At 62.4% G+C, this 53,179-nt stretch carries 64 protein-coding genes and 1 tRNA gene (1 of these 65 running past the window's edge); 38 read left to right on the top strand and 27 right to left on the bottom strand.

The genetic code is table 11. The features are described 5' to 3' along the window. Positions 1-21 precede the first annotated feature (21 nt). Genes AC1D08_RS26455 through AC1D08_RS26465 form a run of 3 tightly spaced genes read right to left on the bottom strand, consistent with a single transcriptional unit; the run spans position 22 to position 754 of the window. A complete protein-coding gene (locus tag AC1D08_RS26455; RefSeq protein ID WP_477226323.1) occupies positions 22-228 on the bottom strand; it encodes a hypothetical protein in 207 nt (68 codons plus the stop codon). Then, the gene (locus AC1D08_RS26460; RefSeq protein WP_477226324.1) at positions 225-551 is read right to left on the bottom strand and encodes a hypothetical protein; all 327 of its coding nucleotides are present in this window, start codon (positions 549-551) and stop codon (positions 225-227) included. The genes AC1D08_RS26455 and AC1D08_RS26460 overlap by 4 nt, the downstream gene beginning before the upstream one ends. Then, on the bottom strand, positions 548-754 hold the full coding sequence (locus AC1D08_RS26465) for a hypothetical protein (protein ID WP_477424420.1): 207 nt from the start codon (positions 752-754) through the stop codon (positions 548-550). The genes AC1D08_RS26460 and AC1D08_RS26465 overlap by 4 nt, the downstream gene beginning before the upstream one ends. A 117-nt stretch (positions 755-871) precedes the next feature. Between AC1D08_RS26465 and AC1D08_RS26470 the strand changes: the two genes are divergently transcribed. From AC1D08_RS26470 to AC1D08_RS26515, 10 genes are all read left to right on the top strand, one after another. Continuing rightward, on the top strand, positions 872-1,099 hold the full coding sequence (locus tag AC1D08_RS26470) for a helix-turn-helix domain-containing protein (protein WP_457155618.1): 228 nt from the start codon (positions 872-874) through the stop codon (positions 1,097-1,099). Between the two features lie 9 nt (positions 1,100-1,108). Next, positions 1,109-1,459 carry a hypothetical protein gene (locus AC1D08_RS26475; RefSeq protein ID WP_457155617.1) on the top strand — a complete coding sequence of 117 codons (351 nt, stop codon included), beginning with the start codon at positions 1,109-1,111 and terminating at the stop codon, positions 1,457-1,459. A 181-nt stretch (positions 1,460-1,640) separates the two neighbouring features. After that, entirely contained in the window at positions 1,641-1,904 is a 264-nt protein-coding gene (locus tag AC1D08_RS26480) for a hypothetical protein (protein WP_457155651.1), read from the top strand. A 417-nt stretch (positions 1,905-2,321) separates the two neighbouring features. Next, complete coding sequence (locus tag AC1D08_RS26485) at positions 2,322-2,537, top strand: hypothetical protein (protein ID WP_457155688.1); 216 nt, start codon at positions 2,322-2,324, stop codon at positions 2,535-2,537. Positions 2,538-2,653: 116 nt separating this feature from the next. Further along, positions 2,654-3,013, top strand: a complete 360-nt coding sequence (locus AC1D08_RS26490; protein WP_457155689.1) for a DUF7674 family protein — start codon at positions 2,654-2,656, stop codon at positions 3,011-3,013. Between the two features lie 252 nt (positions 3,014-3,265). After that, positions 3,266-3,330, top strand: a tRNA-Ser gene (locus tag AC1D08_RS26495). A 271-nt stretch (positions 3,331-3,601) separates the two neighbouring features. Further along, positions 3,602-3,826 (top strand): hypothetical protein, encoded by a 225-nt coding sequence (locus AC1D08_RS26500; RefSeq protein WP_095086203.1) that lies wholly within the window; start codon positions 3,602-3,604, stop codon positions 3,824-3,826. 178 nt (positions 3,827-4,004) lie between these two features. Next, positions 4,005-4,787, top strand: a complete 783-nt coding sequence (locus AC1D08_RS26505) for a GGDEF domain-containing protein (RefSeq protein ID WP_477226326.1) — start codon at positions 4,005-4,007, stop codon at positions 4,785-4,787. Between the two features lie 195 nt (positions 4,788-4,982). Further along, on the top strand, positions 4,983-5,996 hold the full coding sequence (locus AC1D08_RS26510) for a glycosyltransferase family 4 protein (protein WP_457152942.1): 1,014 nt from the start codon (positions 4,983-4,985) through the stop codon (positions 5,994-5,996). Between the two features lie 120 nt (positions 5,997-6,116). Continuing rightward, positions 6,117-7,343 (top strand): anion transporter, encoded by a 1,227-nt coding sequence (locus tag AC1D08_RS26515; protein ID WP_477226327.1) that lies wholly within the window; start codon positions 6,117-6,119, stop codon positions 7,341-7,343. A 95-nt stretch (positions 7,344-7,438) separates the two neighbouring features. Here the strand turns inward: AC1D08_RS26515 and AC1D08_RS26520 are convergent, their stop codons facing one another. Continuing rightward, positions 7,439-8,026 (bottom strand): TetR/AcrR family transcriptional regulator, encoded by a 588-nt coding sequence (locus tag AC1D08_RS26520; protein ID WP_457152940.1) that lies wholly within the window; start codon positions 8,024-8,026, stop codon positions 7,439-7,441. A gap of 87 nt (positions 8,027-8,113) precedes the next feature. Here AC1D08_RS26520 and AC1D08_RS26525 point away from each other — a divergent pair, with 87 nt between their 5' ends. Beyond that, positions 8,114-9,010, top strand: coding sequence for a crotonase/enoyl-CoA hydratase family protein (locus tag AC1D08_RS26525; RefSeq protein WP_457152939.1), 897 nt, complete (start codon positions 8,114-8,116; stop codon positions 9,008-9,010). Here the strand turns inward: AC1D08_RS26525 and AC1D08_RS26530 are convergent. The 5 genes from AC1D08_RS26530 to AC1D08_RS26550 all read right to left on the bottom strand — a co-directional run bounded on the left by AC1D08_RS26530 (position 8,956) and on the right by AC1D08_RS26550 (position 13,105). Continuing rightward, positions 8,956-9,264 carry a cupredoxin domain-containing protein gene (locus tag AC1D08_RS26530; protein ID WP_457152938.1) on the bottom strand — a complete coding sequence of 103 codons (309 nt, stop codon included), beginning with the start codon at positions 9,262-9,264 and terminating at the stop codon, positions 8,956-8,958. The genes AC1D08_RS26525 and AC1D08_RS26530 overlap by 55 nt on opposite strands. An 11-nt stretch (positions 9,265-9,275) precedes the next feature. Then, the gene (locus AC1D08_RS26535) at positions 9,276-9,800 is read right to left on the bottom strand and encodes a DUF4142 domain-containing protein (RefSeq protein WP_457152937.1); all 525 of its coding nucleotides are present in this window, start codon (positions 9,798-9,800) and stop codon (positions 9,276-9,278) included. Between the two features lie 105 nt (positions 9,801-9,905). Then, on the bottom strand, positions 9,906-10,580 hold the full coding sequence (locus AC1D08_RS26540) for an RNA polymerase sigma factor (protein WP_095086176.1): 675 nt from the start codon (positions 10,578-10,580) through the stop codon (positions 9,906-9,908). 101 nt (positions 10,581-10,681) lie between these two features. Beyond that, a complete protein-coding gene (locus AC1D08_RS26545) occupies positions 10,682-11,767 on the bottom strand; it encodes an HPP family protein (protein WP_457152936.1) in 1,086 nt (361 codons plus the stop codon). A gap of 168 nt (positions 11,768-11,935) precedes the next feature. Then, entirely contained in the window at positions 11,936-13,105 is a 1,170-nt protein-coding gene (locus AC1D08_RS26550) for a cystathionine beta-lyase (RefSeq protein ID WP_457152935.1), read from the bottom strand. A gap of 328 nt (positions 13,106-13,433) precedes the next feature. Between AC1D08_RS26550 and AC1D08_RS26555 the strand changes: the two genes are divergently transcribed. The 7 genes from AC1D08_RS26555 (at position 13,434) to AC1D08_RS26585 (ending at position 20,448) form a co-directional block, all read left to right on the top strand. Further along, positions 13,434-14,069: a DUF1326 domain-containing protein gene (locus AC1D08_RS26555; protein ID WP_095086166.1), complete on the top strand. Its 636-nt coding sequence runs from the start codon at positions 13,434-13,436 to the stop codon at positions 14,067-14,069. Between the two features lie 9 nt (positions 14,070-14,078). Beyond that, positions 14,079-14,969, top strand: coding sequence for a DUF2182 domain-containing protein (locus AC1D08_RS26560; protein ID WP_457153827.1), 891 nt, complete (start codon positions 14,079-14,081; stop codon positions 14,967-14,969). A gap of 426 nt (positions 14,970-15,395) precedes the next feature. Further along, the gene (locus tag AC1D08_RS26565; protein WP_095086162.1) at positions 15,396-16,424 is read left to right on the top strand and encodes an amino acid ABC transporter substrate-binding protein; all 1,029 of its coding nucleotides are present in this window, start codon (positions 15,396-15,398) and stop codon (positions 16,422-16,424) included. 62 nt (positions 16,425-16,486) lie between these two features. Further along, positions 16,487-17,674 (top strand): amino acid ABC transporter permease, encoded by a 1,188-nt coding sequence (locus tag AC1D08_RS26570; RefSeq protein ID WP_477305936.1) that lies wholly within the window; start codon positions 16,487-16,489, stop codon positions 17,672-17,674. Between the two features lie 4 nt (positions 17,675-17,678). After that, positions 17,679-18,836, top strand: coding sequence for an amino acid ABC transporter permease (locus tag AC1D08_RS26575; RefSeq protein WP_095086157.1), 1,158 nt, complete (start codon positions 17,679-17,681; stop codon positions 18,834-18,836). Between the two features lie 78 nt (positions 18,837-18,914). Further along, entirely contained in the window at positions 18,915-19,664 is a 750-nt protein-coding gene (locus tag AC1D08_RS26580; protein ID WP_184872215.1) for an amino acid ABC transporter ATP-binding protein, read from the top strand. Between the two features lie 115 nt (positions 19,665-19,779). Further along, positions 19,780-20,448: a TIGR02117 family protein gene (locus AC1D08_RS26585; RefSeq protein ID WP_457153922.1), complete on the top strand. Its 669-nt coding sequence runs from the start codon at positions 19,780-19,782 to the stop codon at positions 20,446-20,448. A gap of 40 nt (positions 20,449-20,488) precedes the next feature. Here the strand turns inward: AC1D08_RS26585 and AC1D08_RS26590 are convergent, their stop codons facing one another. Continuing rightward, positions 20,489-21,727 (bottom strand): FAD-dependent monooxygenase, encoded by a 1,239-nt coding sequence (locus tag AC1D08_RS26590; RefSeq protein ID WP_477424424.1) that lies wholly within the window; start codon positions 21,725-21,727, stop codon positions 20,489-20,491. 19 nt (positions 21,728-21,746) lie between these two features. Next, positions 21,747-21,992, bottom strand: coding sequence for a zinc-finger domain-containing protein (locus AC1D08_RS26595; protein WP_095086137.1), 246 nt, complete (start codon positions 21,990-21,992; stop codon positions 21,747-21,749). A 239-nt stretch (positions 21,993-22,231) separates the two neighbouring features. Between AC1D08_RS26595 and AC1D08_RS26600 the strand changes: the two genes are divergently transcribed. Both AC1D08_RS26600 and ppx read left to right on the top strand, forming a co-directional pair. Beyond that, entirely contained in the window at positions 22,232-24,433 is a 2,202-nt protein-coding gene (locus AC1D08_RS26600) for an RNA degradosome polyphosphate kinase (protein ID WP_457153920.1), read from the top strand. Continuing rightward, entirely contained in the window at positions 24,433-25,968 is a 1,536-nt protein-coding gene (gene ppx, locus AC1D08_RS26605) for an exopolyphosphatase (RefSeq protein ID WP_477424426.1), read from the top strand. Before AC1D08_RS26600 ends, ppx begins: the two co-directional genes overlap by 1 nt. 48 nt (positions 25,969-26,016) lie before the next feature. On the opposite strand, the gene AC1D08_RS26610 is transcribed toward ppx, so the two are convergent. The 5 genes from AC1D08_RS26610 to betI form a co-directional block, all read right to left on the bottom strand. Beyond that, on the bottom strand, positions 26,017-26,421 hold the full coding sequence (locus AC1D08_RS26610) for a DoxX family protein (RefSeq protein ID WP_477305944.1): 405 nt from the start codon (positions 26,419-26,421) through the stop codon (positions 26,017-26,019). 180 nt (positions 26,422-26,601) lie between these two features. Next, positions 26,602-27,021, bottom strand: coding sequence for a DoxX family protein (locus AC1D08_RS26615; protein ID WP_095086128.1), 420 nt, complete (start codon positions 27,019-27,021; stop codon positions 26,602-26,604). Positions 27,022-27,201: 180 nt separating this feature from the next. Next, on the bottom strand, positions 27,202-28,599 hold the full coding sequence (gene fumC, locus AC1D08_RS26620; RefSeq protein ID WP_457154355.1) for a class II fumarate hydratase: 1,398 nt from the start codon (positions 28,597-28,599) through the stop codon (positions 27,202-27,204). A gap of 127 nt (positions 28,600-28,726) precedes the next feature. Beyond that, entirely contained in the window at positions 28,727-29,485 is a 759-nt protein-coding gene (locus tag AC1D08_RS26625) for an SDR family NAD(P)-dependent oxidoreductase (RefSeq protein ID WP_457154354.1), read from the bottom strand. A gap of 143 nt (positions 29,486-29,628) precedes the next feature. After that, positions 29,629-30,267: a choline-binding transcriptional repressor BetI gene (gene betI, locus AC1D08_RS26630; RefSeq protein WP_457154353.1), complete on the bottom strand. Its 639-nt coding sequence runs from the start codon at positions 30,265-30,267 to the stop codon at positions 29,629-29,631. An 83-nt stretch (positions 30,268-30,350) separates the two neighbouring features. Here betI and choX point away from each other — a divergent pair, with 83 nt between their 5' ends. Both choX and AC1D08_RS26640 read left to right on the top strand, forming a co-directional pair. Further along, entirely contained in the window at positions 30,351-31,289 is a 939-nt protein-coding gene (gene choX / locus AC1D08_RS26635; RefSeq protein WP_477424428.1) for a choline ABC transporter substrate-binding protein, read from the top strand. Further along, positions 31,286-32,125, top strand: a complete 840-nt coding sequence (locus tag AC1D08_RS26640) for an alpha/beta fold hydrolase (protein ID WP_477424430.1) — start codon at positions 31,286-31,288, stop codon at positions 32,123-32,125. Before choX ends, AC1D08_RS26640 begins: the two co-directional genes overlap by 4 nt. A 76-nt stretch (positions 32,126-32,201) precedes the next feature. On the opposite strand, the gene AC1D08_RS26645 is transcribed toward AC1D08_RS26640, so the two are convergent. Further along, complete coding sequence (locus tag AC1D08_RS26645) at positions 32,202-32,981, bottom strand: NIPSNAP family protein (protein WP_457150653.1); 780 nt, start codon at positions 32,979-32,981, stop codon at positions 32,202-32,204. A 149-nt stretch (positions 32,982-33,130) separates the two neighbouring features. Between AC1D08_RS26645 and AC1D08_RS26650 the strand changes: the two genes are divergently transcribed. Both AC1D08_RS26650 and AC1D08_RS26655 read left to right on the top strand, forming a co-directional pair. Then, positions 33,131-33,685, top strand: coding sequence for a TetR/AcrR family transcriptional regulator (locus tag AC1D08_RS26650; protein ID WP_477424432.1), 555 nt, complete (start codon positions 33,131-33,133; stop codon positions 33,683-33,685). A gap of 103 nt (positions 33,686-33,788) precedes the next feature. Then, positions 33,789-34,922: a metallophosphoesterase gene (locus AC1D08_RS26655; protein WP_457150655.1), complete on the top strand. Its 1,134-nt coding sequence runs from the start codon at positions 33,789-33,791 to the stop codon at positions 34,920-34,922. A 54-nt stretch (positions 34,923-34,976) separates the two neighbouring features. Here AC1D08_RS26655 and AC1D08_RS26660 read toward each other — a convergent pair whose 3' ends face one another. After that, positions 34,977-35,165, bottom strand: coding sequence for a CsbD family protein (locus AC1D08_RS26660; protein WP_457150656.1), 189 nt, complete (start codon positions 35,163-35,165; stop codon positions 34,977-34,979). A gap of 164 nt (positions 35,166-35,329) precedes the next feature. Here AC1D08_RS26660 and AC1D08_RS26665 point away from each other — a divergent pair, with 164 nt between their 5' ends. From AC1D08_RS26665 to AC1D08_RS26705, 9 genes are all read left to right on the top strand, one after another. After that, positions 35,330-35,989 (top strand): glutathione S-transferase family protein, encoded by a 660-nt coding sequence (locus tag AC1D08_RS26665; RefSeq protein ID WP_457150657.1) that lies wholly within the window; start codon positions 35,330-35,332, stop codon positions 35,987-35,989. A gap of 212 nt (positions 35,990-36,201) precedes the next feature. Further along, positions 36,202-36,522 (top strand): ArsR/SmtB family transcription factor, encoded by a 321-nt coding sequence (locus tag AC1D08_RS26670; protein WP_095086102.1) that lies wholly within the window; start codon positions 36,202-36,204, stop codon positions 36,520-36,522. Then, on the top strand, positions 36,519-37,301 hold the full coding sequence (locus tag AC1D08_RS26675) for an SRPBCC domain-containing protein (RefSeq protein WP_457150658.1): 783 nt from the start codon (positions 36,519-36,521) through the stop codon (positions 37,299-37,301). The genes AC1D08_RS26670 and AC1D08_RS26675 overlap by 4 nt, the downstream gene beginning before the upstream one ends. A 394-nt stretch (positions 37,302-37,695) precedes the next feature. Further along, the gene (locus tag AC1D08_RS26680; RefSeq protein ID WP_010915421.1) at positions 37,696-37,905 is read left to right on the top strand and encodes a cold-shock protein; all 210 of its coding nucleotides are present in this window, start codon (positions 37,696-37,698) and stop codon (positions 37,903-37,905) included. Positions 37,906-38,288: 383 nt separating this feature from the next. Next, positions 38,289-38,516 (top strand): hypothetical protein, encoded by a 228-nt coding sequence (locus tag AC1D08_RS26685; protein ID WP_095086096.1) that lies wholly within the window; start codon positions 38,289-38,291, stop codon positions 38,514-38,516. Next, on the top strand, positions 38,516-38,923 hold the full coding sequence (locus AC1D08_RS26690) for a hypothetical protein (protein ID WP_457150659.1): 408 nt from the start codon (positions 38,516-38,518) through the stop codon (positions 38,921-38,923). Before AC1D08_RS26685 ends, AC1D08_RS26690 begins: the two co-directional genes overlap by 1 nt. 1 nt (position 38,924) lies before the next feature. Beyond that, on the top strand, positions 38,925-39,080 hold the full coding sequence (locus AC1D08_RS26695) for a hypothetical protein (RefSeq protein WP_457150660.1): 156 nt from the start codon (positions 38,925-38,927) through the stop codon (positions 39,078-39,080). A gap of 4 nt (positions 39,081-39,084) precedes the next feature. Then, a complete protein-coding gene (locus AC1D08_RS26700) occupies positions 39,085-39,468 on the top strand; it encodes a YkgJ family cysteine cluster protein (RefSeq protein WP_457150661.1) in 384 nt (127 codons plus the stop codon). A 138-nt stretch (positions 39,469-39,606) separates the two neighbouring features. Beyond that, positions 39,607-40,218 (top strand): LysE family translocator, encoded by a 612-nt coding sequence (locus AC1D08_RS26705; RefSeq protein ID WP_457150662.1) that lies wholly within the window; start codon positions 39,607-39,609, stop codon positions 40,216-40,218. A gap of 20 nt (positions 40,219-40,238) precedes the next feature. Here AC1D08_RS26705 and AC1D08_RS26710 read toward each other — a convergent pair whose 3' ends face one another. Genes AC1D08_RS26710 through AC1D08_RS26720 form a run of 3 tightly spaced genes read right to left on the bottom strand, consistent with a single transcriptional unit; the run spans position 40,239 to position 42,135 of the window. Beyond that, positions 40,239-40,625, bottom strand: a complete 387-nt coding sequence (locus AC1D08_RS26710; RefSeq protein ID WP_457150663.1) for a nuclear transport factor 2 family protein — start codon at positions 40,623-40,625, stop codon at positions 40,239-40,241. 15 nt (positions 40,626-40,640) lie between these two features. Beyond that, the gene (locus tag AC1D08_RS26715) at positions 40,641-41,090 is read right to left on the bottom strand and encodes an OsmC family protein (RefSeq protein WP_457150664.1); all 450 of its coding nucleotides are present in this window, start codon (positions 41,088-41,090) and stop codon (positions 40,641-40,643) included. A gap of 34 nt (positions 41,091-41,124) precedes the next feature. Next, complete coding sequence (locus AC1D08_RS26720; RefSeq protein ID WP_477424436.1) at positions 41,125-42,135, bottom strand: zinc-dependent alcohol dehydrogenase family protein; 1,011 nt, start codon at positions 42,133-42,135, stop codon at positions 41,125-41,127. 101 nt (positions 42,136-42,236) lie between these two features. Between AC1D08_RS26720 and AC1D08_RS26725 the strand changes: the two genes are divergently transcribed. Then, complete coding sequence (locus tag AC1D08_RS26725; RefSeq protein ID WP_457150666.1) at positions 42,237-42,845, top strand: TetR/AcrR family transcriptional regulator; 609 nt, start codon at positions 42,237-42,239, stop codon at positions 42,843-42,845. A 170-nt stretch (positions 42,846-43,015) separates the two neighbouring features. On the opposite strand, the gene groL is transcribed toward AC1D08_RS26725, so the two are convergent. From groL to AC1D08_RS26740, 3 genes are all read right to left on the bottom strand, one after another. After that, a complete protein-coding gene (gene groL, locus AC1D08_RS26730) occupies positions 43,016-44,671 on the bottom strand; it encodes a chaperonin GroEL (RefSeq protein WP_095086076.1) in 1,656 nt (551 codons plus the stop codon). Between the two features lie 62 nt (positions 44,672-44,733). Then, positions 44,734-45,030 (bottom strand): co-chaperone GroES, encoded by a 297-nt coding sequence (groES, locus tag AC1D08_RS26735; RefSeq protein WP_006203049.1) that lies wholly within the window; start codon positions 45,028-45,030, stop codon positions 44,734-44,736. Positions 45,031-45,203: 173 nt separating this feature from the next. Beyond that, entirely contained in the window at positions 45,204-45,830 is a 627-nt protein-coding gene (locus AC1D08_RS26740) for a TetR/AcrR family transcriptional regulator (protein ID WP_095086073.1), read from the bottom strand. A gap of 124 nt (positions 45,831-45,954) precedes the next feature. Between AC1D08_RS26740 and AC1D08_RS26745 the strand changes: the two genes are divergently transcribed. The 3 genes from AC1D08_RS26745 to AC1D08_RS26755 are packed head-to-tail and all read left to right on the top strand — an operon-like array spanning position 45,955 to position 49,574. Beyond that, positions 45,955-47,142 carry an MFS transporter gene (locus AC1D08_RS26745; protein ID WP_457150667.1) on the top strand — a complete coding sequence of 396 codons (1,188 nt, stop codon included), beginning with the start codon at positions 45,955-45,957 and terminating at the stop codon, positions 47,140-47,142. A gap of 9 nt (positions 47,143-47,151) precedes the next feature. After that, positions 47,152-48,432 carry a D-arabinono-1,4-lactone oxidase gene (locus AC1D08_RS26750; RefSeq protein ID WP_457150668.1) on the top strand — a complete coding sequence of 427 codons (1,281 nt, stop codon included), beginning with the start codon at positions 47,152-47,154 and terminating at the stop codon, positions 48,430-48,432. Then, positions 48,429-49,574 carry an alanine racemase gene (locus AC1D08_RS26755; RefSeq protein WP_477424439.1) on the top strand — a complete coding sequence of 382 codons (1,146 nt, stop codon included), beginning with the start codon at positions 48,429-48,431 and terminating at the stop codon, positions 49,572-49,574. The genes AC1D08_RS26750 and AC1D08_RS26755 overlap by 4 nt, the downstream gene beginning before the upstream one ends. A 6-nt stretch (positions 49,575-49,580) precedes the next feature. On the opposite strand, the gene AC1D08_RS26760 is transcribed toward AC1D08_RS26755, so the two are convergent. Next, the gene (locus AC1D08_RS26760) at positions 49,581-50,414 is read right to left on the bottom strand and encodes a GyrI-like domain-containing protein (protein ID WP_457150670.1); all 834 of its coding nucleotides are present in this window, start codon (positions 50,412-50,414) and stop codon (positions 49,581-49,583) included. Between the two features lie 154 nt (positions 50,415-50,568). Between AC1D08_RS26760 and AC1D08_RS26765 the strand changes: the two genes are divergently transcribed. Beyond that, entirely contained in the window at positions 50,569-52,104 is a 1,536-nt protein-coding gene (locus tag AC1D08_RS26765; protein WP_457150671.1) for a winged helix-turn-helix domain-containing tetratricopeptide repeat protein, read from the top strand. On the opposite strand, the gene AC1D08_RS26770 is transcribed toward AC1D08_RS26765, so the two are convergent. Then, positions 52,080-52,409 carry a hypothetical protein gene (locus AC1D08_RS26770; RefSeq protein ID WP_457150672.1) on the bottom strand — a complete coding sequence of 110 codons (330 nt, stop codon included), beginning with the start codon at positions 52,407-52,409 and terminating at the stop codon, positions 52,080-52,082. The two genes, AC1D08_RS26765 and AC1D08_RS26770, sit on opposite strands and share 25 nt — an antisense overlap. A 77-nt stretch (positions 52,410-52,486) precedes the next feature. Beyond that, positions 52,487-53,179, bottom strand: partial view of an FAD-dependent monooxygenase gene (locus AC1D08_RS26775; protein ID WP_457150673.1) — the 3' portion only. It continues 543 nt past the right edge of the window; 693 of the gene's 1,236 nt are visible here — the last part of the coding sequence; its start codon lies off the right edge, out of view; it ends in the stop codon at positions 52,487-52,489.

Here is a 53,179-nt window from a genome sequence, read left to right on the forward strand (position 1 = left end):
GCCAATGGGTCGGTCGGAACCTTATTGAATACAAGAGCCCGGAGGATAGTGCTCGGGGTCGTAGTGCCACGACGAGACGAGCATGAAATCGTCGCCGGTGTGGACAGGGATCATGCCGAAGTTGTTGCGGTAAGCGTGGTGGAACGGCACGACGATCATGTCGTTGCTCGGCTCTGTCGCTGCTGATAGCGGGTCGAAGGCGCGTCGTTGATAGAACGGCGCCGTCATATCCCGCTCTCCACCAGCGTTTCCTGCGACGCCAGATCGTCGGGCCACATGATGCGTTCGCCATAGATATCCACGCAAGGCTCGTCGTCGCCACCTTCCTCGTCGTCGCAGTTGTCCTGCTCCAGATCATCGAGGCAGCCTAGCGATGGCTCGTCGTCTGCCGTATCCTCCAGGTCGCAATCAACCTCCATAAGATCCAGTGCCGTAATGAGCGACATGGCGCGGTCCAGAAGGTCGTTGAGGCGCTTCTCGACTGACTGGCGCCATTGTTGCGGGTTCATCCCCTTCGGCATCCCCAAGGGCTTCAGCATGGCCGCGCTCATGATGGTGACCTTTGGCCGATAAACACGAAGGGGAGTTCATGGTTGATGAAGACGTAGTATTCGCTGTCACCATGGATCGCCTTCATTGCGGCAACGATAGAAGCGATATCCCGGTCGATCTGTCGTGACGCCTCTGCCATTTGGTCGGCGATCTCGCCGATAATGACGCGACCTGAAAATCTTCCAAGGAAGGCAGCGGGCATAGCTTCGCCGGCCGCCGGAACACACGTGTTCGGCTTTGGAATTCCCCTTCAGTTGTGATACTTACACTTGTGAAATTAGCACAAGGATTGTGAGTTGTGAAGCCTGCACAAGTGAGGATGGCTAGAGCGGCGTTGAACTGGTCCCTGGCTGACCTTTCGAAGGCTGCCGGAATTCACCGCAACACGATCTCGAATTTCGAGACAGGCAAGTATGGCGGTTCGGAAGATGCCCTGGCTGCGATCGAGAAGGCTCTCGAATCTGCCGGCGTCGAGTTCATCCCCGAGAATGGTGGCGGTGCCGGGGTGAGGCTGAGGAAGGGTGGCGGCATAGATAGTGGCGGCTAGTTGGGGACGATGGCAAAAGAAGAGTTCCAGGCAAACTGGCGTGGAGCACGCAAATATCAATTTGACGAGGAAACGCGTCGGAAGCAGGCCGCGCTCGATCGCAAGTTCCCCGATCCTGATCCCGCTCACTTGCCACAGCCAAGCGAGCCCATCCCGAGTACCGAAGCAGCAACGCACCAGAATACCGAAGCACCAGCGCGCCCACCAAAGTCGCGACCGAGACGGCGCGGTATCTCCATCGCCACGATGCTTCTACTCGTGACCGTCGCCTCGATTGCGGGCTACGTCACAGTGCTGCTTTTCGAGGGGCAACATATTGTTTGGCCGGCGCCGCCGCAGACGACGGACGCGCAGCCCTAGACCAGCGCGCCAGAACCTTCCTTGCCCTCGGAGGTGCCCCTCCCACCGAACCGGCCGCGTACTCGCTGAAATCGTCAAGCGCGCCCTTGCGGGGACGAAGCTCGCGCGCGATGCTGCGGACCATGATCGGGAGTCCGTTGTGTTGGCCACGAAAAGTCCGTCGATCGCCTTTCTTGCCGGGATGGCAGTTTGTTGTGCCACGAGCGTCGCCGAGGCTCGGCCCGACACGCGCACGATGAGCTGCGAGCAGCTTCAGCAGTTGATCCAGAGCCGGCACGCTGTGGTGCTGACCACCGGCCCCAACACATATGACCGCTATGTGCGCCAGTTCGGCAATGAGTGCGACTGGCCCGACGTGCCGATGTCCGCCGCCGTTCCAACCCGCGACGGCCAATGCCGCGTCTATCACTGTGAGGAACCGAGCTACAATCTACTGGTGCGATAACGCCATGAAGGTGGGGATCCACAGAATCGCGGTTTCGATCTATATTGCCGGCATGGACGCGATCTTCGATGACCTGTCGAACGCCATCAGGGAGCCCGTGGGGATGCCTGGAGCGCTGTCCGCGCCTTCGCCCTAGACTTTGCCGGCAAGCTGCTCATGGGCGTTGCTATCGGCCTTGGTGTCGGTATTGGAATGGCGATCGCCGGGTAGCCAGCCTGGGAGAATTTTGTTTTTAGCACGGCGCCGTTGCGCCGAAGCCAGCGCGCGGTCCCTACAAGAAGCTGCCGAAATAGGCGAATAGGTAAGGCTTTAAGCACTCGCTAACCTAAGAACACTTCCCGCCCGTTACATGACCCTAAGGCCAGCTTGAATGTGCCACGGCGTTGCGCGACTGTCGCCGCGAGGGGAGTGTGAGCAATGCAACGCAAGGGAAAGGCGCGGCCCTTCGTACCGACTGAAATCCACGTCGGCACCATCACGGACAATGCGGGTGTGATTGGGGTTCTCTCAATTCACACAACCGAAGGTCTGTTAGATATTGCGCTGGACGTTCAGTCAGCCAACGCCATCGTGAGCGCTATTCATCAAATCCGGTCAAAGCTGGAGCCGAACGGCCCCCAGATTTCAAACTGAGACACTACCTGTTTGCGAGAAGATGGACGCCGTCGCGCCGAAGCCGAGGTGGCACGCCCATATAGAAAGCTTTGGAGAACTGACGAGCGGGCATGTCCAGTCGGAAATACATAGATATGATCGCCGATCAGACACCAGAGTTGCGCCATACGCTCCGCGACTTCGCCGCTCAATGGGCCCCCTCTGCATTTCCATCAACAATTGCCGCCGCAGAATTGGCGGAGACCTTGATATCGAATCTGGGGAAGACCCCAGAGAACGTTGTCAAAGGCGTTTTCCAATTATGCGAAGAGGGCTTGCGAGAGAGCTCGGCCAAAGACAATGCTGACATTGCTACCTTTCTTGAGGCCTTACAGAACGCCGCTGACCGGGGTGACTTCGATTTCGCTACGATTGTCGAGTTTCTGGGGCCAGCCTCTAAAGAATATTGCAGAGGCATGGACCGCTTTTATGGATCGACAACTGCGGGCCTCTAGCCCCAAATTTCAAACTGAGACACTACCCATCGCTGCGAGACATAGCCGACTAAGCGGGAACGGCGTATAAGCCGAAACCGAAGCTAAGCATCGCGAGCAACAACAACAACATCGCGATGACGCCGACGCCACACGCGAGACCTAGCCAGAAATACAGTTCGCCCCTCATGCCGCTACACTAGCGCCGGCAATGGTGAGCCGAGAAAGTACGTAACTGTTACAGATATTGCGGCACGCTTTTTGTCAGCAAAGGGAAGCGGTACAAAACCGGCCTTCTAAGCCGATGGTCACAGGTTCGAATCCTGTCGGGATCGCCAATAATTTCAGAGGCTTGTACCGTTTATCCTGATCAGGGCCGCTAAATCTGCCATCTCGCGACTGCCAGCGCCACCACCTTGTGCAACAAGGAGTTGTGCCTGGGTTCGGCGCAGCGATCCGGAATTATTTCGTGATCCAGCGGGGTTGGAACCATAGCTCCCACCACGCGTTCGGGGCCTTGTATTCGCGGTGCCTCATAAAAAGGCAATGTGTGGGCCGACGAATGGGTGGGGTAAAACAAGCGCGGGTTGGGGGAGGAGAAGCCAGGTTATGTCGAAACGTGAGATTGGAACGTCCCCCGCGTTGGGGCGGCGTATCGCTGAACTCAAGGCCAGAATGCAGGATGCCGAAATTTCCGACCATGAGATGAAAACGTTTCACAAGGTCGCCGCCATCATGGGGGCAGGCGACGGCTCCCTACGACTGGATGCCGACGACTTGATCGCGGCATCGTTCGTTGCCGAGGCGCTGGGTGGACCAGCGCCCAACCGCTGACATTCAGGAGTCCTGCACGAAGTCCAGCAGAGCGACGGTTTTCACCGCGGGAGCGAGCACGGCTGCCGTCGGTGGCCGTTGCGTTGTCGTGTCTGCCGGTATCGAATTGGAAGGAAAGTCTTATCAATTTGTTTGCGTTGCTGCGTCATAGTAGCCGCGGCTAACGGAGTGGAACGCGATGAGGCTCGATCTGTCGCCGACGAGCTGGGGCAGGGTTATCGCTGTCACGGCAGCCGGTACGGCATTCTTCATCGCCGTGGCGTTCTTTGTTGATTCCTTCAATTTCCCCTATCTTTCACCCGAGGCACTGTGGCGGGCGCAACTGACCGATCTGATGTTGCCTTTGGTGCTGGGCGGCTCATTTCTGTTTTTCCTGATGTGGAAGATCCGCCAGCTGGCCATCGCCCAGCGTGATCTCAGCATCGTTGCCGCGACCGACAGCCTGACGGCGGTGCTGAACCGCGGCGCCTTCTCGATGCTGGTCGAAGCCTATCTCGAGCAGACCCGCAAGCAGGAGCAGGCCCATTCTGGGGCGCTGCTGATCATCGATGCTGACCATTTCAAGTCGATCAACGACCGGCACGGACATGACTGCGGAGACCAGGCGCTCAAGCTGATCGCGCAGGCGATCAAAGGCCAGCTGCGCGGCGGCGACATCGTTGGCCGCATCGGTGGCGAAGAGTTCGGCGTATTTCTGCCTGGCGTCGATCCCTCGCATTCATGGGTGGTTGCCGAAAGCATTCGCCGGCGCATCCGTGAGATGGACTTCTCTCCGGGCGGGCGGCCATGCCCATTGTCCGTCAGCATCGGCGGCACAAGCTTTACCGGGCCGACAACCTTCGAAGAGATTTTCGTGGCTGCCGACAGGCGGCTTTACGCGGCCAAATCGAACGGGCGCGATCAAGTCAGCTTCGATCCGTCAGGGGCTTCCTTGGTGCCCAGCGGCGCCATCGTGCATTGACAGCAAGCGTGGTCATCGCAAGCTTGAACCGTCGCGTCCTGTCACGGTTGGGCACGAAAAAGCTCGGGCACAGCACGCTGATTTGAGTAAGCGTCGCGCGGCGGTGCTTTCGCTTTGCTGACATCGCGCTAGAAAACGTTACTGCTTTCCTGAGTTCTCCAAGCGTCCGGTCCGGTCCAGTCACCGCCTTTCTCAATGCCGGCGAACGAATGGCGGGACGGTTCAGGCAAGATCAGCGCGGCAACTATGATTCATCTGTTCAATGGCTTTCAGAACCGTTTTGGCGGCAGTGACCTCGAAACCCTGGAACTGTACCGGCTGTTGAGCGCCGACTCGGATGTGCGTCTGTGGGCAACGTCCTCCAGGGTGTCCGGCGAGTTGATGCGACAATTTCCAATTCGGCGCATCTCGCTGCCAAGGTGGAATGTGCCGGACGGCGGTACCTACGTCTTCCTCGGCACGCATTGGCGCAACAAAATGTGGCCCTATCTGATTCCGCGACCGCGCCGGCTGATCTATGTCTTCAATACCTTTCACCCGAAGGTCATCGCGCTGACGACGCGTATGCCCCGTAGGCTCAACTGGCCCGACGCCGAACTGGTGCTGATTTCCGATTTTCAAAAGCGCATGCTGCGGGTCGATGGCGTCGTGCATCCGTCGCCGATCGATATCGAACGTTTTTCACCAAAACCGGTCAAGCCCGGTCGTCCGTTCACGCTGGGACGATTGAGCCGCGACACCCCGGACAAACATCATGCGGACGATGTGCCGCTTTACGAAGCGTTGCTGGCGGATGGCGCCGCGTTGCGGATTCAGGGCGGGATGCCGCTCAAGGACAGGCTCAAACCGCATCCACAACTCGAACTCCTTCCGCAAGGCCGGTTTGCGGCCGAAGAGTTCCTGCCGACGCTCGACGTGTTCTACTATCGCACCGGCTCGCATGTGGAGACGTTCGGCCGGGTGGTGTTCGAAGCGATGGCCTGTGGTTTGCCTGTGGTCTGCCATTCGCATGGCGGCTATGCCGACCATATCAGGCATGGCGAAAACGGTTTCCTGTTCGAGACGACGCAACAGGCGCGGCAGATCCTGGCCGACCTCAAAGCCGATCCGGAGCTGCGGGCGACGGTGGGTCGCGAGGCGCGGCGGACCGTTGAGCAGCTGTTTTCTTCGCAGGCGCTTCGACGGCGGCTGGATTTCTATCTGCATTAGCGGCACATCGTCCCCTGGGCTTTGCGGACACCCTCGGCATCGCGCTAAAGCTGGCATGCAAACGAACCATCGGGCGGACGGGCAGCGGCGCGCCATAGACTGAGCAGGGACTTCTTACCGATGACATTGATGGGCGCGGCGGCACTGCTGATCCTGATCCTGACTTACGCTGGTGTCGCCATTGGCCGCATCCCGGGCCTGCGCCTCGACCGGGCAGGGATCGCGCTGCTCGGCGGGGCCGCGATGATCGCCGTCGGCGCGCTGAGCATGGAAGATGCCTACCGCGCGATCAATTTCGACACCATCACGCTGCTGCTCGGCATGATGATCGTGGTGGCGCATCTGAAGGTTTCCGGCGCCTTTCGCGGTCTTGGCGCCGTCGCCATCGAGCATGCACACGCGCCTTTCATGCTCCTGGTCATGGTGACGCTGCTGACCGGCGTGCTGTCGGCCTTCCTGGTCAACGATGCCATCTGCCTGGTCATGGCGCCGATCGTGGTCCACGTCACCCGCGTCATCAAGCGCAACCCCATCCCCTATCTGATCGCCACCGCCACCGCGTCGAATTGCGGCAGCGTCGCCACCATCACCGGCAATCCGCAAAACATGGTGATCGGCGCGCTGTCGGGCATTTCCTATCCTGCCTTCTCAGCGGCCCTTGCTCCGGTCGCCCTGTTTGGCCTGGTCGCGGTCATTGTCATCATACGCATCGTCTACAGGGCCGAATTCGCCCGCACGGCCCAATTGACCCCAGAAGTCTCGCGTGGCCGCATGCACAAGGGACAGGTGCTGAAGGCGGTGGTGGTCTGCATCGGATTGGCCATCGCCTTCTTCGCCGGCGTGCCCGTCGCCAAGGCGGCACTCATTGGCGGTGCCATCCTCTTGCTCACCCGTGCCATCAAACCGGAACGCATCTACCGCGAGATCGACGGGCCGCTGCTGTTCATGTTCGCCGGTCTGTTCGTGGTCGTTGCCGGCGCGGAAAAGACGCTGCTGACGCCAGACATGATCGCCTCGGCAAAGAACCTTGGGCTGGACGATGTCTGGCGCCTGTCCGGCTTCACCGCGGTGCTCTCCAACATCATGAGCAATGTCCCGGCCGTGCTGGCGCTGCGGCCCTTCATACCCGGCCTTGAAAATCCCGAACGTGCCTGGCTGGTGGTCGCCATGAGCTCGACGCTAGCCGGCAACTTCACGCTGCTCGGTTCGGTCGCCAACCTGATTGTCGCCGAGCAGGCAAGGACCGCCGGCACGCAGTTGTCGTTCGGCGCTTTCTTCAAGGTCGGCTTGCCGCTGACATTGATAACGCTGGTGGTCGGCACGGCATGGCTGGCGTTTGGATTCTAATGCATGTCGCCCAAAAGTGGCCCGGTTTTGGGAGAACGTGCATCAAAACAAAGACCTAAGGCGCGTTGCCTGAATCCGTTAAAACGCGACGCGCTTTAGACCTGGTCGCTTGCAATTCGAGCCCGGACAAGCGTCGCCGCGGCGCGGCCTGCTGCCTCGATGTAATCGGGATTGCGGTGGATCAGCATGATCGAAAAGCAGCCATCTATCAGCAGCACGATCTCGCGTGCCAAGGCTTGCGGCTCCTCGACGCCCCGGACGGACAACGCACCGGCCAGCCACGTCTCAAAATTTGACTTATGCCGCGACCCGACCTTGATCGCCGGATGTCCAGGCATCGAGGCGAGTTCCGCCGCCGTGCGCAGGAAGCCGCATCCTTTCCATTTCGGATGGTGGGCGGCCTTCGCCAGATTGGCGAAGATCGCCTCGACCTTGCGATCCGCTCCGCCTTCGGCGGCATCGAACCAGCCGGCCATCCGCTTCAGATTGGGTTGGTCGCGGCCATCGAGATAGGCGGCGATCAGGTCGTCCTTGCTCTTGAAGTGATAATAAAGCGTCCGCTTGGTGAGCCCGGCTTCCTCGGCAACGGCATCGACGCTGACGCGGCCGATTCCTTCCGCGTAAAACAGTCTTGTTGCGGCATCGACAATGCGTTTGCGGGTGGGGCTTTGCGCTTCAGGCATTCGCTTATGTATACCGACTAGTGAATATACACAAGCGACGAATGGCGTAACCTTCCCAGCCATGGGTACGCTGGAGAAGGAAGCCAAATGACCGATCTTGTCCTCAACGAAACCAGGGATGGGATTGCCATCCTCACCCTCAACCGGCCGGAGAAGCTCAACGCGTTGAACTATGCCTTGGTCGATCGCCTGCTCGCGGTCCTCGACGACATTGAAGTCGATGCCGGCGTTCGGGCGGTCATTCTTACCGGAGCAGGGGAGCGGGCGTTTTCGGCGGGTGGCGACATCCACGAATTCTCGGCCAGTGTGGCGCTTGGCGTCGATGTCGCGATGCGTGACTTTGTGATGCGCGGGCAGCGGCTGACGGCAAGGCTGGAAGCATTCCGCAAACCCGTCATCGCCGCCGTCAACGGCATTGCCTTTGGCGGCGGCTGCGAAATCACCGAGGCCGTGCCGCTGGCCATCGCCAGCGAACGGGCCCTGTTCGCCAAGCCGGAAATCAGCCTTGCGATGCCGCCGACCTTTGGCGGAACGCAGCGCCTGCCCAGGCTCGCCGGGCGCAAGCGGGCGCTCGAACTGCTTTTGACCGGCGATTGGTTTCCGCCGCAGCGCGCCCTTGAACTTGGCCTCGTCAACCAGGTGGTGCCGCATGGCGATTTGATGCCGGCCGCAATTGGCCTCGCCAAGCGTATCCTGCGGCACTCCGATCTTGCGATCGCGGGCATCCTCACAGCGGTGGCGCGCGGCCTCGACATGAGCGTCGCGGAAGGCCTGCTGGTCGAAGCCGAGCAGTTTGCCCGCTTGGCTCCGACCGCCGATCTGCGCGAAGGGCTGGATGCCTGGCTGACGCGCCACGAGCCCCGCTATGACGGCTCATGGACGCACATCGCGCGGCCTGACGAGGCCAGGCGGGCCTCGTTGGCACTGGATCAGGGCGCCACCACCAAGCGGCCTTTCATGTTGGGGTGGAAACGGCAGAAATAATCGACCGTCTCTGCCTTCTGCAGGGTGAGGCTCGCGGACTTTTTCGGCGGGATCGTCACCTCCCACCCGCCCTTGACGGTCGCCGTGTGGGCGAACACGTCCATGTTCACCCACTCGATCGTGTCTCCGACCTTGGCCTCGACAGTGGCTGGCGAGAACACCAGCTTGTCGATGGTGACCTGGATGGTTTCAGCCTGTGCCGGAACGATGCCGATGGCCAGCGTCAGCGCGATCCACAGATGGCGTTTCGACATGCTGCCTGTCCTTACTTCAGCATGCCGGCGACATGTTCAGCGTGCTGCTCATGGCCCTGGAAGATCTTCAGGCCGGTCTCCAGCAGGCTCTTCAGTTCGGTATTGCTGGCCGACGGGATGAGCAGCGTTTCGAGAGCGCCGTTGACCTGCTTGTGGTAAGCGACCTCGTTGTCGACATAGGCCTTGTCGAAGGCGGCACCCTCGAGTTTGGCAAGCTTGGCCCTCTCTTCGGCGGCCGCCTTGGTCAGCGCCTGGCTGGTGGCATTGTCTTCCGGCGTCACCTTCAGCTTCTTGACCAGGTCGAGCGCCTGCACGTTCACGGCTTCGTGGTCGCGCACCATGTCGTTAGCGAAATCCACGACGTCCTTGTTCTTCGATTTCTCGATCGCCAGCTTGGCGGCTTCAACGTCGATGACCCCGGCCGTGTAGGCGATGTGGGCGATCTGTGGGTCGGTCGGCTTGTCGGCCGCTTGCGCGAACGGGGCAGTGCCAAGCAGCAGCATGGCGGCCAGGGCAGCGGTGTGTCGGATAGGCATGGCATCTCCTTCGCCCGGAGCGGAAATCGCGCCGGTCAGTGTTTCTCGGTTGACGGTCATTGGATGCCGGGCAGCGGCAAACGTTCCCAAGGAATCGGCGAAAGGTCAGCTTTCCAGGCCGAGCCGCCGCATCACAGCGCTGGTCAGCCTTTCGCAACGTCGGCCGGCGAAGGGGAACGCATCGAGCAGCACCGGCCCGATCTGGTCGTCCAGTGCCTTGCGTACCAGGGTGCGGGCGCGGTGCAGCCTTGTCTTGACGGTTTGTGGCCGGACGCCGAGGAGATCGGCGGTCTCTTCAATGCTCAGCCCCTCGATCACCCGCGCCACGAACACAGTCCGGTAGACATCCGGAAGGCTGTCGGTGGCCCGTTCGACCAGCTGGAGGATCTGCCGTTGCGCCATCGTCCGTTCCGGATCGTCGCTGGGGTTGAGGGGGAACCGGATGATCTCGGCTTGCGGATTTTCCGGCATTGCCACCGTCCTGCGTCTTTTGCGCAGTCGGCCGAGCGCCTCGTTGATGACGATGCGCGACAACCATGTGGCAAGCGAGGCGTCGCCGCGAAACGCATCGAGATGGGCGAAGGCCCTGACATAGGCCTCCTGCACGATGTCCTCGGCCTCGCTGTCATTGCGCACCACGCCGCGGGCGATGCGGTAGAGCCGCTGGTTGTGCATCTTGATGATGGTGCGGAAAGCGTCGCCCTCGCGCGCCAAGGCGCGTCGCACGAGCTGCATGTCGCCTGAAGCGACAGAAGGCATGGCCGTCAAGACAGCAGGCATGGCCAGTTCCTCAACCCAATCCCGGACCGAAACCCGATTGAGAGATTGGATGGCATTGCCGGCAAAAGGTTCCCGGCCATTTTCGCCGGGTCCGGCGGTAGCTACCGTACCGCTTCCGGCGCGGACTTGTCAGCAGCCTGCAGACGCGCGGTGGCCGCCAGCAGATCGGTCTGTGTGATCAGCCCGAGAACGCGCTTGTCGTCGTCGACGACGATGACCGCATGACTGCGGCCGTCGGTGAGTATGGGCAGCAGACCCATGGCGGCGAAACCGGCGGCGGCTGTCGCTGCGGGTGATATCACGGATCCGACCGTGCCGGAGGCCAGTGCCAGTTCCCGCAATCCCACGGTGCCTGCCAGCCTTGCCTCTGCGTTGACAACCGGCAAGGTACGGATGTTGTGGTCAAGCAGCAAATGGCGCGCTGCCTCGGCAGGCGTGTGTTCGTCGACCGAGATCACATCGCGCGACATGATGTCCTCGCACAGCAGGCTCTGGTGCGCGCGCACCATCGCCTGCAATTCGACTTGCCGCAGCAGCCGGTCGAGATCGTTGCGATCGATATCGAACGTCTCGTCGAGCGCGCCAAGCGCGGCATCGATGTCTTCGGACTGGAAGCCGACGCGCAACTGCGCCGGCGGATCGACGGTGCCATGGCTGTTCGTCAGGGGAATCGGCACGTGCGGGTAATTGCGACGGGCCAGCTTGTGGAAGCCGTAGCCCAGCGCCACCAGCAGAAGCGAGTTCAATGCCACCGGCACGAATGGAAACAGGAAGCCGGCGCTGATGACGGCAGGCCCTCCCAACACTGCCGTCAGGGCAGCCGCCCCGCCCGGCGGATGCAGGCAGCGCGTGAACGACATGGCGGCGATGGCAAGCGCCACCGCGATGCCGGTGGCAAGGGCGGTTTCGTGGATGAAATGCGCCACGATCACGCCGACCAGTGCCGATATCGTGTTGCCGCCGATGATTGACCATGGCTGCGCCAACGGGCTAGCCGGCACCGCGAACAGGAGCACGGCCGAGGCTCCCATCGGCGCCACCAGCAGCGGCACGTGCGGGCCGTTGCCGAGCACCAGACCGCCGATCGCGCCGGTCAGTGCAATGCCGATCGTCGCGCCGATGCAGGCGATGATGCGCTCGCGCAGCGTCGCGCCGGCAAGAATCGGAACAAAAAGGCGAAAGGCCATGGGAGTCGGAAACTCTGCCAGTATGCCAGAGGGAAGTCGAAACCAGATGATCGCACCGCAATGACGCGGCATTGTCGGATTTGAAAGCCAAATTGATCCGCAAAGGCACGGCTTTGAGAAATAGAATTCCGAGATTTGCCGAATCAGTTGGGCGGGTGCCCCGATCGCTCAGGCAGAAGCCGCGGCGGTCAGGCCGCGCATAATGTCGGCCTTCAGGTCGTCGACGTCCTCGAGGCCGATTTGGAGGCGGATCAACGGGCCTTCATACGGGCCCTTTGCGACAACGCGGTCGGCGAGCCAGACCGGCACCGCAAGGCTCTCATAGCCGCCCCAGGAATAGCCGAGGCCGAAGATCTGCAGCGCGTCGAGAAAGGCGTGCTGCTGCTTCTGGCCGCCGCCGGCAAGCACGATGGAAAAGATGCCGCTCGAGCCGGAGAAGTCGCGCTTCCACAGGCCGTGGTCCGGATGGCTGGGAAGGGCAGGGTGGAGCACGCGCGCCACGCCCTTCTGGCCCTCGAGCCAGGAGGCGATGGCGAGCGCGCTGCGCTGATGGTGCTCGAGGCGCACGCCCATGGTGCGCAGGCCGCGCAGCACTTGGTAGACATCGTCGGGCCCGGCGCAGCAGCCAAGCGTGCAGAAGCTTTCGTAAAGATGCTTCCAGCAGCCTTCGTTGGCCGAGACCGTGCCAAGCAGCACGTCGGAATGGCCTGCCGGATATTTCGTCGCCGCGTGGATCGAGATGTCGACGCCGTGGTCGAGCGGGCGGAAATACAGCGGCGTCGCCCAGGTATTGTCCATCATGACGATGGCGCCTGCGGCATGCGCCGCCTTGACGATCGCCGGGATGTCCTGCAGCTCGAAGGTGTTGGACGCTGGCGATTCCGTGAACACCACCTTGGTGTTGGGCTTGATCAACGCCGCGATGCCGGCGCCGACATCGGGGGCGTAGTACTCGACCTCGACGCCCAGCCGCTTCAGCATGGTGTCGGCGAAGTTGCGCGTCGGGTGATAGACGGAATCGACGATCAGCAGATGGTCGCCCGCCGAGACGAAGGCGAGCAGCGGCACGGTCACCGCCGCAAGGCCCGATGGCACCACGATCGTGCCGGCCGACCCTTCCAGTGCATCTATGGCGTGGGCAAGGGCATCGGTCGTCGGCGTGCCACGCGTGCCATAAGTGTATTTCTGGCTGCGTGCAGCCATCGACGCCGCGTCGGGATAAAGAACGGTCGAGGCGTGCACCACCGGTGGATTGACGAAACCGAAATAGTCATGCGGGTTGTTGCCCGAATGGGTAAGCCGCGTGTTGATACCCAGTCGGTCGCCGTCTTTCGCCATTCTTCTTCGCCTTGTTCGACAAGGCGCTAGCCATAGTGCGACCGCTTTGGCCGTGCAACCGGCCTGCACCCGCCAGGCAACCGACTTCGGATGTACCAAGTCGTGTCTGGTGAAGGGGCGCACAGTCTTGCCCGGTCCGAACGCATTGCGCTCTTGGCCGTTCGGCTATTGAGGACGGCCGGGAAAGATATATGATTGATTCCTAATATTTTCCCGGACTGCCTCGATCAGATGCTGCCGGATGATCCTTCCCGGTTGACCTCCTGATCCCCTGCGATCCGGGCATCTCGCTTGCAGAGCAGTGAATGCAGCCAAGGGGAGGAATGCCATGACGAACGTCAAGTGGATGATCAAGGCGCGCGAGTTCGTCAACTGCAACTGCGCCTATGGCTGCCCCTGCCAGTTCAACGCCTTGCCGACGAATGGATTCTGCCGCGCGGTGGTCGGCGTGGAAATCGAGAGCGGCTATCACGGCGACACCAAGCTGGATGGCTTGCGCTTTGCCGGTGTCTTCCGCTGGCCCGGCGCAATTCACCACGGCAGGGGTGAGGCGGCAGTGGTCATTGACGAGCGGGCGACCGAGGCGCAGCGCGGAGCGCTGCTTCGCATTCTCAGCGGTGAGGACACCGAACCCGGCGCGACCATATTCCAGGTCTTTTCGACTACATTGGAGACGGTCCACGATCCGATCTTCGCGGCAATAGACTTCGAAGTCGACATCGATGCCCGAGCCGCTCGCCTGCACGTGCCGGGCGTAACCTCGGGCCGCGGCGAGCCGATCAAGAATCCCGTCACCGGTGCGGAGCATCGGGCGCGCATCGACCTCACGCATGGTTTCGAATATTCGCTTGCCGAGGTCGGGCGTGGCTGGACCAAGGCGACCGGCCCGATCAAGTTCGAACTGGCGGACTCGCACAGCCATTTCGCCAATTTGCACCTCTCGCAAAGCGGCATCGTGCATTGACCTGATCCAATGATCGACACGGCTCTCGAGGCGGTGCTGCGGCGCGACCGCACAGTCGTGACGGCCGCGCTCGTCATCATAGCCGTGCTCGCATGGGTCTATGTGATGTGGCTCGCGGCCGACATGACCATGCAGAATGCTGCCGCCCCGAGCGCCGCAGTTGGCGATATGGCCGGCATGGACATGTCAGGCACCGATGCGGGCAATATGGATATGCCGGGCATGGATAAGGGTGGCATGGACATGGGCGCCACGATGGCGCCCGGCTTCCGCGCCTGGGCGCCAGCTGATTTCGCTTTCATCTTCGCCATGTGGGCCGTGATGATGGTTGGCATGATGACGCCGTCGGTGGCGCCGATGGTGCTGCTTTATGCCGGGGTCGGTCGCAAGGCGCGTGCGGGTGGGCGGCCCATCGCATCGACTGCATGGTTTTTCACCGGCTATCTGCTCGTCTGGGTTGCCTTCAGCGTGGTCGCGACCGCCGCGCAATGGCTGCTGGCCAGTCAGGCCTTGCTGAGCCCGTTGATGGCAACCAACAGTACGGTTCTCGGCGGCCTCGTCCTGATCGCGGCCGGCCTCTATCAATGGACGCCGATGAAGGGCGTCTGCCTGCAGCAATGCCAGGCACCGATCGCATTTCTGGCCAGTCATGGCGGGTTCCGCTCCGATCCGCTTGGTGCACTTCGATTCGGGATCGTTCATGGCGCCTATTGCCTCGGCTGTTGCTGGGCGCTGATGGCACTCCTGTTCGTCGGCGGCGTCATGAACGTGCTGTGGATCGCCGGCATCGCCATCCTCGTTCTCCTGGAAAAAACCGTCCCGACCGGGCAGTTGATCCCGCGCATCTCTGGCACGCTCATGGCGGCAATCGGCGCCTGGCTGCTCGTCCAGGCATCCTGAGCTGCGCTCCTCCCGTTTCCGGCGGCAATGCCATGCGACCGGGTTGCTCGTCATGCATTTAGTCTTTGGGTACGCCAATTCATTCCGGGATATTGGTGGCGCGTAGTAAATCCACGGGACAGATTTCGCCGGCGTAGTCCGGATCCGCGGGCGACCCGACTTTGCCGATTTTGTTTGCGCGGCTTGCTAATTTCATGACGCTCTTGGCTGCAATTCAGGCATTTGCGGCCGTTGGTTTTCAAACTCTTTCGAATTCGGTCATTTTCCTTGACCTCACGGGAATTATCGCCTTCGATGCCATTCGTGAATGGGAGGCGGCGCGTCGGTTGCGATGTGGGGTTCCGGGTATGGGCCGGAATGGGAGCTGCGTTCACACGGGAAAAGATCAGGGTTTGCCTGAAAAACAGAGAAAAGGGTCTGTGGGTCATGAAACATATTGCTATCAGCATTCTTGGCGCCGCCACGCTTGGGTTGATGGCGTCAGCCGCCTCGGCAACGACGCTCGACACCGTCAAGGCGAAAGGCTTCATCCAGTGCGGTGTCTCGACCGGCCTGGCTGGCTTCTCGGCGCCGGACGACAAGGGTGACTGGCAAGGTATCGACGCGGATTTCTGCCGCGCAGTCGCGGCCGCCGTCTTTGGTGACGGCACCAAGGTCAAGTTTACGCCGCTCAGCGCCAAGGAGCGGTTCACCGCGCTGCAGTCCGGCGAGGTCGACATCCTGTCGCGCAACACCACCTGGACCATCAATCGCGACACCGCGCTTGGCCTGAACTTCGTCGGCACCACCTACTATGACGGCCAGGGCTTCATGATCAACGCCAAGAAGCTGCCCGGCGTCAATTCCGCGCTGCAGCTTTCCGGTGCCGCCGTCTGCGTACAGAGCGGCACGACCACCGAGCTCAATCTCGCCGACTATTTCAAGGCCAACAAGATGGAGTACAACCCGGTCGTCTTCGAGAAGCTGGAAGAGGTCAACGCCGCCTATGATGCCGGCCGTTGCGACGTCTACACCACCGATCAGTCGGGTCTTTATGGTATTCGCCTGACGCTGGGCGCGCCGGCCGACCACGTCGTGCTGCCCGAGATCATCTCGAAAGAGCCGCTCGGACCGGCCGTGCGCCAGGGCGACGACCAGTGGTACCACATCGTCAAGTGGACCTATTTCGCGCTGCTCGACGCCGAGGAGCTCGGCATCACCAAGGCCAATGTCGACGAAATGAAGAACTCCGCCAGCCCGGAGATCAAGCGCGTGCTCGGCCAGGAAGCCGATACCAAGATTGGCACCGATCTTGGCGTCTCAAATGACTGGGTCGTCAACATCGTCAAGGCCACGGGCAACTACGGCGAAATGTTCGACCGCAATGTCGGCTCGGGGAGCCCGCTCAAGATCGCCCGCGGCATCAACGCGCTATGGACCAAGGGCGGCCTGCAATACGCTCCACCGATCCGCTGATCGAAATGTGATCCGGAAGGCAGATCGTCTGCCTTCCGGTTTCTCTTTCAGGGGACGGTCGAATGGCATCGCAGGAAGTTCTTCGCGAGGAGCCAAGTCGCGCTTCTCTCATAAATGATCCAAAAGTCCGCAGCATTTTCTATCAATGCCTGGTCGTCGCCTTGCTGGTGTCTGGTGTCTGGTGGATCGTTCACAACACGATCGTGAACCTGACGAACCTGCACATTGCCTCCGGCTTCGCCTTTCTGAGAGGCCGCGCCGGCTTCGACATTTCCGATACGGCGATCGCCTATACGTCGGACTCCACCTATGGCCGGGCCATCATCGTCGGCTTGATCAACACATTGATCGTCGCGTTTGTCGGCATCATCACCGCCACCATCATTGGTTTCATTGTCGGCATTGGCCGGCTGTCGCAAAACTGGCTGATCCAGAAGATCTGCACCGTCTATGTCGAGGTGTTCCGCAACATTCCGCCGCTGCTGGTCATCTTCTTCTGGTATTCCGGCGTGCTGGCCGTGCTGCCGGCCCCGCGCGATAGCATCAGCCTGCCGTTCGGATCGTTCCTCAACCAGCGCGGCTTCTATTTTCCGCGCGCCGTATGGGGTGACGGCTCCTGGCTGATCCCGGTGGGGCTGCTTGTCGGCATCGCCATGGCGTGGTTCGTCGCCCGCAAGGCGCACCAGCGGCAGATGGCGACCGGGCAGCAATTCCCGGTGTTCTGGACGTCGCTGGCGCTGATCATCGGGCTTCCGCTGCTCGCTTATGTGCTGAGCGGTTTCCCGGTGACCTTTGATTTTCCGAAGCAATCGACTTTCAACCTGACTGGCGGCTTCGTCGTCAAGCCGGAATTCCTGTCGCTCTATCTGGCACTGTCCTTCTATACCGCCGCCTTCATCGCCGAGATCGTGCGCGCCGGCATTCGTGGTGTTGCCAAGGGCCAGAGCGAGGCCTCGTCAGCTCTTGGCCTGCGTGCCGGCCAGGCGTTGCGGCTGGTGGTTGTGCCGCAGGCCATGCGCATCGTCATTCCGCCGCTGGCCAGTCAGTATCTCAACCTGACCAAGAATTCCTCACTCGCCATCGCCATCGGCTATCCCGACCTGACGGCAACGACCGGCACGGTGCTTAACCAGACCGGCCAGGCTGTCGAATGCGTGGTCATCATGATGGTGATCTATCTGGCCATCAGCCTTCTGACCTCGCTATTCATGAACTGGTTCAACGCCAAAATGGCGCTGGTGGAGAGGTAAGGACATGCAAGAACATGATATGTCCTGGGTTCGCACCGAAATGGCACTGGCGCAGCCGGCGCCGGCCGGCGTCACAGGCTTCAGCGCCTGGGTGCGCAAGAACCTGATTGCGTCGACGGGCGACACCATTTTGACCATCATCGGTTTCGCGCTGGTGGCGATGATCCTGCCGCAGATCATCAACTGGGCCTTCATCAACGCCGTTTGGACGGGACCTAACCGGACCGTGTGCGCCACGGTGGCGCAGGGCGGTATCCAGCCGGATGGCTGGTCCGGCGCCTGCTGGGCCTTCGTCAACGCCAAGTTCGGCCAGATCATGTTCGGCACCTATCCGGTCGAGGAGCGCTGGCGGCCGATCCTGGTTGGCATATTGCTGGTCGTGCTCATGGTGCCGATGCTGATGCCAAGCGTGCCGCGCAAGGGTCTCAACGCCCTGCTGCTGATCGTCGGTCTCCCGATTGTGTCGTTCTTCCTGCTGGTCGGTGGCGCGTTCGGTCTGGAACATGTCGAAACGGCGCGCTGGGGCGGCTTGCTGGTGACGCTGTCGCTGTCTTTCGTGGCCATCGTCGTGTCGTTGCCGCTTGGCATCGTGCTGGCGCTTGGCCGTCGCTCCAAGATGCCGATCGTAAAGATGCTGTGCGTCATCTTCATCGAAGCCGTACGCGGCATTCCGCTGATCACCGTTCTGTTCATGGCCAGCGTCATGCTGCCGCTGTTCCTGCCGCCGGGCGTCACGTTCGACAAGTACCTGCGTGCGCTGATCGGCGTGTCGCTGTTTGCCGCCGCTTATATGGCTGAAGTGGTGCGCGGCGGGCTGCAGGCGATCCCCAAGGGTCAGTATGAAGGCGCCGATTCGCTTGGCCTTGGCTATTGGCAGAAGATGTATTTCATCGTCATGCCGCAGGCACTGAAGCTGGTCATCCCGGGTATCGTCAACACCTTCATCGGCATGTTCAAGGACACCAGCCTGGTCACGATCATTTCGATGTTCGACCTGCTCGGCATCGTCAAGCAGAACTTCTCCGACGCCAACTGGGCGACGGCGCAGACCGCCAAGTCGGGTCTGATCTTCGCCGCCTTTGTCTTCTGGCTGTTCTGCTTCGGCATGTCGCGCTATTCAATGTACACTGAACGCCGACTCGACACCGGCCACAAACGCTAAACAAAAGAACAAGGGGATCCTGTCATGGCAACCGAAAATGCCGTTAGCGCGGAAGAGATCAAGGTCAACGCCGCCAAGATGCACATCTCCGACACCGATGTCGCCATCGACATCGTCGCCATGCACAAATGGTATGGTGAGTTCCATGTGCTGAAGGACATCAACCTGAGAGTGATGCGCGGCGAGCGCATCGTCATCTGCGGCCCGTCGGGTTCCGGCAAATCGACGATGATCCGCTGCATCAACCGTCTGGAAGAGCACCAGAAGGGCAAGATCATCGTCGACGGCAAGGAACTGACCAACGATCTGAAGAAGATCGACGAGGTGCGCCGCGAGGTCGGCATGGTGTTCCAGCACTTCAACCTGTTCCCGCATCTGACCATCCTGGAGAACTGCACGCTGGCACCGATCTGGGTGCGCAAGACACCGAAGAAGCAGGCTGAGGAAATCGCCATGCATTTCCTCAAGCGCGTCAAGATCCCGGAACAAGCCAACAAATATCCGGGCCAGCTGTCCGGTGGCCAGCAGCAGCGCGTGGCGATCGCCCGTTCGCTGTGCATGAACCCTCGCATCATGCTGTTCGACGAGCCGACCTCGGCGCTCGATCCGGAAATGATCAAGGAAGTTCTGGAGACGATGGTCGGCCTTGCCGAAGAAGGCATGACCATGCTGTGCGTCACCCACGAAATGGGCTTTGCCCGCAAGGTCGCCAACCGCGTGATCTTCATGGACCAGGGCCAGATCGTCGAGCAGAACACGCCGGCCGAGTTCTTCGATCATCCGCGCCACGAGCGCACAAAGCTGTTCCTGTCGCAGATCCTGCACTAGGCTTTCGACAACCAGGAAGAGCCCGGCTGAAACAGTGCCGGGCTCTTTTGCGTATGGATGAGCAGGAGGCGGGCGGCTCGTGTCGCGCCGGGGTGCGTTTGCAATGCCGCCATTCATGAAGAAGCTGGGACGTTTTCTAGGCCTGCTACTGATCGTCGTTGCGCTTGCTGCGACGCTGGGCACTCTGGTGCCGAGGCCGCTGTGGCCGCCGGCCGCCGCCAATCCCGCCACCACGCGCCACATCCTGGTGCTGAACAACCCGATCCACACCGATATCGCCATCCCGATGGACGACAGGGTGCGCCAGCGGTTCCATTTCCTGGTCGACGCCGCCATCCCGGCCGAAAGTCCGGAGGTTCGCTACATCGTCTTCGGCTGGGGTGGTCGCGCCTTCTACCTGGAGACGCCGACATGGTCCGAGCTCAAGGCCATCCCGGTGATGAAGGCACTGACCCTCGACGCGTCGGTCATGCATGTCGACGTTGCTGGCGCCATAGTCGAACCGCATCCGGATGTCGCCGGCTTCGACATCGGCGAGGAGCGTTTTGCGGCACTGCTCGATTTCATCGATGCGAGTTTCCAACGGGGGCCGCAAGGGCCGCTTCTTGTTCCGGGCGCGGCCTATTCCAGCTTCGACCGCTTCTATGAAGCCAACGGCCATTTCAACGCGTTGGTCGGCTGCAACACCTGGACGGCGGCAGCCTTGCGTACCGCCGGCTTGCGCACCGGCTGGTGGAATCCGCTGCCGGCTTCGCTCGGCCTGTCGATGCGGCTTTACAATTAACTCCGTTCTATGGGCCGGCATTCGGCCTATGCCCCAGCTTTCAGCGCCGGATGATTTTCTGCGGCTGCCAGCCATAAAGCCAGTCCAGATCGGCGGCGAGTTTTTCAGACGAGCGCATTTTCAGGAACAGATTGCGTGCGATGGAGACTGGACCCGCGGCATGCCAGGCGAGGCGGTTGAGGGCGCCACGACGGGCGACCCTGGCGACGCGCGGCCGTCGCAGGTTCTCCCAGATTTGAAGACCTTGTGCCGGATCGCCGGGCAAGTCCGCAACGACATCCGCAAGTGCGGCCGCATCTTCGATCGCCATGGCGGCACCTTGCGCCGCGAACGGCGTCATCGCATGCGCCGCATCGCCGATCAGCGCGATGCGGTCGTTCGTCCAAGGCTGCTTACTCTCGATCGTATGGATCGGCCACGCCGTCCACCCGCCGGCTTCCTCGATCAGACGGGCAAGTGCTGCTGCCGTACCGCGCATGGCACCGGTCAAGATCCTGGTGTCGGCGTTCCCGGACCAGCCCTCGGCAATGCGTTCGCCTTTGGTGAAAGCGACAAGATTGAAGGCAGCACCTTTGCTGACGGGATAGGCGACCATGTGGAAGCCGGGATGCAGGAAGGTCGTGACGCAATCGGTGGCGCCGATCGCGGCGAAGGCTTTTCCGGCAGCGCTGTCGGCGGGAATGGTGGCACGCCAGGCCAGTTCGCCCGAAAAGTGACTTCTTGGCGAGGCCGCTCCCCTGGTTGTGTCGACAAGCCCGCGCACCGATGACCAGACGCCATCGGCGCCGACCAGCAGCAAGCCCTCGGCCTCGATGGTCTCGCCGTCCATCTCGGCAGCCACTGTGACACCATGGCTGCCTTTCGCAACGCCGCTGACATGTGCGCCGGGAGAAAGAACGATGTTCGGCATCTCGGCAACGCGCGCAGTCAGTGCGCTCTGCAAGTCAGCCCTGTGAGCAACGAGATAGGGTGCCTGCCAGCGGGCTTCGGCGGCTTGTCCCAGCGGCACGCGTGCCAGTTCGCGCAACGTCGCGGCGTCCTTCAACACCACCGCTTCCGGCCGCACCGCTGCCAGCAGCAGCCGGTCGAGCGCGCCAAGCTGGCGAAGAATGCGAGTTGCGTTGGGAGAAAGCTGGATGCCGGCGCCTGCGGCTTCCAGACGCTGCGCCTGTTCGAACACCTGCACGGGGTAGCCGCGTTCGGCGAACGCCAGCGCGGCGGTCAGCCCGGCGACGCCCGCCCCGGCGATGACGATTTGCCGGGACCGCGTGTCGTCCATCGGGCTTGCCGCGAAGGAATCAGGCGGCCTGGTCGATGTAGATACAGCCGGCCGGCAGCGTTTCTGTCGCCTTCAGCTTGGACGAATAGCGGTAGAGCGTCGAGCAATAGGGGCAGACCTTTTCGTTGTCGTCGCCCATGTCGAGAAACACATGCGGGTGGTCGAAAGGCGGGTTGGCGCCCGTGCACATGAATTCCTTGACGCCGATGTCGATCGCCGGGTGGCCCGCATCGTTCTGAAAATGGGGAATGGAACCGCCTGCCATCGTCGTCGTCTCCTTAACGCAGTCTCTTCTGCATCTGGATCATAACCGGTCTCTTTGCAAGTTCGATGAAATCAAACTGTCGCAAAAGCCTGTCAGAGGATAAGTTAAGCCGGTTAAGGCAATGACCCCGAAAACGGAATCGGTTTACGGAGAGGGTCAGGCCTCGCTTCAGGGCACCTGCGGCGCATCCGGGAAGGTTGCGTCGCTCGGCGGCGGAGCGTGAGGGAAGAGCAGGAAAAATGAACGAACTGAAGCCGGTGCAGAGCGAATTCGTGAATGTCGAGGTGGCTCGCCCGGAGGGCGGCAACCCGGATCGCTTTGTCAACCGGGAGTTTTCCTGGCTGCAGTTCAACCGGCGCGTTCTCGAGGAGTCGCTGAACCTCAATCATCCGCTGCTGGAGCGCGTCCGTTTCCTGTCGATCTCGGCGGCCAACCTCGACGAGTTCTTCATGGTCCGCGTCGCCGGTCTTGCCGGCCAGGTGCGCGAGGGCATCACGCTGAAAAGCCCTGACGGCCGCACCCCCGAACAGCAGCTCGAACAACTGCTGCGGGAGGTTGAACGGCTGCAGGAAGACCAGCAGAAGAGCCTTTCGGCACTCATCGTGCTGCTCAACAAGGAAGGCATCGAGAGCATCACCCGTGACGCACTGACCAAGGACGAAAAGATCTGGCTGGAAGACCATTTCCAGGAGCAGGTGTTTCCGGTGCTGACCCCGCTGTCGATCGACCCGGCGCATCCGTTCCCGTTCATCCCCAATCTCGGTTTCTCGATGGCGCTGCAATTGCGCCACCGCAAGAACGGCGAAGAGATGAGCGCGCTTCTGCGCCTCCCTGTGGCGCTGAAGCGCTTCATCCGTTTGCCGGACCGCAAGCACCATGTCCGCTTCATCCCGCTGGAAGAGGCAGTCGGCCTCTATATCGGCAAGCTGTTCCCAGGCTATGAGGTCAAGGGATCCGGCACGTTCCGCATCATCCGCGACAGTGATATCGAGGTCGAGGAGGAGTCCGAGGATCTGGTGCGCCTGTTCGAGACGGCGCTGAAGCGCCGCCGCCGCGGGTCGGTGATCCGCATCGAATTCGACGTATTGATGCCGGCGGAACTGCGTGACTTCGTTGCCGGCGAGCTGGGCGTATCGTCGAGCCGCATCAGCGTTCTGACCGGTCCGCTGGCGCTCAGCCAGATTTCCGAAATCGTCGCCATCCCGCGCGACGACCTCAAGTTCACGCCCTACAATCCGCGCTTTCCCGAGCGCATCCGCGAGCATGGCGGCGACTGCTTCGCCGCCATCCGCGAGAAGGACATCGTCGTCCATCACCCCTACGAATCCTTCGATGTGGTGGTGCAGTTCCTGCGCCAGGCGATGGCCGATCCGGAAGTGGTGGCGATCAAACAGACGCTTTACCGCACCTCCAACGACAGCCCGATCGTGCGCGCTCTGGTCGATGCGGCCGAGGCCGGCAAGTCGGTGACCGCGCTGGTCGAGCTCAAGGCGCGTTTCGACGAGGAAGCCAACATCCGCTGGGCGCGCGACCTGGAGCGAGCCGGTGTGCAGGTCGTGTTCGGCTTCCTCGAGCTGAAAACCCATGCGAAAATGTCGCTGGTGGTGCGGCGCGAGGACGGCAAGCTGCGCAACTATGTCCATCTCGGTACCGGCAACTACCATCCGGTCACCGCGCGCATCTACACCGATCTGTCTTTCTTCACCACCGATCCGACGATTGCCCGCGATGTCGCCCAGCTCTTCAATTTCATCACCGGCTATGCCGAGCCGACGGATGAGATGCGGTTGGCGATCTCGCCGTTCACGCTGAGAAGCCGCATCTTGAAGCATATTGCCGTCGAGATTGCTCATGCGGTGGAGGGGAGGCCAGCGCGCATCTGGATGAAGATGAACGCGCTTGTCGATCCGATCATCATCGATGCGCTCTATGACGCCAGCCGTGCCGGCGTCGAGATCGACCTCGTCGTGCGCGGCATCTGCTGCCTGCGGCCGCAGGTCCCGGGCCTGTCGGAAAATATCAGGGTGAAGTCGATCGTCGGCCGTTTTCTGGAACACAGCCGCATCTATTGCTTCGGCAATGGTCATGGGCTGCCATCGGACGAGGCGATCGTCTACATCTCTTCGGCCGACCTCATGCCGCGCAATCTCGACCGCCGCGTCGAGACCATGGTGCCGATCACCAATCCAACTGTGCATGAACAGATCCTGGGCCAGATCATGCTGGGCAACATCATGGACAATCAGCAAAGTTTCGACGTATTGGCTGATGGAACCTCCCGGCGCGTCGTGCTGGAGGAGGGCGAGGAACCGTTCAACGCGCAGGAATATTTCATGACCAATCCGAGCCTGTCGGGACGGGGTGACGCGCTGAAGTCGCACGCGCCCAAGCGCATCGCGCAGTTCAAGCGCCGCAAGAAGAACGCCGCAGCGTCCACCTGATGCTGTCTGATTCCCAGGGCCGGTTGCAGGACCGCCGACCGCTATCCATCATCGACATCGGGTCGAATTCGATCCGTCTCGTCGTCTATGAGGGGCTGGCGCGCTCGCCGACCATGCTGTTCAACGAAAAGATGCTGGCCGGCCTCGGCCGCGGCATCGTTTCCACCGGCAAGCTCGACCCCGAGGCGGTGACGCGCTCGATGGAGGAGTTCCGACGCTTTCGCGCGCTCTCCGACCAGGCCGGCGCAGAGCACATGTATGTGCTGGCCACCGCCGCGGCGCGCGAGGCGATCAACGGTCCTGATTTCATCCACCGTGCCGAGGATGTGCTCAAGACCGAGATCCGGGTGATCAGTGGCCGCCAGGAAGCCTATTATTCGGCGCTCGGCGTCATTTCGGGCTTCCATCCGGCCAATGGCATCGCCGGCGATCTGGGTGGCGGCAGCCTCGAACTTGTCGACGTCAACGGCGAGGCGATCGGCGACGGCATAACGCTGCCGCTTGGCGGCTTGCGCCTGCAGGACATGGCGAAGAACTCGCTGACCCAGGCGGCCAAGATCACGCGTGACGAACTGTCGAGGGCCAAGCTGTTGAAAGGCGGGCAGGGCAGGCCCTTCTACGCGGTCGGCGGCACCTGGCGAAATCTCGCCCGGCTGCACATGGAAATGACCAATTATCCGCTCGGCGTCATGCACCATTACGAGATCAGCGCCGACAGTGCGACGAACTTCCTCAAGCAGGTGGCCAAAGCCGAGATCGAGAAGGTCAAGGGCATCGAAGGCGTTTCGAAGAACCGTCGTTCGCTGCTGCCTTATGGCGCCATCGTGCTGCAGGAGATCATGGCGGCGATGCAGCCGTCGAAGATCATCGTGTCGGCGCTCGGCGTGCGTGAGGGCTTTCTCTATTCGCTGCTCGATGAGGCCGAGCAGAAGGCCGATCCATTGATTTCGGCGTCGGAGGAACTCGCCCGGCTGCGCTCACGCTCCGTCACCCATGCGCATGAACTTGTCGACTGGACCGCCAGGACCTTTGCCGCCTTCGGCATCGACGAGACCGAGGACGAGGCGCGCTATCGCCACGCCGCCGCATTGCTGGCCGACATCGGCTGGCGCGCGCATCCCGAATATCGGGGCAAGCAGTCGCTCAACATTATCGCGCACGCGTCCTTCTTCGGCGTCGACCATCCCGGCCGTGCCTTCCTGGCACTGGCCAACGCCTATCGTCACGACGGCATCTTCAACGAGGCCATCGCACCCGAGATCAAGGCGTTGGCTTCGCCGCGTTACCTGGAGCGGGCACGCGTGCTGGCGGCGATGATGCGCGTCGTCTACCTGCTCACGGCATCGATGCCTGGCATCATGCCCCGGCTGAAATGGGAACAGCGCGGCAACGGCGTGCTGGCGCTGGTGCTGCCTGCATCTCTGGCCGACCTCTATGGCGAACGGCCGGCCGGCCGCCTGGCGCAACTGGCAAGGATCACCAACCGCCGGCTGGTGCTGGCCGTCGAGGGCGGCCCAAGCGTTTCGGTGAAATAGAGCGTTTCGGTGAATTCGGTGAAATCGAGCGTATCCGTCAAATAGGCCTTACGCCGAACCACGCCCGTCGGCCGACCAGGCACCGGCGCCGGCCATCGCCAGCGCCAGGAAGCCGCCCGCAATGGCGATGTCCTTCATCAGCATCTGCGAATGCAGGAAGGCAAGCATCGCGTCGTCGCCGCCCTGGCCGTAATGGCCGATGAAACCAGCGACAATGCAGAATGCGGCGAGCAGCAGCGCGGTGATCCGGGTCTGGAAACCGGCCAGGATGAGCAGCCCGGCGATCAGTTCGAACAAGCCGGTACCCCAGGCGGCGAGCGTCGGCAGCGGTAGGCCAAGGCTGGCGAAATAGCCTGTCGTGCCGACAATGTCGGAAAGCGCGTGGAAGCCGGAGGGTACGAACAAGGCGGCAAGCAGCAGCCGGGAAAGCAGAAGCAGTGCGTTACGAGGCATGCTGTCGTCTCCGTCGTCAGTCCGGCCGGCTGGTCCTGTCGCGCATCCGAAGGTCGATCCTACCAGCAATGCGGGCGTAAATCCCGGCTGGCAAATCGGGACATGGACTTGTGCACCGACAACGAAAAAGCGGCGCGGAAAATTCCGCGCCGCTTTTGTTTTTCGTGTTCTGGCTGTGGATCAGCCGCGCTTGGCGTCGACCGAATAGGCGCCGGCACCGGAGGTGGCCAGCACGATGAAGCCGCCGGCAATCCCCAGATTCTTGAGGAAGTTGATCATCTGCATCTGATCGGCCCAGCCGGTGTGGGCGACCAGCGCTGTTGCGACGGTGAAGATAGCGAGCACCCATGCGGCAATCCGGGTCTGGAAGCCGACAAGTATGGCGGCGCCGCCGAGAAGCTCGATCAGGCCGACGATGATGGCCGTCGCGGTCGGTACGGGCAGGCCGAGGCTGCCGAAATAACCGGCTGTGCCGGCGATCGCGGTGAGCTTGCCGAAACCTGAAAGCAGGAAGATGGCGGCAAGAAGGACGCGGCCGAGGAGGATGGTGGCTGAGGCATTGGAAGCGCCGGAACCGGCGACTGAAGTATTGATGGACATGGTGGCTCTCTCTGGGAAGGGTTCAATGCAACCCAGATAGAGCAAGCTGACTGTTCACCAAAGCCGCCAGATCGGCGACACATTGTTCACAGTACTTACGTTTCCGTGAGCGGACGGCCTACGCAAAATTCGCGTCGAGTGAGGTCGTGACGCGAGTAATTTTTCCCGTCGCCAAATCTCTTACCCCGGATGCGTCATGTCCTCCGGCCGCACCAGCCGGTCGTAGTCGGCTTCGCTGACCAGCCCGGTGGCCAGCGCTTCCTCGCGCAAGGTGGTGCCCTTCTTGTGCGCGGTCTTGGCGATCTTGGCGGCATTGTCGTAGCCGATGGTCGGCGCCAGTGCCGTCACCAGCATCAGCGAGCGGTTGAGTGCCGCCTTGATGTTGTCTTCGCGCGCCTCGATCCCGACTACGCAATTGTCGGTGAAGGAGACCGAAGCGTCGCAGAGCAACTGCACCGACTGCAGGAAGTTGTAGGCCATCAGCGGGTTGTAGACGTTGAGCTCGAAATGGCCCTGGCTGCCGGCGAAGGTGAGCGCGGCATTGTTGCCGAACACCTGCACGCAGACCTGGGTCATTGCCTCGCACTGGGTCGGATTGACCTTGCCCGGCATGATCGACGAGCCCGGCTCGTTTTCCGGCAGCGACAGTTCGCCGAGGCCCGAGCGCGGGCCGGAACCGAGGAAGCGGATGTCGTTGGCGATCTTGAACAGGGCGGCGGCGCAGGCGTTGATGGCGCCGTGCGAGAACACCATGGAATCGTGGGCTGCCAGCGCCTCGAACTTGTTCGGAGCGGTTACGAAGACAATGCCGGTGATGGCGGCGATGCGATCCGCCACCCTTTCGGCGAAGCCGACCGGCGCATTGAGGCCGGTGCCGACGGCGGTGCCGCCCTGCGCCAGCTCCTGCAGACCGGGCAGCGTCAGCTCGATGCGCTTGATCGACGAAGCGACCTGCGCGGCATAGCCCGAAAATTCCTGACCGAGGGTGAGGGGGGTGGCATCCTGCGTGTGCGTGCGGCCGATCTTGATGATGTGGGCGAAAGCCCGGCTCTTGGCGTCCAGCGCCTTGTGCAGGTGCTTCAGGGCCGGCAGCAAATCGTGCACGATGCGCTCGGCGCAAGCGATGTGCATGGCCGTCGGATAGGTGTCGTTCGACGACTGGCTCATGTTGACGTGGTCGTTGGGATGCACGGGCTTCTTCGAGCCCATGACGCCGCCCAGCATCTCGATCGCCCGGTTGGAGATCACTTCGTTGGCGTTCATGTTGGACTGCGTGCCCGAGCCGGTCTGCCAGACGACCAGTGGGAAATGGTCGTTGAGCTTGCCGTCGATAACCTCTTGCGCTGCCTCGACGATGACCTTGCCGATCGCCGGATCGAGCCGCTTCAGTTCCATGTTGGCTTCCGCCGCGGCCCGCTTGACGATGCCGAGCGCGCGCACGATCGACGCCGGCTGCTTCTCCCAACCTATCTTGAAATTGCCGAGCGAACGCTGGGCCTGGGCCCCCCAATAACGATCGGCGGCGACTTCGATGGGGCCGAACGTGTCGGTTTCGGTTCTGGTCTTTGCAGCGGTCATGGGTCTCTCCTTGTCGAAGTCGGCAACGGCGTATCGCGTTGCACAAACGGCTTCAAGCGGAGATTGCGGGCAGGACGGATGCAAATCGGTTGAAGCGCTTGCCCCCTCGATGGGAGAGCCGGGACGCTTACCCGGCCGTGTAGCCGCCGTCGATCGCAAAGACGCCGCCGCTGGTCCAGGCGGCCTCGTCGCTGGCGAGATAGACCGTGATGCCGGCCAGATCGTCGGGGCGGCCGATGCGGCCAAGCGGATAGCTCCGCTCGACATAGGCCGTCAGCTCCGCCTTTGCCTCGGCCGGCAGGTAGTCGACCGTGCTGCGCCGCATGGCGGTGTCGACCGTGCCGGGCGCGATGGCATTGACGCGGATGCCGCGCGGCCCGAGTTCGAAGGCCAGCGATTTGGTCAGCGAGTTCACCGCGCCCTTCGACAGGGAATAGAGGCTCGACGGCCGCTTCGGGATCATCTTGTTGGCGAAATAGGACGAGATGTTGATCACCGACGCGCCTGCTGCCAGATGCGGCAGCAGAGCCTGGGTGAGGAAGAACACCGCCGTTACATTGAGCGCGAAGGATTGCTGGAACTCTTCCTTGCTGACGGTCTCGAACGGCACCAGGAAAGCCACCCCGGCATTGTTGACGAGGATATCGAGCGGCTGACCGGACTCTTTCACGTGCCCGGCCACGGCTTCTATGCCGGCGCTGGTGGCAAGATCGGCCGACAGCGTCTCGACATTGCCGCCGAGCCGCCTGGCGGCGGCATCAAGCTTTTCGGTGTCGCGGCCGACGATCAGGACATCCGCACCCTCACGCGAAAAGGCCTCGGCGATCGCAAGGCCGATGCCGTCCGATCCGCCGGTAACCAGCGCGCGCTTGTTATGAAGTCTCATAGGACGCTCCGAGGCAGCTTTGGCCACCTCGAGAGCACCGCACATAAGCGACCGCGGTCAAGCCATCGGCCTATCCCAAGGTATGAACTTCGACCGCTGGCACTCCTGCGTGGAACAACCGGCGCATCGTGCCCAGTGTCGATTTAGGCGCCGACGATCACGGATTCCCGAATGGCGAGCCGTCCCGCGACATAGTTCTTGACCTGGCGGACCGCCTGTTCGCGCGAGACGCTGCCTGGCTGCAGGCCGAGCCGCAGCCAAAGCCCGTCGATCAATGCGGTGACGCCAAGCGCGATGTCGTCGGCATCCGCCGGCGAGGCAAGGCCGCGCAGGCCGGACAACAGGTTAGAGCGCATGCGCGCGTGGATCACTCTCTGGATACGCGCCATCTTCTCGTCGCGCGGCACCTCGGCGCAGAGCGAAAGCCAGGCATGGCACAGAGGCGGTTGAAAAAGATGCGGTTCGAAATTGCCCTCGATCACGGCATCCATCCGCTCCATCGGGGTGATCGCCCGGCGAAGGCGCGCAATCACCGCCTGGCACAGGACGGCGTTGGCTTCGCGCATCGCGTGCTCGAACAACTCCTGCTTGTTGCGGAAATAGTGCAGCACGATTCCCTTCGAGGCGCCGGCCTGGGCCGCCACCTTTTCCAGCGTCGCGCCGGCAATGCCCTCGCGCTCCAGCACCGCGAACGCCGCCTGCCGCAGTTCCTTGCGGCGTATCTCGCTGAGACGCTTGAGTTTCACCGGATCGATCCATGCATTGCGATTCCACATTGACATTTTCGTCCGCGCAGATCAACTATTGACCAATGGGACAATAAAAAGACCAATTGGTCAATTTTCGAAAAATGAGGAGAACCGAAATGTTCCGCATCCTTGCGAATGGCGTCTGTCTCGCTGCCCTGGCGTTGGCCTGTTCTGCGGCTGAAGCGGCCGAGGCCGAACAGTGCAGGGCGGTCCGTATGGCCGAACCTGGCTGGAACGATCTGGCCTTCACCACCGGCGTTGCCAATGTCCTGCTGGGTGCACTCGGCTACCAGCCACAGAGCTCGGTGCTAGGCATCAACGTCATCTATGAAGGCATGAAGAACAACGATCTCGACCTGTTCCTCGGCTATTGGAATCCGGCCATGGTCACCTATTACGAGCCCTACAAGAAGGATGGCTCGGTCGAAGACGTGCGCGTCAATCTGGAAGGCGCCAAATACACCTTCGCCGTGCCGACCTACGTCTGGGACGCCGGCGTCAAGGATTTTGCCGACCTGCACAAGTTCGCCGACAAGTTCGGCAAGAAAATGTACGGCATCGAGCCCGGCTCGAACCAGCTGATGATGGATGCCATTGCCGATCCCTCGCTTGGCCTAGACGGCTGGCAGGTCGTCGAGTCGAGTGAAGCCGGCATGCTGTCGGAGGTCGGCTATGAGATCAAGGAAAAGCAGTTCATCGTCTTCCAGGGCTGGGCGCCGCATCCGATGAACACGATGTACGATTTCAAATATCTCACCGGCGGCGACAAATTTTATGGCCCCAACCTCGGTGCCGCGACGGTGACCACGCAAGTGCGAAAGGGCTATCTGCAACAGTGCCCAAATGCCGGGCAATTGTTGAAAAACCTCACCTTTGACATCGATTTTGAAAATGTCGGCATGGGGTACCTGATCAATGACGGCATGAAGCCGGAAGAGGCGGGGCTGAAGGCGATCAAGCTGAACAAGGATCGTCTGGACACCTGGCTTGCCGGGGTCACCACATTCGACGGCAAGCCCGGCCTTGCCGCGGTCAAGGAAAAGCTTGGCCTGTGAGACCGGCAGCATTTGATGCCTTTCCGAATGGCTGGGCGGAACAGGACGGCTGGGCTGGCCGCAAGCAATTCATCAATAGCGGCGATCTCGACATCGCCTATGTCGAGATCGCCGGCGCCGAGCCGGCGCTGCTGTTGGTGCACGGCTTCACCGACACAAGCCGCAGCTTTTCGCTCCTGACGCCGCATCTGGCCGGACGTCGGCTGATCATGCCGGATCTGCGCGGCCACGGCGGGTCGCAAACTGGCGAAGGTTGCCGCATCGCCGATTTCGCAAGTGACATTGCCGGATTGATCGTCCACTTGCAGCTTGACCGGCCGGTGCTCGTCGGCCATTCGCTGGGCGCCATGGTGGCTATCGCGTTGGCCGCGCGGCATAACGAGCTCATCGGCGGGCTGGTGCTATTGGCCGGCACGTTGAAGCCCGACCTGGCGCAGAACCATCCACTGGTCATGGGCGTTCAGTCTCTGCGTGACCCGATATCGCCGGCAGACCCGTTCTATGCCTGGTGGCATGCCTGCCGGCCTGGCGTGCCCGAGCCCTTTCTCGCAGGCCTGGCGAAAGACGCCTCGGAGATGCCGGTGTCGCGCTGGCAAGCGACCTTGAAGGAAATTCGCCGCACCGATCTGAGTGACCTGGCGCGAGCCGTGCAGGCTCGAACGCTGATCATCGCCGGCGAGCACGACCCGCTGTTCGGCCAGGCGCATCAGCGGGCGCTGTTGGATGCCCTTATTGGGGCAAGCCTCGTGCACGCCGAGGAGTGTGGCCACAATCCTCATTGGGAGGATCCGGCCTTTGTTGCCAACGCCATCGGTAAGAGTTTCGGGTTCGATTAGTGCCCGAACAATGCGCGTGCCGGTGGCACGTCCTGCCGGGCTTAGGCACCATCACTATCCCTGATCAAGCGGACCGCTACCCAAGCCGCGAACGCGAGGTCGGGGACAGACGCAAAGTCTCGGTTGGTCTGGTCAGATCCTGCTGGGCAGCTTGCCAAAACGCCTGCCATGCAGGTGAGCCGGCAAATTTGGCCTCATAGCGGGCGTGTGTTTCCGGGCTGTCGAATCCCATGACGCCGATGAAGACGTTTTCGCTGGCCCGTACCGGCAGGCGCGGAAAGCTGTTTTCGGCATGCTCGGTTACGAACGCGGCGAGCACGCGTGCGCCGGGTGCGATCATCTGCGGCACCATTTTGGTCTCGAAGCGACTGGCAAAAATGCCCTCGGCGCCTGGCCGCAAATGATGAATCCGGATCACAACAATGGCCGACAGGGGCTTGTTCCGGCTTGATTTTTTGTCGGCGGTCAAGCCTGCCCGCAGTGTGCCAGAGAGATCAAAACCGGCGCCTGGCCATGCCGGCTTGAGCAGCAACACATCGTCGGAATCGATCATTGTCGCGTTGGCCGCATTGCTATGCGCCGCCCAGACCGGCCCGCCATAGAAGGCGGTTAGGGCATCCTTGCGCGCGTCCATGCCGTCGAAGCCGCGCATCCAGACGAACATATCCGGACGATCGAGATCCCGGAACTGGCCGATGATGGTCATCCCGACGTCCTCCTGGCCCTCGATCAGCCTGCCGTCGAAGATGTCGATGAGCGTGTCACGCTTGCCGGGCTTCAGCGTGTACTGCCGCAGCTCGACCACAGGCGAGGCGAGCACCGCGGGTTGCGGCGTGGCATTCAGGGGCAGGTTCATCCGTCAGTCTCCAAAAACAGGGTGATTGTCCTGTTTATAAACAGACCGGTTGTCCTGTTTTGTCAACATGCTATTGTTCGGCAATGTCAGCAGAGATCACAACGCGACCGAGGCTTCGGTCGCGAAAACGCGTCAACGACCCCGAAGGCATGCGCAACAAGGTGCTCGATGTCGCGGAGGCGGCGTTTCAGGCGCGCGGCTATCATGCCTCCAGCCTCGGCGACCTGATGGCGGCGGCGGGTGTCAGCGGCGGCGCGCTGCATCACCATTTTCCGACCAAGAAGGCGCTGGCACTGGCGGTGATCGACGAGCGTGTGGCGGCAGCGGTCGAAGCGACATGGATCGCGCCGGTGCGGGCGGCGGCTTCGGCACGCGAGGGCGTGCGCGCGGTGTTCGAGGCCGTGGCGGCGGAACTGGAACAACAGGGTTTCGTGCGCGGCTGCCCGCTCAACAATCTGGCGCATGAACTGTCGCTCGCCGATCCGGATTTCAGGGCGGCACTTGCCCATATCTTTTCGGCATGGCGCCAGGCGATCGCCGACAAGGTCAGGGTCGACCAACAGGCGGGCAGGGAGCAAGGCACCGACCCGAAGCGCTTTGCGACACTTGCCGTAGCCACCTATTCCGGCGCCATGTCGATGGCCAAGACGGCGCAGGATGCGGGTGTGCTGCGCGACTGCCTGCCGGCGCTGGGTGAGGCCTAGGAAATGATCCCGAAACGTGATCGAGCCTGCTCATTCACGCTGCTATCGCGATGCCGCGCGTTGAACTGGACGGCCGGCCGCTCTCCATGCTGAAATTCACCTCATGATGAATCGCCGCTCGCCTGGTTTGTTTTCTCGACGCAGCTTTCTGGCCCAGGCCGCGGGTTTGGCCGCGGCCGGCGTGATGTCGTGCCCGGCACGCAGCCAGACCGGGCAGCGCGTCCAGCCGATCGACGCCACCTTCCTGTTCATCGCAGATGTCCATGCCTGTCGCATGGCGAGCGGCTTGAGCCCCAACTGCCAAAAGGAAGGCAAGACCGACGCCGCGCTGCTGCGCAACATCGCAGCGCTGAACGCCCTCGGCGACAAGGATTGGCCGGCCGAGATCAACGGCGTCGCCACCGGTCTGCGTTCCGCCGGCAGCCGTATCGGCACGCCGCTTGGCCTCGTCGTCGGCGGCGACATCACCGACGATGGCGGCGGCCAGATCACCCAACCGAGCGAGGGCACCCAACTGCTCCAATTCAGCCAGCGCTACCAGCAAGGCGTCGGTTCCGATCGCGTGCATGTGCCTGTCTATGTCGGGCTCGGCAACCACGATCTCGACCAGAACGGCCCGCCGCACCATGTCGACTGGTACCGGCGCGAAATGCGCGACTATGTCGAGGTCAATCATCGCGCCGGCGTATTCTTCAAGCCGCCGGTACCGGCCACCGACTACGACGTCGACACCGATTGTTATTCCTGGGACTGGGGCGGCCTGCATCTCGTGCAGACGCATCGCTTCGCCGGCGACACCGGCCACGGCGCCGACAGCGGCCTGCCATGGCTGAAGCAGGATCTGGCCACCTACGCTGCGGATGGCCGCCCGGTCATCCTGTTCCAGCACTATGGCTGGGACACCTTCTCGATAGAACGGTGGGATGCCGCCAAAAGGACGTATGACGATGACGGTGCCGGCGCGCCGCACTGGTGGAGCGAGGCCGACCGGCAGGCCCTGCTGGCGGCGCTGAAGGGCTACAATGTCGTCGCCATTTTCCACGGCCACAAGCACGACATACCGCTGATCTACCGCGGCGACGGGCTCGACCTCATCAAGCCGAAGGCTGCCTATATGGGTGGCTTCGCGCTGGCCAGGGTGACTAGCGACGCCATGGACGTGGTACTGGGCGAGGCGACCGGTGATCATGGCGAGGTCGCCTTCACCAACGCCTTCAGCAAGGACTGGAGCACATGAAAAAGGCGGCCCTGGCGGCCGCCCTTCCCGGACAAAAGCGATACCCGATGGGGATCAGAGCGCCTTCTTGACCTTGTCCTTCACGTCGCCATAGGCCTTCTGCACCTTGCCGGCGATCCTGTCGGCCGTGCCTTCGGCTTGGGTCTGCCTGTTGCCGGTCGCCTTGCCGGCAGCTTCCTTGACCGAGCCCTTGACCTGCTTGGCCATGCCCGCGACCTGATCCTTGTTCACCATTTTCCGCATCTCCTGGGAGTTTGAATTCGGGGAATTCGTCCGCGGAGGCTAACGAACCGGCATCGGTTAGGTTCCAAGCTTCCCCAGCCGCGGATCAAAGTTGCGCAACCGCTTTCGGCGGTAAGGCTGGCAGGCTAAAGGACTTCAGGACAACCGTGCGCGCGGGGAGAAAAATGGCTGAATTCACACTCTATATCGGCAACAAGTGCTTCTCATCATGGTCGCTTCGGCCCTGGGTGGCGATGAAGCATCTGGAGGTTCCCTTCGAGGAAGGGTTTGTGCGGCTGCGCACGCCCGAGACCGCTGCCAATCTCGGCAAGATTTCGCCGACCGGGCTGGTGCCGGTCTTGAATCACAATGGCAGGATCATCTGGGAAACTCTTGCCATCCTTGAATATCTTGCCGACCTGTTTCCTGAGAAAAATCTCTGGCCGGCCGATATCGGCGCCCGTGCGCTGGCGCGCTCCGTGGCGACCGAAATGCATTCCGGTTTTCGCGAGGTCCGCTATGGCTGGCCGATGAATTTGCGTCGCCCGAAAGGCCACAAGCCGCTCGACGCCGAGGGCGAGGCGCAGCGGGAGCGCATCGAGGCCCTGTGGCGCGAGTGCCGGGAAGGACACGGCAAGGGCGGCCCGTTCCTGTTCGGCCACTTCACCGCGGCTGACGCCATGTATGCGCCGATCGTCACGCGCTTCGACACTTATGGCGGCACGCTGGCGCCCGACACCAGAGCCTATGTCGATGCGGTGCTTTCAACGCCAGCAATGCGTCACTGGTACGCGGAGGCCGCCAAGGAAACCTGGCCCGAGCCCGGTCCGCACGAACAGGACTGACCTGGCACGCGGGTTCGAGCCTCGCAACCGCAAAATATGGTTTCAGGCGATGCGGCTGAGGGGCGCCTGTCTGTCCCTCGCGGATGTCGGCGGCAACGCCAGGCGTGTCTGGCTTGGAGTGAGGCAGGCTCCACATGCGTCCGGAATCGGCCGCGGCGGGAATTGACCGGAAGGGCAATTCGGCATAATACGTAACCAAATGGATACGTATTATGCCGCAGGCTGACCCCGACCGTTCCGTTTTCCGCGCAATTGCCGATCCGACTCGGCGCGCGATCCTCGACCGCTTGCGGCAGGGACCGGCGCCGGTCAACGAACTCGCCTCGGCCTTTTCGCAGAGCCGGCCAGCGATCTCCAAGCATCTCAGGGTCCTGCGCGAGCTGCGGGTCGTCTCCGAACAGAAGTATGGCCGCGAGCGGCTCTACCGGCTGGAACCGGCGGAGTTGAAGGACGTGGCCGACTGGATCTTGCCATATCGCGATTTCTGGCAAGCGAGCCTCGGCAACCTGAAATCCTACCTGGAGAATGAATGATGGCCAACAACGACAGACCGCGCGCCATCGCCGATGTGTCGGCGGGCACGATTCTCGCCACGGTAACGATCGCGGTGCCGCCCGAGCGAGTGTTTCGCGCGTTGACGGCGGACGACCAGATACCGCTCTGGTGGGGGTCGGACGAACTTTACCGGACGACGAGACATACCGCCGACTTGCGGCCGGGCGGGGCGTGGCGATCGGAAGGCAAGGGGGCCGACGGCCAGGACTTTCATGTCCAGGGCGAGTATCTCAGGGTGGAGCCGCCGCACCTTCTGGTGCTGACGTGGAAAGCGCCATGGGACGGCGACAACGTCACCACCGTGACCTACATGCTCGAGGCGGTGGGTGCCGGAACGCGGCTGACCTTACGTCATGAAGGGTTTGGCGTCCGTCAAGGCGCATGCCGCGATCACGGCTCCGGCTGGGAGCGCGTGCTCGGCTGGCTGACCACTTTCCTCACCGATGAAGCCGGCAGCAAGCCGCAAGGCGTGTTCCACTGCCGGCTGATCCCGCCCCGGCCCGACTTTGCCTTCACCCTGACCGATGCAGAAAAAACACTGATGAAGCAGCACTCGGATTATCTGCGCGGCAAATTGGGTGAGGGGGGTGTCATCCTGTTTGGGCCGGTCGCAGATCCTGCCGGTCCCTGGGGGCTCGGTATCGTGCGTGCCGTCGATGAGGCCGCCGTCCGGGCGCTGACCGAGGCGGACCCGACGGTTCGTTCCGGGTTGGGCTTTCGATACGAGATCCTGCCGATGATGACCGCCGTGATGTGAGGCAAAAACAAAAACGCCCCTCGCGCCTTTTATCGCGCGGGAGGCGTCTTTTGCCGTCAACCTTTCCTTCGATTGCTCTCATGAACTGCTGACGACACACCTAAAATGCACCGGCGCCGATCTGGTTCCCGGTAGGTTGCGGTTTTTTGGAGCGGCGGCGTTTCGTTTCCTTCTCGCCGGACAACTTTGCGCCTGATCTCGGTGGCGGCTAAACCAGAAATTGACACGGGGCAAAAAGAAGCCTACAAGAATTTCGTCGATATTTGTTTGACCGACTTTTGTTATCCGCGCACGCATGCGCGCCTTTGACGAACTTCCCCATCAAAAATCGAGACAAAAATCGTTGTGCATTCGCACCGCGATTAACGAATATTTGCCATGGAAAGGGTTCGTCATGAGCACCGGCACAGTTAAATGGTTCAACGCCACCAAGGGTTTTGGTTTTATTCAGCCTGACGACGGCTCGGCCGACGTTTTTGTCCACATCTCGGCCGTAGAGCGCGCCGGCATGCGCGACATCGTCGAGGGCCAGAAGCTCGGCTACGAGATGGTCCGCGACAACAAGTCGGGCAAGATGTCCGCCGACCAGTTGAAGGCGGCCTGAAAACAGAATTCAGCCTTCCCGGTGACCACGGATGTACTGGCACCGGTGAATGGCGAATTCGGGCGCTTGGCCGCGGAGACTTGAGTTTCTACGGCATGCGCATGTGAAGGGCGTTGCCTTGCATCCCTGGTGCATCCTTCTGGATGTCACCTGTGCATCCTTCTGGATGTCACTGGATGCGCGGCGCTCTCATGGGGAGGTCAGGCGGTGCCTGGCCTTTTTCATTTTGCGCGTCTTGCCGCCGAAAGTGCACTGCGCGTCGGCCTGAACGTGCTAAGGGACGCTCCAGCAATTTGAGTCCGCTGCCGTATTGCTTTGCGCGTGGTCCTGACCGAAGACCCGGTCTCGCCATGTTTGCACCAGCTCCTGACAGGAGAAAGATTTTGACCGCCAATTCGAAGACAGCCCCTGATCAGGCCGTGTCCCTGTTCAGCAAGACGCAGACCCAGTCGATGTCACTCAACCGCATCATTTCCGAGCGCGATGCCGTCAGCGAGGCGCGGGAAGCCAAGACCGCGCGGCTACGCGAACAGCGCCTGGAGAAGGAGGCCGATGAGATGGCCGCGGCCGCGGCTCTCGCCGCTTTGCCGAAACGAGTCGGAAAACGCTGATGGCCACCAAGCGCGTCCCGCCTACTCCGATCGCGACCGATGCGACCATTGCCGACATGGTCGAAGGCCTCGACAAGCCGGTCGAATATGTCCGGCGCGTGCTGGAAAAACTCGAACGCTGCAAGCGTGCCCATGGCGACGCCCAGGTGCGCGTCGGCGTGCGTGGCCGGGCTGAGTGCCCGAACTACCTAATCGAGTATGTCCGCGAAGACACCAAGACGCATGAGCGGGTGACTTATCAGGATGCCGCCTACAGCGGCAGCACGCATCGCGAACTGGCGCCCCACCACATCGAGGCGGTGAAGAACTGGTCGCCCGAGGAAATGAACATCACGGCGGTTTCGGCGCTGATCGGCCGCTTGCGCAATCCGCGCGCTCTATCATCGCGTTTCGCCGACGAGGACTGACATGGCCATAAAATTCTCCGCCAAGGACCAGCCTGCAACGCCAGCTGCTGCAAAACCGGCCAAGCCGGTTGCGGCGCCGAAAGCCGGCGAAGCCGCGACCGATCTGTTCAAGTCGCCGGTGGATGCGCCAAAGGGCAAGACAGGCAAGAAGAAATAACACCTTGCCGCAAGACGCCGATCACAACCCTGCCGAGCCGGGACTGTTCGCCTTCGCGGCCGCTGCAAGTCTTTCGTCGTCGCAACGCAGCACCGGCCCTGTCTTCGACTGCCAGAGCTGCGGCGCCTGCTGTTCCTATTCGGCGGAGTGGCCGCGCTTTTCCACCGAGGATGACGCCCAGCTCGACCGCATCCCGGAAAAATATGTGGCGGCCAACTTGTCCGGCATGCGCTGCGACGGTGTGCGCTGCTCAGCGCTCTCCGGCGAGATCGGCAAGTCGACCGCTTGCGGGATCTACGAAGTTCGCCCGGATGTCTGCCGCGCCTGCATGCCGGGCGACGACGATTGCCTGATGGCGCGCCGCGCGCACGGATTACCGACGTCTTAAAGTCCTTTTTTCGCGCAGGTTGTCGCAAAACCGCTGCGCGCTTTTGGACGACACACACCGGCGCCGACTACCGGCGGCTTGTGTGTAACCTCCTTGCTGGCTACGCTGCGACAGGGCAGGGCGCCGGAGGAAACCACCGTGAGCATCGAATTTCTGTTGACGTCGCTGATCGTCGTGGCTTCGCCCGGCACCGGTGTTCTCTACACGCTGAGCGCCGGCCTTTCGCGTGGCGCGCGCGCCTCGATCATCGCCGCCTTCGGCTGTACGCTCGGCATCATTCCGCACATGGCGGCCGCCATCACCGGCCTTGCGGCGCTGCTGCACACCAGCGCGGTTGCCTTCGAGACGCTGAAATATCTCGGCGTCGCCTATCTGCTCTATATGGCCTGGAACACGCTGAAGGAGAAGGGTGGCCTGAGCGTCGAGCAGGATGTGACGCCGCGCTCGGCCGGCAAGGTGATTGCGACCGGCGTCCTCGTCAACGTGCTCAATCCGAAACTGTCGATCTTCTTCTTCGCCTTCCTGCCGCAATTCGTCAGCACCACCGAACCCAATGCGCTGTCGAAGATGCTGGAGCTCAGCTCCGTCTTCATGCTTTTGACCTTCGTTGTTTTCGTCGGCTACGGCATCTTCGCCGCCTCGATCCGCAGCCATGTCGTGTCGCGGCCGATGGTGCTGACCTGGATGCGCCGGACCTTCGCCGGCGCCTTTGTCATGCTCGGCGCAAAACTGGCGTTGGCAGATCGCTAGCGCCGAGTGGCCAAGGGCGGCTATCCCTTGACGTACCCCATCGCTTCGACGATCAGCCCGCCCTCGACGTGCATCAGATTGACGCCGCGGATGGAGTTGCCATCGGCGAGCCAATAGCGCCAACGGATCGTCGCCCGTTCGCCCGCAATGAATGTCTCCTCGAGGTCGAATCGCGTGCCGGGCTGGGTGGCGATCGTCGACCACAGCTGGACGCACGCCTCCCGACCGACATGACGGGCGCCGTCCGGTGCCGGCACAGTGTTTTCGATCACGCAGTGTTCGGCGACCAGGCCTGGCAGTGCCGACGGATCATGAAGCTGGAACACGTCGTTGAAGCGCTGCATGATTTCAGCTGTCTGCCTGGACTGTTCGTCCGGATGAACGGTCACGATGCTGTCCTGTTTCATATCATCCTCCTGATTTCATTGTTGCGTGGCGGCGGTCGCGACGAGCTCGGCTTTCAGCGTGATGGTTGCCACGCCGGCCAGGGCGCGCGACACAAGGCATGCCGCTTTCGCCGTTTCCGCAAGGTTCTGGAATTCGTCCGGGGCAATGCCCGGGATCTCGGCTTGGGTCTCAATTTCGATGCGGGTGATCGTCGGCCCGGCAGCGGTTGCGCCGAGATGCACCTTTGCGATCGTGTTGATGCTTGTCGGGATGTACTTGGCGCCGCCCAGTATGGCGCTCAAAGCCATCGAGAAGCAGCCGGCATGCGCTGCCGCGATCAGTTCCTCCGGGTTCGTGCCCGGACCGTTTTCGAAACGCGACGGAAAGGAATAAGCGCCTTCGAACACACCGCTGCCGAGCCGTAGCCGTCCTGAGCCTTCCTTCAGCGTGCCTTGCCACTCGGCCGAAGCTTCACGAATTGTCATTGTCTGCACTCCTTGGTTCCGAGAAATGGATGGGTCAGGCGCCGTCGACGACCACTTTTCCGAAGACGTCGCCCTGCTGGAAATAGCGGTACGCATCACCGGCTTCGGTGAAGGCAAAGACCTTGTCGATGACGGGCCGCAGCCGGTGATGTGAGACAGCGCGCAGCATGGCTTCGAGATTGGTCCGGCTGCCGACGAACAGGCGGCTGATGGTGGCGAGGCTACGCTGGTAGAGCGCTGCCGGCATCTCGATTGACCTGCCTTGCTGGTCCTGCAGCGTCAGCAGCACGATGTGCCCGTAGAGCGTGCTGGCGATCAGCGATTGCGCGAATGTCGCCGGGCCGCCGGTTTCGACAACGAGGTCGATGCCGCCTGTCTGGTCGCGGACAGTCGCACCCCATTCGGGCATCTCCGAAGTCGAGATCACAAGGTCGGCGCCCAGCATCCGCAGCCTCTCGGCCTTCTCGCCACGTGAGGTGACGGCGACGACGCGGCAGCCGAGCAGCTTGGCGAACTGTAGCGCAAACAGCGAGACGCCGCCCGAGCCTATGACCAGAACCCACTGGCCAGGCTTCGGAATTCCGGCGCCGGTCACCGCATTCCAGGCGGTCAGGCCGGCGCAGGTCAGCGTTGCTGCTTCATGCCAGTCGAGATGATCTGGCAGGCGCACGGCCCATTGCTCGTCGAGAACGGCATACTCGGCCAGCATGCCGTCAAGCGTGCAGCCGAGCTGGTCGATGAGGCCGGCGTTGATGCGGCCGTCGATCCAGCGGGCGAAATAACTGCCGGTGACGCGATCGCCAACGGCAAAGCGGGTGACGGCATCGCCGATGGCGACGATCTCGCCAGCCCCGTCGCTCAGGGGAACGACGCCCTGGCGCGGCGTCAGCGGATAGGTGCCGTTGAGGATCATCGTGTCGCGTCGGTTGAGCGAGGTGGCGCGAACGCGCACGACGATCTCATCCGGTTTCGGCTCCGGGCGCGCTTCGTCGCGCATCACCAGGCATTCCGTCCCGCCGGATCCTTCAAGACGATAGGCGTGCATGTCTGCTTTTCCCATAATATGTAGACTGATCTACATATTATGTAGACCGATTGTCATATTTGATGCAAGGCCTATAATGATTGCTACTGACAGAGGTTGACATGGCCAACGACACCCGCACCCGCATACTCGAGACGACAGCGCTGCTGCTCAGGCAGCGTGGCTATCACGGCACCTCGCTCAATGACATTTTGAGCGCCAGCGGTGCGCCGCGCGGCTCGCTCTACTTCCACTTTCCCGGCGGCAAGGACCAACTGGTCATCGAGGTGACGCGTGACAGCGTCGACAAGGTGACGCAAAGGCTGGGCGCGGCATTGGCCGCCGAGCAGGATCCGGCAGTGGCCGTCCACCATATCTACCAGGAGGTCGGACACATGCTCGAGGAGAACCAATTCACGCTCGGCTGCCCGATCGCACCCGTGGTGTTGGATTCACCGGTCGATGTGCCGGAGCTGGCCGAATTGTGCAGATCGGCCTTCGAGCAATGGATCGGCTTGCTGCGAGAGGCCTTCGTCAGGGCAGGGGTGCCCGAGCGCCGCGCGCATGCTTTGGCGCTGCTGGTCGAATCGTCGCTGGAAGGGCTGATGGTGATCGCGCGCGCCACCCGCGACCGCGCCCCGTTGCAGGCGGTCGCCGACGAAGTCGCGGCACTGATTGAAGGCGCGGTGCTGGCTGGAGAGGCACGGCGACGCGCGGATGCCGCGGTCTGAGGGCCGGTCAAGGCGCGACGATTTAAGGTACACGCAAACAGAAAGGGCGCCTTTCGGCGCCCTTTCCGTATCTGAAGGTTGATAGGGGCTGGATTAGAAGTCCATGCCGCCACTCAAGCCCGCTTGCGGGCTTGAGCAACTTGGATTCATGGGCGTGCTTTATGGACTTCTTAGAAGTCCATGCCGCCCATGCCGCCCATGCCGCCGCCGCCCATGCCGCCAGGCATGCCGCCGCCAGCCGACTCCTTCTTCGGAGCCTCCGCGATCATGGCTTCGGTGGTGACGAGCAGGCCGGCGACCGAGGCCGCGTCCTGGAGAGCCGTACGCACGACCTTGACCGGATCGACGATACCCATGGCGATCATGTCGCCATACTCGCCGGTCTGGGCGTTGTAGCCGAAGGTCGCGCCCTTGTTCTCGAGGATCTTGCCGGCAACGATCGATGCTTCCGCACCGGCGTTGGCCGCGATCTGGCGGGCCGGAGCCTGCAGTGCACGACGAACGATGTTGATGCCAGCGGCCTGGTCGGCATTGGCGCCGGTGGCCTTGATGTTGGCCGAAGCGCGCAGCAGGGCGACGCCGCCGCCTGCAACGATGCCTTCTTCCACGGCCGCGCGGGTCGCGTTGAGGGCGTCATCGACGCGATCCTTCTTTTCCTTGACTTCGACTTCCGTCGCACCGCCGACGCGGATCACCGCAACGCCGCCCGCGAGCTTCGCGAGACGTTCCTGCAGCTTCTCCTTGTCGTAGTCCGAGGTGGTCTCTTCGATCTGCTGCTTGATCTGGGCGACGCGGCCCTGGATCTCGGCCTTCTTGCCGGCGCCGTCGACGATGGTGGTGTTCTCCTTGGAGATCGACACCTTCTTGGCGCGGCCGAGCATGTTGAGGCCGACGTTCTCGAGCTTGATGCCGAGGTCTTCCGAAATGACCTGGCCACCGGTGAGGATGGCGATGTCTTCCAGCATGGCCTTGCGGCGATCACCGAAGCCCGGCGCCTTGACGGCGGCGATCTTCAGGCCGCCACGCAGCTTGTTGACGACCAGCGTGGCCAGAGCCTCGCCTTCGACGTCTTCCGAGATGATGAGCAGTGGCTTCGAGGTCTGCACGACGGCTTCGAGAACCGGCAGCATGGCCTGAAGGTTGGAGAGCTTCTTCTCGTGCAGGAGGATGTAGACGTCCTCGAGCTCGGCAACCATCTTGTCGGCGTTGGTGACGAAGTAGGGGCTGAGGTAGCCGCGGTCGAACTGCATGCCTTCGACGACTTCGAGTTCGGTCTCGGCGGTCTTGGCTTCCTCGACCGTGATGACGCCCTCGTTGCCGACCTTCTGCATCGCTTCCGCGATCATCTTGCCGACCGACTCGTCGCCATTGGCCGAGATCGTGCCGACCTGAGCAACTTCCTCGGAGGTCTTGATCTTCTTGGCAGCCTTGCCGAGCGCCGCGACGACTTCGGTCACGGCCAGATCGATGCCGCGCTTCAGGTCCATCGGGTTCATGCCGGCGGCAACCGACTTGTGGCCTTCCTGGACGATCGACTGCGCCAGAACGGTCGCGGTCGTGGTGCCGTCGCCGGCGATGTCGTTGGTCTTCGAAGCAACTTCGCGGACCATCTGCGCGCCCATGTTTTCGAACTTGTCCTCGAGCTCGATTTCCTTGGCGACGGTGACGCCGTCCTTAGTGATGCGCGGGGCGCCGAACGACTTGTCGATGACGACGTTGCGGCCCTTGGGGCCGAGAGTGACCTTCACCGCGTCGGCGAGGATGTTGACGCCGCGCAGCATGCGCTCGCGGGCATCACGGGAGAATTTTACGTCTTTGGCAGCCATTTTTAACTCCTGGCAAGGGCTTGGATTGAGCCCGGGAATTCAGTTGACGGAAAGTGCTGATATCAGCCGATGATGCCCATGATGTCGGATTCCTTCATGATCAGAAGGTCTTCGCCATTGAGCTTGACTTCGGTGCCCGACCACTTGCCGAACAGGATGCGGTCGCCGGCCTTGACGTCCAGCGGGACAAGCTTGCCGGCTTCGTCACGAGCGCCGGAGCCGACAGCGATGATCTCGCCTTCCTGCGGCTTTTCCTTTGCCGTATCGGGGATGATGATCCCGCCGGCGGTCTTGGATTCGGATTCGACCCGGCGAACGACCACGCGGTCATGAAGCGGGCGGAACTTCGACTTTGCCATTTTTTCTTCCTCGATGAGAACGGTGAGAACAGTTCCTCCGTCCGGCGACGCCGGACATATGGTTAGCACTCACCAATGGCGAGTGCTAACGTGGCGCTGAAATAGGCCGCCGGCCTGCCAGAGTCAAGGCGCGACACGCTGTCGAAACACGCGAAATTCGCATGAGGCGGCGGCTAGAGAAAGAGCCGCAACTGAGTGTGGATGATCGACCGGTAATCCTCGATGGTTTGCCGACTTTCCGCTTCGCCCTCGGCAAGTGCCAGGCGCACCACACCACCGGCTAGCTGGAAGATCAGCAGAACGATGCGTTCGAACTGCTCGCGCTTCTCGGGGGCGAGCAGGGGACTGACGCGGTCGCAGAACATCTTGGCTTGATGCCGGGTTTCGGCGATGTCGAGATTCTTGAGCGCCTTGTCGGCTTGGATGGCGTTCTGCAAATCCTGGATGGCCGGATCGCCGGCGACACGGCTGTGATAGTCGTCAAGCAGCCGGTCGGCCGCCACGATCACGTCCTTGGCCTCGCGGATGTCGCTGATGATCGCTGTCAGCCGCGTGCGGCTGACCTCGGAAAACCGCTCGTAGAGCATTGCCAGGATCGCCGACTTGTTGGGGAAGTAATGGTAGACGGTGGCGATCGGTCCGCCCGCCAGCATGCCGACCTCCTTCATTGTCACGGCGTCGATGCCCTTTTCGCCGATCAGCCGCATGGTTGTCGACAGGATCGCGTCAATGCGCTCGCGGCTGCGCTCCTGCTTGGGTTTGCGCCTGGGTTCGGTGGCCGTTCGCGTTGCTTCCATCATGCACGGGTCTTTCGCACGAGTTTCCAAATTCTGATTGACAAAAAATATGATCAAGTATCAGTTTCTGAAATGCTGACAGGTTGTCAGTTTTTTTGCCGCACGGCAAGGACGTTGGGAGACGCCTTTGACTTCGACAGATACCGGGCACACCGGAAGCGGCGACTGGCTGGTCGGCAATCCGACCGGCCGGCAGCTTGCCTCGGCGCTGTGGATCGGTTCGGTCGGCCTGCTCATCCTCGGACTGCAGCCGGTGCTGCTCGGCGCCCTTTTCACCGAGGGCCATGTCAGCGGCGATGAGCTGGCGCTGGTCGCCACCGCCGAGATGATCGCCATTGCTATCGGCTCGGCAATCGTGGCGATGCTGCTTTCGGCCCACAACATGCGCTGGAAAAGTGCGGCCCTTCTGCTCCTGCTGGCGATGGCGAATGTTTGGACGGCCTATGCCGCCGGCGCCAACATGCTGATTGCGGTTCGCGCCCTGGCCGGGCTGGCCGAGGGCGGCCTGGTGGCGGTCGCCACCGAACTCATTGCCCGCTCACGGCGGGCCGAGCGCATCGGTGGCTATTTCGTCACCATGCAAACGCTGGCGCAATGCGCGCTTGCCCTGCTGCTGGCGCTCTATGTCATCCCGGCAGCCGGGTCGGCGGGCGGCTTCATCGTTCTCGCCATCGTCTGCGTTGCCTCGCTGGCGGTCGCCTTCACCGTTCCCACTGACTATGCCGATCTGCCCAAGGAAGAGAATCTGGCCAATGTGCTGACGGTCCCTTCGATGACCGCCCTGCTGTCGGTCTTCTGCTACTTCATGTTCTTCGGCGCGGTGTGGGCCTTTCTGGAGCCGCTTGGCGCACAATACGGCATCGATGGCCGCACCGTTGGCCTGATCGTCTCGGCCAGCCTCGCGGTTCAGGTCCTGGGTGCGATGACGGCGACCGTGTTCGAGGCGCGCATCGACTACCGCCTTGCCATTGCGGCGATCGGTGCCGTCGCGTTTGTCAGCTCCCTGGTCCTCGCCAGCGGACCTGACCTCATCACATTCTGGGTTGCCGCCTTGATCATGGGCTTCATCCTCTTGTTCATCGTGCCTTACCAGATCCGGCTGGCGATCACCGCCGATGAGACGCGCACCGCCGTGCTGCTGGTGCCGGCGGCGCAGCTTTTTGGCCTGGCGATAGGGCCGGTCGCGGCGTCGCTGCTCATCGACGGCAAGGATTTTCGCCCGGTGCCGGAATTCGCCGCCACCAGCGCCATTGCCAGCGCGGCGCTGCTCGGCCTGTTCATCCTCGTGTCGCGGCGTCGCCGCGCCGTTGCCTGAGGAGGCAACATGTCGAACACCTGGAGCAACTGGTCCGGCTACGTCAGCGCTGAACCGCAGCTGATTGCCACCCCAACTGACGCCGGCGAACTCGGTGATCTCGTTCGCACCGCACCCGGTCCGGTCCGCGTCGTCGGAGCCGGCCATTCCTTTACGCCGCTGGTAAAATCCGAGGGCACGATCCTGTCCTTGGAGAGACTGGAAGGGCTGGTCTCGCACAACGCCGAAAAGCATCAGGCACGCGTGCGGGCAGGGACCCGGCTCGGCCCGCTCATGCACATCCTGCAAGGCATCGGCCAGGGCCTGCCCAATATGGGCGACATCGACCGCCAGGCGATCGGTGGCGCGCTCGGCACCGCCACGCATGGCTCTGGACCGACGCTCGGCGCCTACCACACGCAGCTTGAAACAGTGCAGATCGTCGACGGGCTTGGCAAACTCCGCGACTTCAAGCGGGCAGGGGATCAGGAGATGATCCATGCGGCCGGCGTCGCACTTGGCGCCTTCGGCGTGATGACCGAGGTGACGCTGAACAACATTGCGACCTACCGGCTGCGCCGCCGCAAATGGGTGCTGCCGATCGCCGACATGCTGCGCGATTTCGAAACGATGATGGCCGCGCATCGTTCGGCCGAATTCTACTACATTCCGTTTTCCGGCTATGCGCAGTTCATCGCCAGCGATTTCAGCACCGCGGCGACCACCACGCGCCCGACCGAGGATGACGAGGGCGGGTTGAGGACGCTGCGCCGGCTGCGCACCGGGCTCGCCTGGCTGCCGTCGCTCCGCCGCCGGCTGATCCGCGGCGCCGTCGCGAAAGTGCCTGCCGAGGATTATGTGCAGGACTGGCTCAACGTCTATGCCAGCGACCGGCAGACCAAGTTCAACGAGATGGAATATCATCTGCCGTTCGAGGAGGGGCCGAAGGCGCTGGCCGAGATCATCGAACTGACGGAACAGCGTTTTTCCGAGGTCTATTTCCCGATGGAAGTTCGCTCCGTCGCACCGGATCAGTTTTGGCTTTCGCCATTCCACAACAGGCTGACCTGCTCGATCGCCATCCACCATGACGCGGCAAGCGATCCGCTGCCGTTCATGAGGGCGGCCGAGCCGATCTTCCGCAAGTATGGCGGCAGGCCGCATTGGGGCAAGATGCACAGCCTGAAGGCGGCGGACTTGAAAAAGCTCTATCCGCGCTGGGACGACGCCATGGCGGTCCGCCGCGACATCGACCCGCAAAACCGACTCATCTCGCCATACATGGCCGGCCTGTTCGGCATCGACCAATGAGCGCCTATTTCGTCGCTCTTTCGGACGCGTTGAAGCAAGCCGGTATCTTCCAGCCCTGTCTGCTGCTTGATCGCGATCGGCTGGACCGCAACATTGTCCTGGTGAAAGAGAGGCTTGACGCCGGCCTTGCCGTGCGGCTGGTCGACAAGTCGCTCGCTTGCCTGCCGCTGCTGTCACACATCGGCAAGGCTCTAGGCACCAATCGATTCATGACTTTCCATCCGCCGATCAGCGGAGCGGTGTTGAAGGCATTTCCAGATGCCGATCTGCTCTATGGCAAGCCGATGCCGGTCGAAGCGGCAAGGGCGGCACTGGTGAAAGGGGACGCCGACTGGTCGCGTGTCTGCTGGCTGATCGATACCCAGGAGAGGCTGGCCGAGTATGGCGCACTCGCGGACGAACTCGGCGTCGAGCTGCGCATCGCCTTCGAGATCGATGTCGGGCTGCATCGCGGCGGCTTTGCCAGCCCGGAGGCCTTATCGAAAGCATTAGGCGCGCTGCCGGCTCACCAACGGCTGCATTGCGAAGGCGTCATGGCTTACGAGGCGCATGCGCCGCTCATCCCCGGCCTGTTCGGCGGGCCGGCCAAGGCGTTGGCGAAAGCTTCGGAACGGGCCACCGCCTTCGTCGCGTGCCTCGGCGCCGACCAGCGCCGCATCCTCAACATCGGCGGCAGCAAGACCGCGCTGCTACACCATCGCAGCGCTGCCAACGAGGTGTCGATGGGCTCGGCCTTTGTGCTGCCGAGCGATTTCGATACGCCCGGCCTCGAAGGCTTCCAGCCGGCGGCCTTTATCGCGACGCCGATCCTGAAAGTGGTAGAGCCGAAGCTGCCCGGCCCGCCGGCCGTCACCCGCCTGCTGCAGGCGCTCGGCCGCTTTCCACGCAAGGGCTGCTATCTCTATGGCGGCAAGTGGATGGCCGAGCCGGCCTTTCCCGAAGGCATGAAGACGAACAGCCTGCTCGGCCTCTCCTCGAACCAGCAATTCATGGGTCTGCCGGCTGACGCGACCGCAGGGCCTAGCGACTACGCCTTCCTGCGCCCGACGCAGAGCGAGGCGGTGCTGCAGCAGTTCGGATCGATCGCGGTGTTCTCCGGTGGCAGGATAACCGATCGCTGGCCGGCACTGCCGATGATGTAATCCTGACTACGCTTTGATCGGTATCCAGATCTCCAGCCCGCCATTGCCGCTGCGCGGATCGAATTCGGGGCCGTAGCGCTCGAATTCGGGAGCATCCGCGATCTCGTGACCGGAGGCCGGCAGCCATTTGTTCCAGATCGTGTTGACGGTCCGGCGGATGGTCGAGATGTGCTCGCGATGGGCAAAGACGGCATATTTGTGCGCTGGCACGCGCACCCGGCTGAGCTCCTTCGGCAGGTCGGAAAAATCCGACACTTCGACGCCGGCGATGTAGTCGAAATTGCCGGCATCGTCGCCGTTGACGCAGACGCCGTAGGCGACGTCGCTGGTCTCGCCCGGAATGTTGCCGATATAGGGACCGAAACGTTGCCACTGCATGGGAATGGCGGCGCTCGATTCGCAGCTGTAGCGTTCGCCGAGGCCGGCGATCAGGAACGGCCGGCTGGTTTCGAAGCGCGGTGGTTCGAGGTGGGCAAGGAAGGACTGGTCCATCAGGATCGGCTCCACGAGATCGAGGTTGTCGAGCGTGCCTCGCGCGCGCACCAGTTCCGGCGTGGTGCCGAACTGGTCGCGGAAGGCGCGGGTGAAAGCCTCATGCGAGTTGTAGCCGGCGTCGAGCGCGAGCGAGAGGATGTCGGGCGCCCCGCGGGCCAGCTTGCGCGCCGCTTCGGTCAGCCGGCGTGCGCGCATGTAGCCCATCACCGAGCGGCCGGTGGCGGCCCCGAAAGCCCGCGTCACATGAAAGCGCGACACGCCACTGCTTTGGGCGATATCGTCGAGCGAGACCGCCTCGGGCAGATGGCTCTCGACGAACCACAGCGCTTTTTCCGTCGGATTCATCGAGTTCCTTCCCGCGTTGGCCAGATCATCTTGCTGTCTCTCCAAGCGGCCAGTTTGATTGAAATTGCGCACTGGGCAATAATGCACCAAATCCCGTGCCGCGTTGATGTGGGTTCGACGCGGCATGATGTGCAGTGTCCGGGGAGGGGTCCCAATGACGACGGCGACTGCCGGTCAGCTTTTCCGGTTCGGCGGATACACTCTCGACCTAGACAGGGGAACGTTGCGTGGCGTCAACGAGCCGCTGTTCCTGCGCCCGAAGGCCTACGCGCTGCTTTCGCACCTTGCCCGCAACATGGGCCGCGTCGTTCCGAAATCGGAACTGATGGATGTCGTATGGCCGGGTGTCTACGTCACCGAGGATTCGCTGACCCAGTCGATCCGCGAAATCCGCAAGGTGCTCGGCGACGATATGGTGCGTACTGTATCCAAGCGCGGCTATATGCTCGCCGCTGAAGCCGAGACCGCGCCGGAGATCGGGGCGCAACCGGTCGTGGCCGTGATACGCTTTCGCAACGACAGCGGTGATCCGGCCGACGAGGCGGTGGTCGACGGCTTTGCCGAGGATATCATCAACGGCCTGGCGCGCTTTGGGACGGTCACGGTGCTCGCCCGCAATTCGAGTTTTTCGTTCGCCTCCTTCGGACGCGACGAGTGGTCTCAAATCCGCGCCCGCATCGGCGCCGATTATCTTGTCGAAGGATCGCTGCGACGCCAAGGCGAGCAAGTGATAACGGCCGTGAACCTGATCGATATCGCGACTGCGAGCCAACTCTGGGGCGACCGCTACCAGTCGCAGGGCACAGGCCTGTTCGCCATCGAGCAGGAGGTCGTCGAGCAGATCGTCGGCAGGCTGGTTACGCGGGTCACCAATGCAGGGCTGCAACAGGCATCGCGCAAGCCGGTCACCAGCCTTGCCGCCTATGAACTGGCTTTGCGCGGCTTTGCGCTGTTGCGCGACCCGGCCCAGACCGACCAGAAAGGTGCGGAGGCTCTGTTCGAGGCGGCAATCGCCAAGGATCCGAACTATGGACTGGCCTACACTTATCTCGCTCTGACGCGGGCGCTGGATGGAGAATTCGGGCGCGCCAGCGACGCAGTGCTGGAAAATGCGCGCGATCTCGCCGACAAGGGCCTGGCATTGTCGCCGGACCAGCCGACCGGCCACCGTGTGCAGTCATTGATCAGGCTGTATATGCGCGACCATGAAGCGGCCGAGCATCACATGCGCATCGCGCTGCAGCTCAATCCCTACGATGCCGACTGCATCGAGCAGATGGGCATGCTGCTCACCATGCGCGGCCGGCCGCTGGATGCGCTGACGTGGCTGGCGCGCGGCATCCGCATCGATCCCTTGCACCCGCACTGGTACCAGTTTGACAGGGCTCTGGCACTCTACATGATGGGGGAATACCGGCAGGCGGCGGAGGCGCTGGAGTTAGCCACGCGTCCCGCGCCCTGGATACGCACCAGGCTGGCGGCCTGCTATGCCCAGATAGGCGACATGGAGCGGGCGCGGCGGCAGATCGCCCTCATCGAGCCGGGCGATCCGTTTTCGCCGATCGACTACGCGCTGCGCGGCGTGCCATTCGAGAACAAGGTCGACGCCGAGCACCTTGCGGAAGGCGTCAGACTCGCACTCGGCGAGACCACGTCCGAGGCCGGTCAATCGACGACCACCACGATATAGCGGCCCTGATAGGCACGGTAGTATGTGCCGCCGCAACGCCAGACATCGAAGCCGTTGACCTTGGTGCGCACGCAGCCTGTCGGCAGTGTGGCGACCCAAGCCGTGGTGTGTCTCAGCACGCGCCATGCTGTGGTCCGCCGCGCCACGCCTGCGGCACTGCGGGGCGTCCAGGGCTGACCGATACGCGCCTCGGCCTGGCTGATGAATGACAGCGCCGGCAAGGTGCTGCCGATGATCTCTACGGCGAGGCCAATAGCGGCCGCCGTGGCGATCAGGCTGATCTTATTCACGGATTCTATAGGCATTTTCTCTCTCCTGATTTTGGTCATGATGAAACGTCTTTTCAGTACGCGCGAAAGCGCACGCCGTTGCGTTGGCGGATTCAAGCCAGGCTGTGCATGGTGCCTGAGATGCGATAGGGAGCGCGCTCGGCGATCCGAGGCCTGATGGCGAGGCCCGCGATGTACCGCTGGAAGGAGGCTGCTTCCTGGACCGGTGAGGCCAGCGCGACATGGCCGTCCGGCCTCACCAGATAGGCGCCGTCGCGCTGCAGGCCAGCGGCCTTGGCCATGTCCGACCAAGCGAAGGCATGGATTGGGATGCCGGCGGGCGCAAGCATCGCCCGGAACTCGGCATTGAGTTCGCCATAGACATGCACCTGCCAATCCAGCGATCGCAGCGGCTCGAAATTGTCGTCCCTGGTGCCGGCGATATAGGGCAGGCGGTCGCCACCCTCGATCTTACCGGCCTTGCCGCTGCTGATCGGACTTTCGCGGTAGCGGATGCGGGTCTGCGAAATCAGCCCGAAAAACGCGCGCGATCCCACCGTCGTCCCGAGCACTATGCGCAGGATCTTCGGCATCAGGTAGCGGCGGAACAGCCCGACCAGCCGCGAGCGGCTGGTGGCGACCCGAAACGCCTGGTCGGTGCTGTCGATCAGCTTGCGGGCGAAGGCGATGCGCTCCGGCTCGTAGCTGTCGAGCAGGCGCTGGTCGGCGCGCCCCTGCACCACTGCAGCGAGTTTCCAGGCGAGGTTAACCGCATCGCCCATGCCGGTATTCATGCCCTGGCCGCC

This window comes from Mesorhizobium sp. P2_E6 (genome assembly GCF_056403835.1).

Bases quoted from the DNA above. Each gene is read 5' to 3' on its own strand.
- AC1D08_RS26455 (WP_477226323.1), bottom strand. From the start codon at position 228: ATGACGGCGCCGTTCTATCAACGACGCGCCTTCGACCCGCTATCAGCA.
- AC1D08_RS26460 (WP_477226324.1), bottom strand. From the start codon at position 551: ATGAGCGCGGCCATGCTGAAGCCCTTGGGGATGCCGAAGGGGATGAAC.
- AC1D08_RS26465 (WP_477424420.1), bottom strand. From the start codon at position 754: ATGCCCGCTGCCTTCCTTGGAAGATTTTCAGGTCGCGTCATTATCGGC.
- AC1D08_RS26470 (WP_457155618.1), top strand. From the start codon at position 872: ATGGCTAGAGCGGCGTTGAACTGGTCCCTGGCTGACCTTTCGAAGGCT.
- AC1D08_RS26475 (WP_457155617.1), top strand. From the start codon at position 1,109: ATGGCAAAAGAAGAGTTCCAGGCAAACTGGCGTGGAGCACGCAAATAT.
- AC1D08_RS26480 (WP_457155651.1), top strand. From the start codon at position 1,641: ATGGCAGTTTGTTGTGCCACGAGCGTCGCCGAGGCTCGGCCCGACACG.
- AC1D08_RS26485 (WP_457155688.1), top strand. From the start codon at position 2,322: ATGCAACGCAAGGGAAAGGCGCGGCCCTTCGTACCGACTGAAATCCAC.
- AC1D08_RS26490 (WP_457155689.1), top strand. From the start codon at position 2,654: ATGATCGCCGATCAGACACCAGAGTTGCGCCATACGCTCCGCGACTTC.
- AC1D08_RS26500 (WP_095086203.1), top strand. From the start codon at position 3,602: ATGTCGAAACGTGAGATTGGAACGTCCCCCGCGTTGGGGCGGCGTATC.
- AC1D08_RS26505 (WP_477226326.1), top strand. From the start codon at position 4,005: ATGAGGCTCGATCTGTCGCCGACGAGCTGGGGCAGGGTTATCGCTGTC.
- AC1D08_RS26510 (WP_457152942.1), top strand. From the start codon at position 4,983: ATGCCGGCGAACGAATGGCGGGACGGTTCAGGCAAGATCAGCGCGGCA.
- AC1D08_RS26515 (WP_477226327.1), top strand. From the start codon at position 6,117: ATGACATTGATGGGCGCGGCGGCACTGCTGATCCTGATCCTGACTTAC.
- AC1D08_RS26520 (WP_457152940.1), bottom strand. From the start codon at position 8,026: ATGCCTGAAGCGCAAAGCCCCACCCGCAAACGCATTGTCGATGCCGCA.
- AC1D08_RS26525 (WP_457152939.1), top strand. From the start codon at position 8,114: ATGACCGATCTTGTCCTCAACGAAACCAGGGATGGGATTGCCATCCTC.
- AC1D08_RS26530 (WP_457152938.1), bottom strand. From the start codon at position 9,264: ATGTCGAAACGCCATCTGTGGATCGCGCTGACGCTGGCCATCGGCATC.
- AC1D08_RS26535 (WP_457152937.1), bottom strand. From the start codon at position 9,800: ATGCCTATCCGACACACCGCTGCCCTGGCCGCCATGCTGCTGCTTGGC.
- AC1D08_RS26540 (WP_095086176.1), bottom strand. From the start codon at position 10,580: ATGCCTGCTGTCTTGACGGCCATGCCTTCTGTCGCTTCAGGCGACATG.
- AC1D08_RS26545 (WP_457152936.1), bottom strand. From the start codon at position 11,767: ATGGCCTTTCGCCTTTTTGTTCCGATTCTTGCCGGCGCGACGCTGCGC.
- AC1D08_RS26550 (WP_457152935.1), bottom strand. From the start codon at position 13,105: ATGGCGAAAGACGGCGACCGACTGGGTATCAACACGCGGCTTACCCAT.
- AC1D08_RS26555 (WP_095086166.1), top strand. From the start codon at position 13,434: ATGACGAACGTCAAGTGGATGATCAAGGCGCGCGAGTTCGTCAACTGC.
- AC1D08_RS26560 (WP_457153827.1), top strand. From the start codon at position 14,079: ATGATCGACACGGCTCTCGAGGCGGTGCTGCGGCGCGACCGCACAGTC.
- AC1D08_RS26565 (WP_095086162.1), top strand. From the start codon at position 15,396: ATGAAACATATTGCTATCAGCATTCTTGGCGCCGCCACGCTTGGGTTG.
- AC1D08_RS26570 (WP_477305936.1), top strand. From the start codon at position 16,487: ATGGCATCGCAGGAAGTTCTTCGCGAGGAGCCAAGTCGCGCTTCTCTC.
- AC1D08_RS26575 (WP_095086157.1), top strand. From the start codon at position 17,679: ATGCAAGAACATGATATGTCCTGGGTTCGCACCGAAATGGCACTGGCG.
- AC1D08_RS26580 (WP_184872215.1), top strand. From the start codon at position 18,915: ATGCACATCTCCGACACCGATGTCGCCATCGACATCGTCGCCATGCAC.
- AC1D08_RS26585 (WP_457153922.1), top strand. From the start codon at position 19,780: ATGAAGAAGCTGGGACGTTTTCTAGGCCTGCTACTGATCGTCGTTGCG.
- AC1D08_RS26590 (WP_477424424.1), bottom strand. From the start codon at position 21,727: ATGGACGACACGCGGTCCCGGCAAATCGTCATCGCCGGGGCGGGCGTC.
- AC1D08_RS26595 (WP_095086137.1), bottom strand. From the start codon at position 21,992: ATGGCAGGCGGTTCCATTCCCCATTTTCAGAACGATGCGGGCCACCCG.
- AC1D08_RS26600 (WP_457153920.1), top strand. From the start codon at position 22,232: ATGAACGAACTGAAGCCGGTGCAGAGCGAATTCGTGAATGTCGAGGTG.
- ppx (WP_477424426.1), top strand. From the start codon at position 24,433: ATGCTGTCTGATTCCCAGGGCCGGTTGCAGGACCGCCGACCGCTATCC.
- AC1D08_RS26610 (WP_477305944.1), bottom strand. From the start codon at position 26,421: ATGCCTCGTAACGCACTGCTTCTGCTTTCCCGGCTGCTGCTTGCCGCC.
- AC1D08_RS26615 (WP_095086128.1), bottom strand. From the start codon at position 27,021: ATGTCCATCAATACTTCAGTCGCCGGTTCCGGCGCTTCCAATGCCTCA.
- fumC (WP_457154355.1), bottom strand. From the start codon at position 28,599: ATGACCGCTGCAAAGACCAGAACCGAAACCGACACGTTCGGCCCCATC.
- AC1D08_RS26625 (WP_457154354.1), bottom strand. From the start codon at position 29,485: ATGAGACTTCATAACAAGCGCGCGCTGGTTACCGGCGGATCGGACGGC.
- betI (WP_457154353.1), bottom strand. From the start codon at position 30,267: ATGTCAATGTGGAATCGCAATGCATGGATCGATCCGGTGAAACTCAAG.
- choX (WP_477424428.1), top strand. From the start codon at position 30,351: ATGTTCCGCATCCTTGCGAATGGCGTCTGTCTCGCTGCCCTGGCGTTG.
- AC1D08_RS26645 (WP_457150653.1), bottom strand. From the start codon at position 32,981: ATGAACCTGCCCCTGAATGCCACGCCGCAACCCGCGGTGCTCGCCTCG.
- AC1D08_RS26650 (WP_477424432.1), top strand. From the start codon at position 33,131: ATGCGCAACAAGGTGCTCGATGTCGCGGAGGCGGCGTTTCAGGCGCGC.
- AC1D08_RS26655 (WP_457150655.1), top strand. From the start codon at position 33,789: ATGATGAATCGCCGCTCGCCTGGTTTGTTTTCTCGACGCAGCTTTCTG.
- AC1D08_RS26660 (WP_457150656.1), bottom strand. From the start codon at position 35,165: ATGCGGAAAATGGTGAACAAGGATCAGGTCGCGGGCATGGCCAAGCAG.
- AC1D08_RS26665 (WP_457150657.1), top strand. From the start codon at position 35,330: ATGGCTGAATTCACACTCTATATCGGCAACAAGTGCTTCTCATCATGG.
- AC1D08_RS26670 (WP_095086102.1), top strand. From the start codon at position 36,202: ATGCCGCAGGCTGACCCCGACCGTTCCGTTTTCCGCGCAATTGCCGAT.
- AC1D08_RS26675 (WP_457150658.1), top strand. From the start codon at position 36,519: ATGATGGCCAACAACGACAGACCGCGCGCCATCGCCGATGTGTCGGCG.
- AC1D08_RS26680 (WP_010915421.1), top strand. From the start codon at position 37,696: ATGAGCACCGGCACAGTTAAATGGTTCAACGCCACCAAGGGTTTTGGT.
- AC1D08_RS26690 (WP_457150659.1), top strand. From the start codon at position 38,516: ATGGCCACCAAGCGCGTCCCGCCTACTCCGATCGCGACCGATGCGACC.
- AC1D08_RS26695 (WP_457150660.1), top strand. From the start codon at position 38,925: ATGGCCATAAAATTCTCCGCCAAGGACCAGCCTGCAACGCCAGCTGCT.
- AC1D08_RS26710 (WP_457150663.1), bottom strand. From the start codon at position 40,625: ATGAAACAGGACAGCATCGTGACCGTTCATCCGGACGAACAGTCCAGG.
- AC1D08_RS26715 (WP_457150664.1), bottom strand. From the start codon at position 41,090: ATGACAATTCGTGAAGCTTCGGCCGAGTGGCAAGGCACGCTGAAGGAA.
- AC1D08_RS26720 (WP_477424436.1), bottom strand. From the start codon at position 42,135: ATGCACGCCTATCGTCTTGAAGGATCCGGCGGGACGGAATGCCTGGTG.
- AC1D08_RS26725 (WP_457150666.1), top strand. From the start codon at position 42,237: ATGGCCAACGACACCCGCACCCGCATACTCGAGACGACAGCGCTGCTG.
- groL (WP_095086076.1), bottom strand. From the start codon at position 44,671: ATGGCTGCCAAAGACGTAAAATTCTCCCGTGATGCCCGCGAGCGCATG.
- groES (WP_006203049.1), bottom strand. From the start codon at position 45,030: ATGGCAAAGTCGAAGTTCCGCCCGCTTCATGACCGCGTGGTCGTTCGC.
- AC1D08_RS26740 (WP_095086073.1), bottom strand. From the start codon at position 45,830: ATGATGGAAGCAACGCGAACGGCCACCGAACCCAGGCGCAAACCCAAG.
- AC1D08_RS26750 (WP_457150668.1), top strand. From the start codon at position 47,152: ATGTCGAACACCTGGAGCAACTGGTCCGGCTACGTCAGCGCTGAACCG.
- AC1D08_RS26755 (WP_477424439.1), top strand. From the start codon at position 48,429: ATGAGCGCCTATTTCGTCGCTCTTTCGGACGCGTTGAAGCAAGCCGGT.
- AC1D08_RS26760 (WP_457150670.1), bottom strand. From the start codon at position 50,414: ATGAATCCGACGGAAAAAGCGCTGTGGTTCGTCGAGAGCCATCTGCCC.
- AC1D08_RS26765 (WP_457150671.1), top strand. From the start codon at position 50,569: ATGACGACGGCGACTGCCGGTCAGCTTTTCCGGTTCGGCGGATACACT.
- AC1D08_RS26770 (WP_457150672.1), bottom strand. From the start codon at position 52,409: ATGCCTATAGAATCCGTGAATAAGATCAGCCTGATCGCCACGGCGGCC.